47 protein-coding genes and 1 tRNA gene (2 of these 48 running past the window's edge) are annotated in these 57027 nt (G+C 71.4%); 23 read left to right on the top strand and 25 right to left on the bottom strand.

Going from position 1 to position 57027, the window contains the following annotated elements:
- A protein-coding gene (locus tag B7K25_RS02135) for a proline dehydrogenase family protein (RefSeq protein WP_084103773.1) crosses the window boundary here: on the bottom strand, positions 1-3396 show its 5' portion. It extends 90 nt beyond the left edge of the window; 3396 of the gene's 3486 nt are visible here — the first part of the coding sequence; its start codon is at positions 3394-3396; its stop codon lies off the left edge, out of view.
- 82 nt (positions 3397-3478) lie between these two features.
- Between B7K25_RS02135 and B7K25_RS02140 the strand changes: the two genes are divergently transcribed.
- Complete coding sequence (locus tag B7K25_RS02140) at positions 3479-4369, top strand: LysR family transcriptional regulator (protein ID WP_084103775.1); 891 nt, start codon at positions 3479-3481, stop codon at positions 4367-4369.
- On the opposite strand, the gene B7K25_RS02145 is transcribed toward B7K25_RS02140, so the two are convergent.
- Positions 4335-5150: an EI24 domain-containing protein gene (locus B7K25_RS02145; RefSeq protein ID WP_084103777.1), complete on the bottom strand. Its 816-nt coding sequence runs from the start codon at positions 5148-5150 to the stop codon at positions 4335-4337. The genes B7K25_RS02140 and B7K25_RS02145 overlap by 35 nt on opposite strands.
- A 97-nt stretch (positions 5151-5247) precedes the next feature.
- On the opposite strand from B7K25_RS02145, the gene B7K25_RS02150 reads away from it, so the two are divergent.
- Both B7K25_RS02150 and B7K25_RS02155 read left to right on the top strand, forming a co-directional pair.
- Positions 5248-6207, top strand: coding sequence for an aldo/keto reductase (locus B7K25_RS02150; protein ID WP_200807820.1), 960 nt, complete (start codon positions 5248-5250; stop codon positions 6205-6207).
- Between the two features lie 2 nt (positions 6208-6209).
- Positions 6210-7655: an amidohydrolase gene (locus tag B7K25_RS02155; RefSeq protein ID WP_084103781.1), complete on the top strand. Its 1446-nt coding sequence runs from the start codon at positions 6210-6212 to the stop codon at positions 7653-7655.
- Positions 7656-7718: 63 nt separating this feature from the next.
- On the opposite strand, the gene B7K25_RS02160 is transcribed toward B7K25_RS02155, so the two are convergent.
- Entirely contained in the window at positions 7719-8144 is a 426-nt protein-coding gene (locus tag B7K25_RS02160; protein ID WP_084103783.1) for an OsmC family peroxiredoxin, read from the bottom strand.
- 104 nt (positions 8145-8248) lie between these two features.
- Between B7K25_RS02160 and B7K25_RS02165 the strand changes: the two genes are divergently transcribed.
- A complete protein-coding gene (locus tag B7K25_RS02165) occupies positions 8249-8887 on the top strand; it encodes an alpha/beta hydrolase (protein ID WP_159450089.1) in 639 nt (212 codons plus the stop codon).
- 3 nt (positions 8888-8890) lie between these two features.
- Here the strand turns inward: B7K25_RS02165 and B7K25_RS02170 are convergent, their stop codons facing one another.
- Complete coding sequence (locus tag B7K25_RS02170) at positions 8891-9793, bottom strand: NUDIX domain-containing protein (protein ID WP_084104499.1); 903 nt, start codon at positions 9791-9793, stop codon at positions 8891-8893.
- Positions 9794-9903: 110 nt separating this feature from the next.
- Here B7K25_RS02170 and B7K25_RS02175 point away from each other — a divergent pair, with 110 nt between their 5' ends.
- Complete coding sequence (locus tag B7K25_RS02175) at positions 9904-10530, top strand: Pr6Pr family membrane protein (protein WP_084103787.1); 627 nt, start codon at positions 9904-9906, stop codon at positions 10528-10530.
- Between the two features lie 285 nt (positions 10531-10815).
- Positions 10816-12405, top strand: a complete 1590-nt coding sequence (locus tag B7K25_RS02180) for a M15 family metallopeptidase (protein WP_084103789.1) — start codon at positions 10816-10818, stop codon at positions 12403-12405.
- Positions 12406-12640: 235 nt separating this feature from the next.
- Here the strand turns inward: B7K25_RS02180 and nrdG are convergent, their stop codons facing one another.
- The 6 genes from nrdG to B7K25_RS02210 form a co-directional block, all read right to left on the bottom strand.
- Positions 12641-13150: an anaerobic ribonucleoside-triphosphate reductase activating protein gene (nrdG, locus tag B7K25_RS02185; RefSeq protein ID WP_234988038.1), complete on the bottom strand. Its 510-nt coding sequence runs from the start codon at positions 13148-13150 to the stop codon at positions 12641-12643.
- A 62-nt stretch (positions 13151-13212) separates the two neighbouring features.
- Entirely contained in the window at positions 13213-15405 is a 2193-nt protein-coding gene (nrdD, locus tag B7K25_RS02190) for an anaerobic ribonucleoside-triphosphate reductase (protein ID WP_084103791.1), read from the bottom strand.
- 186 nt (positions 15406-15591) lie between these two features.
- Positions 15592-16182, bottom strand: coding sequence for a thymidine kinase (locus B7K25_RS02195; RefSeq protein ID WP_084103793.1), 591 nt, complete (start codon positions 16180-16182; stop codon positions 15592-15594).
- Positions 16183-16281: 99 nt separating this feature from the next.
- Positions 16282-16563, bottom strand: a complete 282-nt coding sequence (locus B7K25_RS02200; RefSeq protein WP_144018808.1) for a hypothetical protein — start codon at positions 16561-16563, stop codon at positions 16282-16284.
- 64 nt (positions 16564-16627) lie between these two features.
- Positions 16628-18313 (bottom strand): AarF/ABC1/UbiB kinase family protein, encoded by a 1686-nt coding sequence (locus tag B7K25_RS02205; protein ID WP_084103797.1) that lies wholly within the window; start codon positions 18311-18313, stop codon positions 16628-16630.
- A gap of 38 nt (positions 18314-18351) precedes the next feature.
- A complete protein-coding gene (locus tag B7K25_RS02210) occupies positions 18352-18891 on the bottom strand; it encodes a PadR family transcriptional regulator (protein ID WP_234988039.1) in 540 nt (179 codons plus the stop codon).
- Between the two features lie 197 nt (positions 18892-19088).
- Here B7K25_RS02210 and B7K25_RS02215 point away from each other — a divergent pair, with 197 nt between their 5' ends.
- The gene (locus B7K25_RS02215) at positions 19089-19862 is read left to right on the top strand and encodes an enoyl-CoA hydratase/isomerase family protein (RefSeq protein ID WP_084103799.1); all 774 of its coding nucleotides are present in this window, start codon (positions 19089-19091) and stop codon (positions 19860-19862) included.
- On the top strand, positions 19862-20701 hold the full coding sequence (locus tag B7K25_RS02220) for an NAD(P)-dependent oxidoreductase (protein ID WP_084103801.1): 840 nt from the start codon (positions 19862-19864) through the stop codon (positions 20699-20701). Before B7K25_RS02215 ends, B7K25_RS02220 begins: the two co-directional genes overlap by 1 nt.
- A 15-nt stretch (positions 20702-20716) precedes the next feature.
- Here the strand turns inward: B7K25_RS02220 and B7K25_RS02225 are convergent, their stop codons facing one another.
- Positions 20717-22363: an alcohol dehydrogenase catalytic domain-containing protein gene (locus B7K25_RS02225; protein WP_200807822.1), complete on the bottom strand. Its 1647-nt coding sequence runs from the start codon at positions 22361-22363 to the stop codon at positions 20717-20719.
- Positions 22364-22524: 161 nt separating this feature from the next.
- Between B7K25_RS02225 and B7K25_RS02230 the strand changes: the two genes are divergently transcribed.
- A complete protein-coding gene (locus B7K25_RS02230) occupies positions 22525-23142 on the top strand; it encodes a nucleoside deaminase (RefSeq protein WP_084103805.1) in 618 nt (205 codons plus the stop codon).
- A 6-nt stretch (positions 23143-23148) separates the two neighbouring features.
- Here the strand turns inward: B7K25_RS02230 and B7K25_RS02235 are convergent, their stop codons facing one another.
- Positions 23149-24678 carry a nucleobase:cation symporter-2 family protein gene (locus B7K25_RS02235; protein ID WP_084103807.1) on the bottom strand — a complete coding sequence of 510 codons (1530 nt, stop codon included), beginning with the start codon at positions 24676-24678 and terminating at the stop codon, positions 23149-23151.
- Between the two features lie 207 nt (positions 24679-24885).
- On the opposite strand from B7K25_RS02235, the gene B7K25_RS02240 reads away from it, so the two are divergent.
- The gene (locus B7K25_RS02240) at positions 24886-26445 is read left to right on the top strand and encodes an SDR family oxidoreductase (protein ID WP_084103809.1); all 1560 of its coding nucleotides are present in this window, start codon (positions 24886-24888) and stop codon (positions 26443-26445) included.
- Here B7K25_RS02240 and B7K25_RS02245 read toward each other — a convergent pair whose 3' ends face one another.
- From B7K25_RS02245 to B7K25_RS02255, 3 genes are all read right to left on the bottom strand, one after another.
- Positions 26446-27651 (bottom strand): MFS transporter, encoded by a 1206-nt coding sequence (locus B7K25_RS02245; protein ID WP_084103811.1) that lies wholly within the window; start codon positions 27649-27651, stop codon positions 26446-26448.
- A gap of 233 nt (positions 27652-27884) precedes the next feature.
- On the bottom strand, positions 27885-28892 hold the full coding sequence (locus B7K25_RS02250) for a serine hydrolase (protein ID WP_159450090.1): 1008 nt from the start codon (positions 28890-28892) through the stop codon (positions 27885-27887).
- Between the two features lie 227 nt (positions 28893-29119).
- The gene (locus B7K25_RS02255; RefSeq protein WP_084103815.1) at positions 29120-29362 is read right to left on the bottom strand and encodes a hypothetical protein; all 243 of its coding nucleotides are present in this window, start codon (positions 29360-29362) and stop codon (positions 29120-29122) included.
- 172 nt (positions 29363-29534) lie between these two features.
- On the opposite strand from B7K25_RS02255, the gene B7K25_RS02260 reads away from it, so the two are divergent.
- Both B7K25_RS02260 and B7K25_RS02265 read left to right on the top strand, forming a co-directional pair.
- On the top strand, positions 29535-30653 hold the full coding sequence (locus B7K25_RS02260) for a methyltransferase (protein WP_234988071.1): 1119 nt from the start codon (positions 29535-29537) through the stop codon (positions 30651-30653).
- Positions 30654-30704: 51 nt separating this feature from the next.
- Entirely contained in the window at positions 30705-32225 is a 1521-nt protein-coding gene (locus tag B7K25_RS02265) for an SDR family NAD(P)-dependent oxidoreductase (RefSeq protein ID WP_234988040.1), read from the top strand.
- 127 nt (positions 32226-32352) lie between these two features.
- Here B7K25_RS02265 and B7K25_RS02270 read toward each other — a convergent pair.
- Together B7K25_RS02270 and B7K25_RS02275 are read right to left on the bottom strand one after the other, a co-directional pair.
- Positions 32353-32426: transfer RNA gene (locus B7K25_RS02270), tRNA-Pro, on the bottom strand.
- A gap of 79 nt (positions 32427-32505) precedes the next feature.
- A complete protein-coding gene (locus B7K25_RS02275; protein WP_084103819.1) occupies positions 32506-33723 on the bottom strand; it encodes a cobalamin-independent methionine synthase II family protein in 1218 nt (405 codons plus the stop codon).
- Between the two features lie 191 nt (positions 33724-33914).
- Here B7K25_RS02275 and B7K25_RS02280 point away from each other — a divergent pair, with 191 nt between their 5' ends.
- From B7K25_RS02280 to B7K25_RS02295, 4 genes are all read left to right on the top strand, one after another.
- Positions 33915-34817, top strand: a complete 903-nt coding sequence (locus B7K25_RS02280; protein ID WP_084103821.1) for an aldose 1-epimerase family protein — start codon at positions 33915-33917, stop codon at positions 34815-34817.
- Between the two features lie 14 nt (positions 34818-34831).
- A complete protein-coding gene (locus B7K25_RS02285; RefSeq protein ID WP_084103823.1) occupies positions 34832-36202 on the top strand; it encodes an NAD(P)-binding protein in 1371 nt (456 codons plus the stop codon).
- 299 nt (positions 36203-36501) lie between these two features.
- Complete coding sequence (locus B7K25_RS02290; protein ID WP_084103825.1) at positions 36502-37605, top strand: class I SAM-dependent methyltransferase; 1104 nt, start codon at positions 36502-36504, stop codon at positions 37603-37605.
- 41 nt (positions 37606-37646) lie between these two features.
- A complete protein-coding gene (locus B7K25_RS02295; protein ID WP_084103827.1) occupies positions 37647-39506 on the top strand; it encodes a DEAD/DEAH box helicase in 1860 nt (619 codons plus the stop codon).
- Positions 39507-39517: 11 nt separating this feature from the next.
- Here B7K25_RS02295 and B7K25_RS02300 read toward each other — a convergent pair whose 3' ends face one another.
- Positions 39518-40132, bottom strand: a complete 615-nt coding sequence (locus B7K25_RS02300; RefSeq protein ID WP_234988041.1) for a YitT family protein — start codon at positions 40130-40132, stop codon at positions 39518-39520.
- 88 nt (positions 40133-40220) lie between these two features.
- Positions 40221-40676, bottom strand: coding sequence for a hypothetical protein (locus tag B7K25_RS02305; RefSeq protein ID WP_084103829.1), 456 nt, complete (start codon positions 40674-40676; stop codon positions 40221-40223).
- A 98-nt stretch (positions 40677-40774) separates the two neighbouring features.
- Here B7K25_RS02305 and B7K25_RS02310 point away from each other — a divergent pair, with 98 nt between their 5' ends.
- Entirely contained in the window at positions 40775-42022 is a 1248-nt protein-coding gene (locus tag B7K25_RS02310; RefSeq protein WP_234988042.1) for an NAD(P)/FAD-dependent oxidoreductase, read from the top strand.
- A gap of 3 nt (positions 42023-42025) precedes the next feature.
- Here B7K25_RS02310 and B7K25_RS02315 read toward each other — a convergent pair whose 3' ends face one another.
- From B7K25_RS02315 to B7K25_RS02330, 4 genes are all read right to left on the bottom strand, one after another.
- A complete protein-coding gene (locus B7K25_RS02315; RefSeq protein ID WP_084103831.1) occupies positions 42026-42727 on the bottom strand; it encodes a DUF1361 domain-containing protein in 702 nt (233 codons plus the stop codon).
- 12 nt (positions 42728-42739) lie between these two features.
- Positions 42740-44011: a DUF2254 domain-containing protein gene (locus B7K25_RS02320; RefSeq protein ID WP_084103832.1), complete on the bottom strand. Its 1272-nt coding sequence runs from the start codon at positions 44009-44011 to the stop codon at positions 42740-42742.
- Between the two features lie 68 nt (positions 44012-44079).
- A complete protein-coding gene (locus B7K25_RS02325) occupies positions 44080-46068 on the bottom strand; it encodes an acyl-CoA dehydrogenase (protein ID WP_084103834.1) in 1989 nt (662 codons plus the stop codon).
- Positions 46069-46070: 2 nt separating this feature from the next.
- On the bottom strand, positions 46071-46715 hold the full coding sequence (locus B7K25_RS02330) for a TetR/AcrR family transcriptional regulator (RefSeq protein WP_084103836.1): 645 nt from the start codon (positions 46713-46715) through the stop codon (positions 46071-46073).
- A gap of 78 nt (positions 46716-46793) precedes the next feature.
- Between B7K25_RS02330 and B7K25_RS02335 the strand changes: the two genes are divergently transcribed.
- The 5 genes from B7K25_RS02335 (at position 46794) to B7K25_RS02355 (ending at position 52620) form a co-directional block, all read left to right on the top strand.
- On the top strand, positions 46794-48062 hold the full coding sequence (locus B7K25_RS02335; protein ID WP_084103838.1) for an acetyl-CoA C-acetyltransferase: 1269 nt from the start codon (positions 46794-46796) through the stop codon (positions 48060-48062).
- Positions 48062-49408 (top strand): 3-oxoacyl-ACP reductase, encoded by a 1347-nt coding sequence (locus B7K25_RS02340; RefSeq protein ID WP_084103840.1) that lies wholly within the window; start codon positions 48062-48064, stop codon positions 49406-49408. The genes B7K25_RS02335 and B7K25_RS02340 overlap by 1 nt, the downstream gene beginning before the upstream one ends.
- On the top strand, positions 49405-50280 hold the full coding sequence (locus tag B7K25_RS02345) for a MaoC/PaaZ C-terminal domain-containing protein (protein ID WP_084103842.1): 876 nt from the start codon (positions 49405-49407) through the stop codon (positions 50278-50280). Before B7K25_RS02340 ends, B7K25_RS02345 begins: the two co-directional genes overlap by 4 nt.
- Positions 50277-50798: a thioesterase family protein gene (locus tag B7K25_RS02350; RefSeq protein ID WP_084103844.1), complete on the top strand. Its 522-nt coding sequence runs from the start codon at positions 50277-50279 to the stop codon at positions 50796-50798. The genes B7K25_RS02345 and B7K25_RS02350 overlap by 4 nt, the downstream gene beginning before the upstream one ends.
- Positions 50799-50877: 79 nt before the next feature.
- Complete coding sequence (locus tag B7K25_RS02355; protein ID WP_084103846.1) at positions 50878-52620, top strand: AMP-binding protein; 1743 nt, start codon at positions 50878-50880, stop codon at positions 52618-52620.
- 431 nt (positions 52621-53051) lie between these two features.
- On the opposite strand, the gene aceB is transcribed toward B7K25_RS02355, so the two are convergent.
- Entirely contained in the window at positions 53052-54671 is a 1620-nt protein-coding gene (gene aceB, locus B7K25_RS02360) for a malate synthase A (RefSeq protein WP_084103848.1), read from the bottom strand.
- An 8-nt stretch (positions 54672-54679) separates the two neighbouring features.
- The gene (aceA, locus tag B7K25_RS02365) at positions 54680-55990 is read right to left on the bottom strand and encodes an isocitrate lyase (protein WP_084103850.1); all 1311 of its coding nucleotides are present in this window, start codon (positions 55988-55990) and stop codon (positions 54680-54682) included.
- Positions 55991-56125: 135 nt separating this feature from the next.
- Here aceA and B7K25_RS02370 point away from each other — a divergent pair, with 135 nt between their 5' ends.
- On the top strand, positions 56126-57027 hold the 5' portion of the coding sequence (locus B7K25_RS02370) for an XRE family transcriptional regulator (RefSeq protein ID WP_084103852.1). The gene runs 553 nt beyond the window's last position; the window shows 902 of its 1455 coding nt (coding positions 1-902); its start codon is at positions 56126-56128; the stop codon falls past the right edge of the window.

Raw genomic sequence — 57027 nt, forward strand, 5'->3', positions numbered from 1 at the left:
CTGCTCCCGCAGGAATGGCACCAGCTCGAGCTCGGGCGCGGCCGTGACCGGCCCGTCGAACAGCGCAAGGTCGGCACCGCCGCGCCACGCGGCGGGAACCGCGCCCACGAGGCGGACCCGTCCTGCGGCCACCGCCCGCGCCCGCGCGACCGCCGCGTCGTCGTCCTCGACGACGACGTCGATGCCGGCGCCACGAAGCGCCTCGCGCAGCGTGGCAGGCAGCTCGGACGCGCTCGACACCGTCAGAGCCTGGCTCTGCGCAGCGGATGTCGGCGTCGCGTGCGCGCGTGTGCTGGCTGCATCCGTCGCGCCCTCGCGCACCTGGCGGCGGCCCGTCGCCACGCTCAGAGCGACCGCGACGCGAGCGAGGGCCGCGCCGTCCTCGCCATCCCAGCGCACGAGGGCCGGCGTCGGCACATAGCGCTGGATGTTGCGCTCCGCGCGCAGCCCCGTCGGGTCGTGGCCGGCGCTGAAGCGCTCGGCCCAGGCCTCCGCGTCCCTCTCGGCCGCCGCGCGAACCCAGTCCTGGTCTGCCGCGCGCACGATCCCTTCGACGGCATCGGCGAGGCGCGCTCCCCTGCTGGGAAGGGTCTCGGCGCGGACCCAGTCCGTCAGCGACGCGACGTAGTGCGGACCGCCTGCCTTCGACGTGGGGCCCACCACCGAGCGCTTCCAGCCGCCGAAGGGTTGGCGCTGCACGATGGCGCCCGTCATGCCGCGGTTCACGTAGAGGTTGCCCGCCTCGATGCGGTCGAGCCAACGCCTCATCTCACCCTCGTCGAGGGTGTGAAGCCCTGAGGTCAGGCCGTAGTCCACCTCGTTCACGAGCGCGATCGCGTGGTCCAGGTCGCGCGCGCGCATCACGCCGAGCACCGGACCGAAGCACTCGACGGTGTGCAGGAACGTGCCCGGCTGGACCCAGCCGCGCACGCCGGGCGTCCACAGCGCTTCCCCGAGCCGCTCGGGCTCGACCCACCAGGTCTCGCCCGGCTCGAGCTCGGTCAGTCCGCGTAGCAGCTTGTCCTGTGGCTCGGCGATCACCGGCCCCATCTGCGTTCCCGGCTCCCACGGGCGGCCGACGCGCAGGGATCGAACCGCGTCGAGCAGCTGCCGGTGGAACCGCGGGGAGTCCGCCACCGAACCGACGAGGATCGCCAGCGACGCGGCGGAGCACTTCTGCCCGGCGTGGCCGAACGCGGAGGCAGCGAGGTCCTTCGCGGCAAGGTCGAGGTCCGCGCTCGGCGTGATGATCATGGCGTTCTTGCCCGACGTCTCGGCGTACAGGCGCAGGTCGGGTCGGAACCCGAGGAACATCTCGGCCGTCTCGAACGCTCCGGTGAGGATCACCTGGTCGACGCGCGGGTCGCTCAGGAGCTGCTGCCCATAGGTGCGCGTGCTGATCGACAGCAAGGTCAGCACCTCGCGGGGCACCCCGGCCTCCCAGAGGATCTCGGCGAGGACGGCCCCACAGCGCGCGGACTCCCCGGCCGGCTTGAGGATGACGGCCGAGCCGGCAGCGAGCGCCGCGAGCGTCGACCCTGCGGGGATCGCGACCGGGAAGTTCCACGGCGGGATCACCGCCGTGAGCGGGCGCGGGCGGGGCGTCGCGCCCTCGACGCCATCGAGAGCACGGGCAGACTGCGCGTAGTAGCGCGCGAAGTCGATGGCCTCCGAGACCTCGGGGTCGGACTGGTCGATGGTCTTGCCCGCCTCTGCGGCCATCACCTCGATGAGGTCGTCGCGGCGTGCCTCAAGGCGCGCCGCCACCCGATCGAGGATCGCCGCCCGCTGCGCGGGCGGCACGGCTCCCCACCCGCGGCCCGCCTGGTGGGCCTGCGAGATGACCGTGTCGAGCGCATCGGCGCTGTCGACCCTGGCCGCGGCGAGGGTGGTGACGCCGGCCTCGGACCCCTCGGCGCGCGCGAGGATCTCCGTCCCCCACGACCGCGTGGCTGAGCGAGCGGGGTCGGAGTCGGGCGCGTTCCGGAACCCGGCCGCGCCGTCGTGCGGGGACGGGTGCTCGCGGTGGCTGTCGGTGCCCGCGGGCGTCGACGCGAGCTCGAGGGCCTCGCGGAAGGTGCCCTCCTCGCGCGCGAAGTCGTCCTCCGACGACGCGATCGTCGTGAGGCGCGAGAGGAAGTTCTGCGGGTTCGCGACCTCCTCGAGGCGGCGCACGAGGTACGCCAGCGCGACGTCGAAGTCGCGCGGGTCCACCACCGGGGTGTAGAGCCGAAGGCGGCCGACGTCGGCGCTCACCGCCTTCGCGACGTGCTCTCCCATGCCCAGCAGCATCTCGAAGTGGACGTCGTCCTCGACCCCTCGGTCGCGGGCGAGCTCCCACGCGTGCGCGATGTCGAACAGGTTGTGCCCCGCGATGCCGACCTTGAGCGCGTGCGCGCTGTCCGGGACGAGCGCGGCGTCGAGCACGCGCTTGTACTGAGCGTCCGACTCGACCTTCGAGTGCCAGGTCGCGAGCGGCCAGTCACGGATCTCCGCCTCGACCCGCTCCATCGACAGGTTCGCGCCCTTGACGACCCTGACGCGCAGGGGCGCACCCCCGCCGTCGACGCGCTCGCGGGCGAGCGACTGCAGCCGTGCGAGCGCGCGCGACGACTCGGGCAGGTAGGCCTGGAGGACGATGCCGGCGCTCAGGCCGCGCAGGTCCTCGCGCCGCATCAGCGCTTCGAAGACGGCGATCGTCAGGTCGAGGTCGCGGTACTCCTCCATGTCGAGGTTGATGAACACGCCGCCGTGGTCGCGCGCCTGCTCGTACAGCGGTCCGAGAGTCGCCACGATCTCCTGCACGGCGCCGTCGAAGTCCCACGCAGAATGGGGCGCGACCGCCGCCGAGACCTTGATCGAGACGTAGTCGACGTCGGGGTGGGTGATGAGCGCGCGCGTCGCCGCGACGCGGCGGGCCGCCTCGTCCGAGCCCAGCACCGCCTCGCCGAGGAGGTTGACGTTGAGGTCCACGCCTGACGCGCGCAGACGCCGCAGCGCCTTGGACAGCCGCTTCGGACGCGCGTCGACGACGAGGTGGCTGACCATCGCACGGATGACGCGGCGGGCGACCGCCACCGTGAGGCGCGGCGCGATGCGCGCGCCCACCCCGCCGAGGCGCGCGAGCTGCGCGAGGGCCCCAGGAAGGTGCTCGGGCGCGCCGGTCGCGGCCCGTCGCAGCTCCACCGCGGCGACGTGCGGGTCCTCGGGACGCACGACGCCGTCGACGACCTCCGTCAGGTAGCGGAGGCCGCCGGGGCGGGTCAGGACGTGAGCCATGAGGCGGGCGCCGGAGCTGGGCTCCACGGTCGCCGCCTGGTCGAGCCATCGGCGCACCTGGGCGACGGATCGGTCGGCGGCGGCGGTGGTGCGCGCAGGGGTCGTCGTCGGGGACATGGCCTCAGTGTGCGACCTCTCGACTTTCCACGTCCATTTCAGCCTTTTCCTCATTACCGTGCAGGTCTGCTTAACTGTTGGCATGCTCGATCTCCATCGCCTCCGCACGTTGCGCGAGTTCGCCCTGCGGGGCACCGTCACCGAGGTCGCGGACGTTCTCGGATACTCGCCGTCAGCGGTGTCGCAGCAGCTCGCCGCCCTCGAGCGTGAGGCCGGCGTGCCCCTGCTCCGACGCTCGGGGAGGCGCCTGCTGCTCACGCCCGCCGGTCAGGAGCTCGCGGACGCGGCGGGCCCGGTGCTGGGGCTCGTGGAGGAGGTGCAGACCCGGTTGCGTGCTGGCGACGACTCCCCCGGAGGCACCGTTCGCCTGGCGGTGTTCCAATCGGCGGCGCTCGCGCTGCTGCCCACAGCACTGCCGATGGTCGCGCGCACGGCGCCTCGCGTACGCGTCGAGGTGACCCAGAGCGAGCCGGCGCAGGCGCTCGAGGACACCTGGTCTCGGGACTTCGACCTCGTCGTCGCCGAGGAGTACCCCCACCACTCCGCACCGCACTACGACGGGCTCACGCGCGTGACGCTGATCCGGGACCGCATCGCGCTCGCGACGCCGTCCGGCTCACCGACCTCGCTGGCCGAGCACCGCGACAGCGCCTGGGTGATGGAGCCGCGCGGGACCGCATCGAGGCACTTCGCCGAGCAGCTGTGCCGGGTGGCGGGCTTCGAGCCGGACGTCCGCTACGAGACCGCCGACCTCCAGGCCCACCTCGCGCTCGTGCGCGCGGGCCTCGCCGTCGCGCTGATCCCGGGCCTGATGTGGCCCTCGGCGCCGGACGGCATCGTCCGGGTGGAGCTCGACGACGCGATGCACCGCACCGTGTTCGCCGCGTTCCGCGACGCGTCCGCGACCGACGCCTCGATCCGCGCGACGCTCACAGCGCTCACGTCCGCGGCGCAGCAGGTCGCGGCGGCGTGACCTGGGCCTGGAGCCCAAGTCCCTGCACGAGGTGCGTCGCCCCCGCGACCGCGGCGGGCATGAAGGCGATCGCGCCCAGAGGGAGCAGGAACGCCAGGAAGCAGGCCGCACCGAACCCGACCACGCGCGCCCGGTGTCCGCGCAGCACCGCGCGTCGATCGTGCAAGGTGAGCACGCCGCGCCTCGCTAGCGGAGAGGTGGTCAGCTCCAGCGCGAGGAACCACCCGCCGAAGGCCGCACCGAGCACGAACGCCGTGACGCCGCCCACCACCGGGATCAGGCCGATGAGGAACAGGACGACCGCGAGCGGAACGGTGAGGAGAGCGAGCCGCAGCGCTTCCCCGATGCCTCGGACGATCGACCGCCACGCACCCTCCTCGGGATCGGCTCCCACGAAGCCCTGCGAGGCGTCCACCTCCCGCGCGAGGCGCTCGAAGAACGGCTGCCCGATGACCAGCGTGACGGCGGTGAACGTGTAGATGCCGACGAGCGCCGCGGCCCCGAGGATGGCGAGCGCGGCGACCACCTGGAGCGCGTCGGAGAACCACCCGTCGCCGGCGACAAGCGCGTCCGCGATCCCGTCGCTCCAGGACTCCAGGTTCATCACGATCAGGACCGCGCCGGCCCCGAAGACCACCGCGGTGATCAGGCCAGGGATCAGCCCCACCACCATCAGCCGCGGGTTCGTGCCCCACGTGCGCAGGCCGCTCAGCGCGGTGCGGAACCCGCGCGCGACCTCCGCGACGACGCCTCGCCGGCCGGGAGGCGAGGAGGAGGTCATGGATGCATGCTAGTCGGGCGAGGTCTCCGCGATCTGGCCGCGCCAGACGCGTCTATCCTGGGCGGACATCCCCGCTGACTTCCCTGGAGCACGCCCCGTGAACGCACCCGACGTCGCCGACCGGCGTGCGCTGGGCCGCACGGACCTCGAGGTCACGCCGGTCAGCATCGGCACGGCCTCGTGGGGGCCGAGCTCGCCCGATCACGGCGTCGTCGTCACCGAGGACGAGGCGCTCGCGGCCGCCGCGCGGGTGATGGATGGCCCCTTCAACGTCCTCGACACCTCGAACAACTACGGCGGCGGCGAGTCCGAGAGGCGCATCGGCCGGGCCATCGCCGCCCGGGGCGGGCTGCCGCAGGGCTTCGTGCTCCAGACCAAGGTCGACCGTGACCCGGCCACCGGGACGTTCGACGCCGACCGCGTGCGCCGCTCGTTCGAGGAGAGCCTCGACCGCCTCGGGCTGGACCGGGTGCCGTCGTTGCTGCTGCACGACCCCGAGCACCTCGGGTTCGCGGAGGCGGCTCGGCCGCGCGGCCCGCTCGACGCGCTGGTCAGCCTGCGCGATGAAGGACTCACGGACGTGATCGGCGTGGGCGGCGGTCCGGCGTCGATGCTGCTCGAGTTCGTCCGTACCGACCTGCTGGACGTCGTCCTCACGCACAACCGCTTCACGCTCGTCGACAGGACGGCCGATGCGCTCATCACCGAGGCGCACCAGCGTGGCATGGGCGTGCTCAACGGCGCGGTGTTCGCCGGCGGCGTCCTCGCGACGCACCCTCGTACGTCGAGCCTGTACGGCTACGCCGCGGGAGACCCGCGGCTGCTGGGCACCATCGACGCGATGGGTCGTGCGTGTGCGGAGGCCGGCGTGCCGATCGCTGCCGCCGCCTTGCAGTGGTCTCTCAGGGATGAGCGGATCACGTCGACCGTGTGCGGCGTGGGCTCAGCCGCTCAGGTCGACGAGATCGCTGCCCTCGCTGCGGTGCCGATCCCCGCTGACCTGTGGAACCTGCTCGACGACCTCGCCCCCCGCCCCGACCTGTGGAGGAACGACTGACCGTGACCGACCTGCTGCTCCTTGGCGCCCGCATCATCGACGCCGATGCTCCCGTCGACCTGCGACTCCGTGACGGGATCCTCATCGACCCCGGTTCGCCCGGCAGTCCGGACGAGGCCATCGACCTCGACGGACGATGGGTGCTGCCGGGCCTGTGGGACCACCACGTGCACTTCACCCAGTGGGCCATCGTGCGCCGACGCCTGGACCTGTCGGCCGCGACGAGCGCCGCTGGCGCCGCTCAGATCGTCGCCGCGCGCCTGCGCGCGGAGATGGCCATGCACGAGCCGCTCATCGGCTACGGCTACCGCGACGCCATGTGGGACGACGAGGCGACGGCCGAGGTCCTGGACGCGGTCGCGACGGTTCGGCCCGTCGTGATCCTCTCGGGCGACATGCATGCCTGCTGGGTGAACACCGCCGCGCGCGACCGCTACGGCCTGCCCACGGCGGGTGTCCTGCGCGAGGACGACGCGTTCGGGCTGCAGATGCGGCTCGAGAAGGCCGCCCCCGGCGACGAGGACCTCGCGATCACCGAGGCGGCGGTCGCGGCCGCGTCCCGGGGCGTCGTCGGCATCGTCGACCTCGAGATGGCGCGCAACCTCGAAGGCTGGACCGAGCGCATGACGCGCGGCCTGCACGCGCTCCGCGTTCGATCCGGCTTCTACCCCGCAGAGCTCGACGAACGTATCGAGTCCGGATGGCGTTCGGACGACACGGTGGCAGGCACCGGAGGGCGCCTCACGATCGGCCCGCTCAAGATCATCACGGACGGATCGCTCAACACGCGCACGGCGTACTGTCACGACCACTATCCCGGGCGAGACACGCGGGGCATGCTCACCGTGTCGCCCGAGCTGTGCGAGACGTTGCTCGAGCGGGCGACGGCGCACGGGTTCACCGCTGCCGTGCACGCCATCGGCGACGCCGCGGTGACACACGCCCTCGACGCGTTCGAGCGCACCGGGGCGAGGGGCACGATCGAGCATGCGCAGCTGGTGCGCGACGAGGACCTCGAGCGGTTCTCGCGACTCGGCGTGGCGGCGTCGGTGCAGCCCGAGCATCTCTGGGACGACCGCGACGCGACCGAGCGCTTCTGGCCCGACCGAGCCGACCGCGCCTTCCCGTTCGGCGCCCTGCGTCGCAGCGGAGCCGAGCTGCTGCTCGGGTCCGACGCGCCGGTCGCGCCGCTGGACCCCTGGAGGGGCATCGCCGCGGCCGTGCACCGCACCTCGGACGAGCGCGAGCCGTGGCACCCCGAGCACAGCCTCGAGCGGCGCGAAGCCCTCGAGGCCGCGGTCGGAGGCGACCTCAGCCTGGCGCACGGGCGCGCCACCGACCTCGTCGTGGTCGACGCCGACCCACTCACGTGCGACGTCGACGAGCTGCGACGCATGCCCGTGGCGGCCACGGTCACAGCGGGACTGTTCACGCACCGCGCGCTCTGAGCGCGGGGCTCCGCCTGCCCCGACGGCCGCGCGGTCGCCGAGGGCGACGCGCCCGACGCCGATTCAGCTCAGGGTCGCAGCACCCAGCGTGATCTCGATCCCCGCGAGGGCCTGGGACACGGGGCACCCAGCCTTCGCCTCGTTGGCGAAGCGCTCGAACTCCTCTTGCGACAGGCCCGGCACGGAGCCCGACACCTTGAGGATCGATCCGAGCACCCCCTCACCGGGCTGGAAGCTCACCTCGGCGGAGACCTGGAGCTCCTCGGGCGCGTGGCCGGCCTCTCCCAGCCCGTGCGACAGCGCCATCGCGAAGCACGAGGCGTGCGCCGCCGCGAGCAGCTCCTCGGGCGTGGTGGTCGACTCGGCGCCCTCGGAGCGCGCCTTCCAGTTGACGTTGAGCGTCGCCGCTCCGGTGCCGAACGACGTCGTCCCCGAGCCCTCGCCCAAGGAGCCGCGCCACAGGGTGCTCGCTGTGCTCTTCACTGCCATGTCGATCTGCCTCCATGCTGCTCCGCGCGACGCGACGGTCGCGCCGTTCCCAGTGAAGCATGGGCCCGCCTCGAGTGCTGCGCCGGCGCGGCCATACTGGACCCATGCCAGCCCTGATGCACCTGTCCTCCCCCGATGTCACCCCGGCCTCGCCCGCCGAAGGCCCGGTCATGGTGCTCCTCCATGGCTACGGCTCGAACGAACGCGACCTGCCGGGGCTCACGCCGCACCTGCCGGCGCTGCCATGGGTGTCCGTGCGCGCCCCGCTGCCCATGCCCGGCGGAGGCGCCGCCTGGTTTCCCCTCGACCTCCCCGGCGAGCCGAGTCAGGACGCCATCGAGGACGCCACCGTTGCCCTCTGGGACTGGGTCGATCAGGCTCTCCCCGCTGGTACCCTGCTGGTGCCGATCGGCTTCTCCCAGGGCGGACTCATGGCCCTCCAACTGCTGAGGACGCGGCCGGAACGCATCGCCGCGACCGCCGTCCTGGCCGGACTGGTCACCGACGCCGTGCAGCCGGCCGATGGGCTCTTGGGCGATAGCCGCCCTCCCCTGTTCTGGGGTCGGGGCCTTCAGGACCCGGTGATCTGGCCGGACGCCATCGCGCGACTCGACGCGCTGGTGCCACGGATCAGCACGCCGACGATCCGCACCTATGCGGGGCTGGGCCACGGCGTCAACGCCGCCATGCTCGGTGACCTCAATGCGTTCCTCGTGGACGCGTTGGACGCCGACGCTGGGTGAGGGTCAGGCCGTGTCGACGAGCGCGAGCAACCACCCGACGGAGCGCACGTGTCCGCCCGCCTCGCGCACGCGCTGCGCGAGCAGCGCATCCGACGTCACCGCGGTGGCCGACTCGCCGTCGGCGACACGCCGCGCCACCTCGGTGACGAGCGCATCGTCCCCGCTGCCGGGGGCCCTCGTCGCACGGAGCGGCTTCGGCACGGTCGCTGACCGTCCCTCGCCTTCGAGGACCAGCTCGATCTCGGGGAACCAGTGCTCGCCGGGCAGGTCCAGCTCCGTGGCGACGATCCCGCGCGTCAGCGGCACCAGGCGCTGAGCGAGGCGCGACGTCGACCCCGCTCGGTCCTTCCACCAGCCGTCGGGACGCGATCCCAGCACGTTCGCGGTGTCGACCACCACCGACGCGACCACCGGGAGCATCGCGCGCAGCTCGGGCCAGGCGGTAGCGAAGGCGGGATGCAGGTCGAGCTCCTCGACGGCGCCTTCGGGCACCCAGCGCAGCTCGAGGCTCTCGGCGTCCGCCGGTCGCGGGTCTGACGATGGATGGGCGCCAGCGATCACGGTCGTGTAGCGCCACACCTCTCGGTCGACGACGATCGCCGAGCGTGGCGTGACGTGTTCGCGGGCGATGCCCGCCTCCTCCCCCGCCTCGCGGATCGCGCCGTCGATCGGGTCCTCGCCCGCGTGGAGCGCGCCGCCGGGGATGCCCCAGGTGCCGCCGTGATGGCTCCACAGCGCGCGATGCTGCAGGAGCACCCCTCGAGACGCATCGTGCAGCAGCACTCCCGCAGCGCCGAACCTGCCCCAGAAGCGCTCGCCCGTGGGCGCGACGACCCACGCGTCGCCGGGATCGCGGTCGCCGCGCAACGCGGGCGGCACCCGGCTGGCGGGATCGTGAGGCTTCACGCCGTCAGCCTCGCACACCACACCACCACTTCTGCATTCGTCTATGGATTTCATCACACGCTCGCCGTGTCTTCTTCCACCATAGGCAAAGTCTCGGTAAAGTCGCCGATGTGAGCAGCGCTGCCGCAACCGCCGTCCTGCGACTCATCGGAGCCGCAGCGATCGTCGCTGCGCTCGGCGTCCAGGCGTGGGCGGACCTGACCTACGGCACCTTCACCTGGGCCGAGCTCCCCGGCTACTTCACGCCTCTCGCGGCCGTGTGCGCCGTCGCGGCGCTCACCGCATCGGCCCTCTCCGGAGAGTCGGAGCCTCGCTGGGTCGCTCTGCTGCGCGTCAACGCCGCCACCTACGGCATCATCACCGGCGTCGTCTACTGGTCCCTGCTGTCCGGGGTGGCCACTCCCGTGTTCCCGTGGGCGAACCTCATCCTCCACGGCGGTTCGGGCGCGATCCTCCTGCTCGACCTCGTCCTCGTCGGACACGCCAGCAAGCTCCCGGTCCGGACCTGGTGGAGCGTGCTGGCCGTGCCCGCGCTGTGGCTCGGCTACCTCATCGCGCGATCCCAGATCGACGGCTGGGTGCCGTACCCGTTCCTCGACCCCGAACGAGGTCTGGTCACGGTCGCCACCACGGTGGCGGGGATCGCGGGCGTCGGCATGATCGTCGCCGCGGCGCTTCACGGATTCCTCGCCGCCCAGCGCTCGTTGCGCGCGTCCGTCACGAACCGCGAGGGCTGACGGCACAGCGACGAGCCCACGCCGACGTGACCCTTCTCACACCGAGTATGGGAACACCGCCGCGAGCCCCACGCGTTGTCGGCCTGTCGCATCGCCGCAGCACAGCAGGGAACCGCGCGTTCTCGACGGCGCCCGTACGGCCGCCACCCGGCATGGAAACCCGGGCTCGTCACGTTCGCACGCATCTCCCTGCACCGCGCAGCACCGCCCTTCTGGCGCGGTGCGCGATGCCGTGTGCCCCGGTCGCCCGGGGCGCGCGTGTCCTTGTCCCGATCCCCCTGTGCAATGTCGTTCTTCTCTCGCCCGTACCGCCAGCTCGCCGCGTCCGTCGCGCTCGCGTGCTTCTCCCTCGGCCTGTTCAGCGCCTATGGCGCCCACGCCTTCGACCGCCACCGCGCCGTGACGGAGGCCCGCGCCGCAGCGGTTGCCCTCGAGGACAACCGCGCGCAGTTCGAGGACTCGATCCTCAAGGCCGAGGAGGCCGTGTCCGTCGCGCAGGGTCTCGAGGATGAGGAGCGGATCTCCCAGGCAGCCGATGCGCTGTCCGAGTCGATCGCCGCGGCGTCCGATGCCGCGGCCGAGGCAGAGGCGTCGCTCTCCGAGAGCCAGATCGTCACCGAGGGCGCGACCCTCGCGGCGAACGAGGTCGCCGTCGCAGACCCCATCTCCGACGAGTTGATTGAGGCGTCGGACGAGTTCCAGGACGCTGCCGCGGACGTCGAGACCGATCTCGGAGAGGTCGATGCCGCAGTCGCCGACGTGGAAAGGGTCCTCAGCGGCGACGTGGAGTCTCCCTCCGAGGCGCGCGCCGCGACCGAGCGCCTGACCGCGGCGAGCGAGGCTCTCGACGCCGTGGCGCAGGACGTCGACGCCGAGACACAGACTCTCGAGGAAGCGACAGCCGAGATCGCGCTCGCCGAGAACCTCCTGACCCTCGACGCGACCGTCGAGGCCGTCACCGCGCTCGCGGAGCAGACGACGCCGATCATCGACAAGGTCGGCCAGCGCGTGGTGACGGCGTCCGCGGTCACGACCGCGCGCTCGGCCTCGTCCACGCTCGCCGCCGCCACCGCGGCGGCCTCGCAGGTCGATCGGACGGACGCGGACTTCGTCGCCGCTGCGCTCGACGACCTCAATGCCGCAGCGGAAGCCCTCGATTCCGCGATGGGACAGCTGCAGACGTCGCACGAAGGCTGGCTGGCCACCGAGAACACGCGCCGTGACCAGGTCAACGCCTCGCGCATGGAGGCCTACGACACCGCGCTCGCCGCGGCGCGCGAGGCCCACAAGGACGAGCTCCGCGACGTCGTGGCCCAGCGCCAGGCCGGCTGGACCGGCCAACCTGCTGGCGTGTCCGGGTCGAACGGGCGCCTCGCCAAGGGAAGCCTGTGTGCGGTGGACTTCGCGGATGGTCACTACCTCCAGTGCGACGCAGCCGAGGCGATCGAGGCGGCCGACGCCGACTATTACGAGCAGACCGGCAAGCACCTCGTCATGACCGACTCGTACCGCTCGTACGGCCTTCAGGTGACGACCAAGGCGCGCAAGCCCTCGACGGCGGCGCGTCCCGGCACGTCGAACCACGGCTGGGGCATGGCGGTGGACCTCGACTACGCATCGGCGCGCTGGCTGGCCGCCAACGGCGCCGACTACGGTTGGGTGCACCCGACGTGGGCACGCGCGGGCGGCTCCCGCCCCGAGTGGTGGCACCTCGAGTTCGTCGCGGCGGACGTCGACTTCGACGCGCCCGACAAGCCGGCGCTCCTCGACAGCGCGACGAGCGCGTTCGGGGAGGAGTCCTTCGGCGTGCATGCGAGCGATGAAGACGGTGGCGACGACGCCGCGAGCGACGACGACGGGGGCGACGAGGAGTAGGCGCGGCCGCGGCGCCTGCAGACCTCGCGCCAGGACGGCGCAGCACCCTGCACACCCTCGGGGGCCGGGTCCGTCGCGTCCGCGCGCGTCCCGCCCCTGGCACGGTCGGCCTGAACACCACCGCGCCCCCTCCACGGCCCCTCTGACCGCAGCCCGCTGCACGAGAGGCGAGAGACCGAACCGCCCGTGTGCCGCACGACGTCCATGGGCCCTCGGCGCATCGGTCCGCCGTGGTTCAGGACCTCCCCGCGGGTTCCCAGGTGACCGCCTCCGCGCTGGCGAGTGACGCGCGGACGTCGATCACCCGCTGGTTGTCGCTGCCTCGGAAGGCGAGGCTGGCGTCGCGCCTGGCCAGGTCGAACGGTCCGTCGACGAGGACGTCGACGAGCTCGAGCAGCATCCGCTTGTCGCGTCGGTCCGCGGCGAGCGTCTCGAGCCGGTACCCGCTCCAGATCCAGATGTCCTTGGCGTAGCCCAGCTCCGCTCGCACGCGGGAGGCCAGCGCTAGGCACACCTGAGTGTTGAGGAACGGCTCTCCGCCGAGCAGCGACAGCCCTTGGACCGCGGGGTGCGAGAGGTCCTCGAGGACCCGGTTCTCGAGCTCGCGCGAGTACGGCTCGCCGTAGCGGAAGCTCCACGCCGCCTCGTTGTAGCAGCCCTCGCATGCGAACAGGCACCCGGACAAGTACACGCTGCAGCGCACGCCCTCGCCGTCGACGAACGAGAATGGCTGATAGTCGGCCACGTGTCCCCGGCTGACCTTGTCAGCGCGCCACGTCCGCGGCACGGGTTCGCGGTGCGCCACGTCTATGCCTCGGGCAGATGCTTGACGCGCGAGGCGATCTCTCGGTGGCGTCCCTGAACCATGGGCCGCTGCTGCGGGTTCCCGAGGTACCCGCAGGTGCGCTTCACGACGTCGCACGTGCGCGGATCCTGATTCCCGCACTCGGGGCACGCGAAGCCGGTCGCCGTGGGGTCGAAGTCACCCGCGAACCCGCAGTCGTAGCAGCGGTCGATCGGGGTGTTGGTTCCGAGGTAGCCCACTCGCTCGTATGCGTGGTCCCACACGGCTTCGAGCGCCCTCGGGTTGGAGCGGAGCACCGGGTACTCGCAGTAGTGGATGAAGCCTCCCGAGGTGAGAGGCGCGTACTCCGCTTCGAAGTCGAGCTTCTCGAACGGCGTGGGGCTCTTGCGCACGTCGTAGTGGAAGGAGTTCGTGTAGTACCCCTTGTCCGTGATGTCGGCGACCTCGCCGAACCGCTCGGCGTCGAGCCGGCAGAATCGATCTGTCAGGCTCTCCGAGGGCGTCGCGTACACGGAGAAGTGATAGCCGGTCTCCGCCGTCCACGCGCGCACACGCTCCTGCAGGGTCCCGAGCACCTCGAGCGTGAGAGCCTTCGCGTCGGCGTCGTGCTCCCACGCGCCGCCGAAGAACGCGGCAGCCACCTCGTACAACCCGATGTAGCCGAGGGAGACGGTGGCTCGCCCGTCACGGAACAGCAGGTCGACCTCGTCACCCGGCTCGAGCCGGCGGCCGAACGCGCCGTGCACGTAGAGGATCGGCGCGTTCTCCGGCACGGCTTCCTTGCACCGCGCGATGCGGTACGCCAACGCGTCCTTGGCGGTGTCCAGGCGCTCGTCCAGGATGCGCCAGAACCGCGCGAGATCACCCTCGGACTCGAGGGCGATCCGCGGAAGGTTGAGGGTCACCACTCCGAGGTTCATCCGTCCCGCGACCGTGTCGCGACCGTCCTGGTCCGCCCACCCCTGCAGGAAGGATCGGCAGCCCATCGGAGCCTTGAACGAGCCCGTGATCTCGACGACCTTGTCGTAGTTCAGCACGTCGGGGTACATGCGCTGCGTGGCGCACTCGACCGCGAGCGACTTGATGTCGTAGTTGGGGTCGCCGGGCTCGAAGTTCACTCCGCGCCTGAGGGTGAACAGCAGCTTCGGGAAGATCGCGGTCCTCCCCTCGGCGCCCAGACCGGCGATCCGGATCTCGAGGATCGCGCGCTGGATCTCTCGCTCGAGCCACCCCGTGCCGAGACCGAACCCGACCGAGGTGAAGGGCGTCTGACCGTTCGACGTGAACAGGGTGTTGATCTCGTACTCGAGCGATTGCATCGCGTCGACGATGTCCTTGCGGGTGTGCTCGCGCGCAAACTGCTCGCGGCGCTCCTCTGACTCCACCCAGGCCTCCGCGTCGTCGCGGTGCTTCGCAAGGTTGAGCGCTGCATAGGGCGCGAGCAGCTCGTCGATCCGGTCGACGGTGCAGCCGCCGTACTGACTCGATGACACGTTCGCGATGATCTGCGAGATCTGCGCCGTCGCGGTCTGGATCGACCGCGGGGGCTCGACCTGCGCGTTCCCGATCCGGAAGCCCGTCGACAGCATGCCCTCGAAGTCGATGAGGCAGCAGTTCGTCATGGGCGAGTACGGGTGATAGTCGAGGTCGTGGAAGTGCAGGTCGCCCTTCTGGTGGGCGTTCGCGACATGCGCGGGCAGCATGCGCAGGCCGATCGCCTTGCCCACCATCCCCGCTGTGAGGTCGCGTTGGGTGTTGAACACGTTCGCGTCCTTGTTGGCGTTCTCGTGGACGACGGCGTGATCCTTCTCCACGAGCCGCGACACGGCGTGGTTGACGTCCGTCGCGCGGGCGCGGGCGAAGTCACGGTCGACCCGGTGGTCGATGTAGGCGCGTGCGACCGAGAACTCCCCTGCCTCGAGCAGGACCTGCTCGACGACGGACCGGATCTCGTAGATCTTCACCGAGCCGTGGTGCCGCGCGACGATCTCGGCATCGATCGTGGCGCCCAGCCGCGTGATGGTCGCCTCGGGGTCGCTGGTCCGCACTTCGTCGAGCGCCACCGCGTCGAATGCCTTGCGCAATGCCGCGCGGATGCGCGCTCCGTCGAATCGCAGCAGTCGACCGTCGCGCTTGACGACGGTGAGGTGTGAGGTCGCGAGGGCGGCGGTCGCGTCCAGATCGACGGTGGTCATGGCTGCTCCCCAAGGGTCGATGTCAGTGTCCATACACCGTCCGACCACTAGATCTGGTGGTCGGCGGCGCACTCGAACACTAGATCTCGGGGTTCGTGCGGATCGGGACCTAGGTCCCGACAAGCACTGACCGCCGCGGCTGCGGCACCTCGAAGCGCCGGCACCGACCGGCGTGTCGCGGACGCGTCAGGAGTTCGCGACGGCGCCGACCTCGTCGAGGTAGCAGCGCCCGCACAGCGACTCGTAGTCGGCCTGCTGGCCGTCGATCGCCACCTGATCGCCGTGGCTGACGAACTCGCCGCCGACGATCCTGGCGTTGAAGATCGCCTTGGAGCCACAGCGACAGATGGTCTTGAGCTCCTCGATGGCGTGGGCGATCTCGAGCAGCCGCAGGGAGCCGGGGAACGAGCGGGTCATGAAGTCGCCGCGCAGCCCGTAGCACAGCACCGGGACACCGTGCCGGACCGCGACGACGAACGCCTCGTCGACCTGCGCCGGCGTGAGGAACTGCGCCTCGTCGATGAACACCGCGTCCACCTGGTCGAGGGGCCGGTGTGTCGTGAGCGCCTCCAGCAGGGAGTCCTCGGCGGCCAGGAGCACGTCCACGGGACGCTCGAGGCCGATGCGCGAGGACACCGACTCCCCTGCCTTCGTGTCGATCCCCGGCTTGACGATGACGGGGTGCTGCGCGCGCTCCTCGTAGTTGTACGCGGCGGTCAGCAGCAGCGCGGTCTTCGAGGAGTTCATCGCTCCGTAGCGGAAGTACAGCTTGGCCATCGTCACCCTTCTCGCACGCGCGCCCGCGCGCGCCTGAATGGCCTCCACCCTAGCGGCGCGCGCGGCGCGGCAGGCGCGAGCATGGGCGGCGTCGGGCTCTCAGACCTCGGTGAGGCGCAGGCCGTCGATGTCGACGCTCTCCCACTCGTCGAACGGGTCCTCGGCCACCGCCGCGCGAGCGACGGGTGCGAGCCGTTCGAAGTGCTCGCGTGACGAGAAGACCGCGAGGCCCACGAGCCGTTCCGAGTCCTCGTCCGCCAGGGTGTGGATCGACACCAGGCCGTCGCTTCCGCGAATCGCCGCGCCGTAGCGATGCATCGAGTCGATCAGCGCTGCGCGGTGCTCAGGGCGTGGGTGGTGGATCGACATCAGCACGAACATGTGCCCACGGTACGCCCGCCAACGCACGGTCGCCCCGACCGCGCCCGCAGCGAGGCGGCCGGGCTCATCTCCTCGGGCGACGCCGTCCACCGACGACGGCCATGAGCAACGGCGCCACGGACGCGATCATGAGGGTCGTCCCGAGGCCCTCGGCGTCGGGACGCACGATCGCACCGGCGAGGATCATGCCGGCGAAGACGATGCCCCAGATCAGCCGCCGGGCCGAGGCATCGAGCTGCGCGATGGTCCGCTCGAGGCGCGGCGCGGTCACGGGCAGCTTCCCGCGCTCGACCTGCGAGAGCACGGCGTCGACGCGCCGTGGCAGGCGCCACGCCACCCCTGCGATCTCGAGCGCCTCGCGTCCGAGGTCCGCGGCCGCGCTCGCACCCTGGGTGCGCACGAGGGTCCGCGCGTACGGCTCGATCGAGTCCCACACGTTGTATCGAGGATCCAGCGTCGTGCACACGCCGGACACGAGCGACACGGCGCGGATGACGAGCAGGAAGTCCTCGGGCAGCTGGAACGGCAACGTGAGCATGACGTCGCCGAACTCCACGGCGAAGTCACGGAACTCGCGCGGGTCGACGTCGCGCAGCTCGGCCACTCCCATGCCGCCGAACCGGGAGAAGACCTGGGACATCACCTTCTCGAGCTCGGCGACGTCGGCATTCGGGAGCAGCACCCCGGCGTCGTTCATCGCTGCGACCAGACCCGCGCCGTCCCGGGCCGCCGACGCCACCACGAGCTTGCGCATCGCCGACTTCACCGCGGGGTCGACGGAGCCCATCATCCCGAAGTCGACGAAGGCGATGGTCCACGGCGGCCCGCCGGCGCCGGGCGCCGCGGGAGCCACGAACAGGTTCCCGGGATGGGGATCGGCGTGGAAGAAGCCGTGGTCGAACAGCTGGTCGAACATGAGCTCCGCGAACACCTTGGCGACCTCGGCCGGACGGATGTCGACGGCCGACAGAGCCGACCGGTCCGTGATCTTGATCGCGGAGACGTCCTCGAGGGTCAGCACGCGACGCGAGGTGCGCTCCCACACCACGTCCGGGACGCGCACTCGAGGGTCGTCGGCGAAGTTCTCCGCGAACCGCTCGGCGTTGCTGGCCTCGTGGAGGTAGTCGATCTCCTCGCGGCTCACCGCGGCGAACTCCTCGATCAGCGCCGGCATCGAGACACGGTCGGACACCAGCCGGAAGCGCTGCAGCCATCCGCCCACCTTGCGCAGCGCCGCGAGGTCGACGGCGACGACCGCGCCGATGCCGGGCCGCTGGATCTTGAGGACCACCTCGGAGAATCCCGCCTGCGCTGCGTCGAGCTCGGCGAGCGTGGCGCGGTATGCCTGCCCGAGCGACGCGGCGGCCAGGGGCTCCGTCTCGATGCGGGCGAAGACGCGCTCGAGGGGCACGCCGAACTCCGCCTCCGCGAGCTCGCGGACGGCGCCGAACTCGACGGGCGGCACCTCGTCCTGGAGATCTTCGAGCTCCTTGGTGATCTCCGGTGGGAGCACGTCGAGCCGCGAGGACATGAACTGTCCCATCTTGATCATCAGCCCGCCGAGCTCCACGGCGAGGCCGCGGAAGCGCCTGGCGAACGCCTGCATCCGGTCGGTGCGCGTGCGGTCGGCGACGCGACGCAGGCCGATGAGCGGCAGCACGACCTCGTACCACCACGTGACGACGAGGTGGCGCGCCGCGAAGCGCAGCAGCCTCCGGTACCGGGCGCGGTCGAGGACCGTGTCGGGCATCACACCTCCCTGATCCCGACCGTCCGACGCGGGTGCCGTCAGTCCTGCGCGAGGATCGAGTAGATCTTACGTCGCGCCTCGCTGAGGACCTCCGCCGCCTCCTCCTGCTGCGCGCTCGATCCCGAGCGGAACACCTGCGAGGTCGCCTGGGCGAGGTCGATCGCGGCCTTGGGCACCACGCCCAGGCCCGACGCGTCGAACGACGTCGACGTCCACGGCGCCGATGCGGCCGAGGCCTCGGCCTCCTCCTTGGCCTCCTCGGTGAGCGAGTACACCTTGCGGTCCTGGGTGGTCTCGGCGTGCACGAGGCCCTCGTCGGCGAGCATCTGCAGCGTCGGGTACACGGAGCCGGGGCTCGGCTTCCAGCGTCCGTTGGTGCGGCTCTCGATCTGCCGGATGAGCTCGTAGCCGTGCATCGGCTCCTCGAGGAGCAGGGCAAGGATCGCAGCCCTGACGTCACCACGCCCCATGCGCTGGCCCACCTGCCTGTCGAACGTCGACCGCATCTGGTCGAACGCCTGACGCATCGCCTCCCCCGCCTGGGCCGGGTCGAACGCCGTGTGCTTCTGTGCTCCCATGAGGACCTCCCGTGGCCTGCTCGCCGTGCCGTTCCCAACACCTGTGCCGTTCCGAACGACACTGAACGATATATCGCTATGGTCACACGCGCATCGGTCCTCTGCAAGTCCACACGGCAAGCCCGGGCGGCACGAGGGCCGTCGTCACCCGTGACAGGATGGGCCCACGGATCGACGACGATTCACGAGGAGGACCCATGACGGCACCCCTGCGCTACGAGGTCGAGGACGGCATCGCCCAGCTGACCTTCGCGCGCCCCGCACGCCTCAACGCCTTCGACTTCGCCATGGGCGAGGCCTACCGGACGGCCTGCCTCGCGGCGGTCGCGGATCCCGATGTGAGCGCGGTGCTGATCTCCGCCGAGGGTCCGGCATTCTGCGCCGGCGGCGACATCGTCGCGATGAGCACGGCCGGCGTCTCTGGCTCCGAGGTGACGGCGAGCGCGCACGTGATCCACGAAGGCATCGCCGCGCTGCACGGCAGTTCGATCCCGGTCGTGGCCGCGGCGCGCGGCGCGGTCGCCGGCGGAGGCATCGGCGTCCTGCTGGCCGCGGACCTCGTCGTCGCGGGACCCGACCTCAGGGTCGCGGGCCGATACGCGGACGTGGGCCTCACGCCGGACCTCGGCGTGTCGACGCTGCTGACCCGCGCTGTGGGAGAGACCCGCGCACTCCAGCTGCTGCTCACCCGCCGAGAGCTCGACGCCACGGCCGCGCTCGACTGGGGCTTCGTCGCCGAGGTGACCGACGATCCCGAGGCTCGCGCCCTGGAGATCGCACGCGCGTGGAGGGACGGCGCCACCGCGGCGTTCGGGCACGCGAAGCAGCTGGTGCGGGCGTCGTCGACGCGCCCCTTCGAGCGCAGCCTTGCCGAGGAGGCGGAGAGCATCGGCCGCGCGTACGACACCGACGATGCGCAGGCGCGCATCGCGGCGTTCTCCGCTCGCCGATCAGGTCGGGCGGAGGCGTGATGACCGGCTCAGGCCTGGCGGGGCGCACCCTGCTCATGTCCGGCGGAAGCCGAGGGATCGGCCTCGCCATCGCTCTGCGCGCCGCGCGCGACGGGGCGAACGTCGTGCTGCTCGCGAAGACCGACCGACCGCATCCGAGGCTCGAGGGCACGATCCACTCGGCCGCCGAGGCGATCGAGGCTGCCGGCGGCAGCGCGGTCGCGGTGGTGGGCGACGTGCGCGTGGACGCCGACATCGACCGCGCGGTGGACACGGCCGTCGAGCGGTTCGGCGGGATCGACATCGTCGTGAACAACGCCAGCGTGATCGACCTGTCGGGCACGCAGGAGCTCGACCCCAAGAAGTACGACCTCATGCAGGACGTCAACGTGCGCGGCACCGTCATGCTCACGCGGGCCGCGCTGCCCCACCTGCTCGCCTCTGCGCACGCGCATGTGCTGTCGCTGTCGCCGCCGCTCAACCCCAGCCCGCGCTGGCTGGGCGCGCACACGGGCTACACGATGGCGAAGTTCGGGATGACCATGGCGACGCTGGGCATCGCGGCCGAGTTCGCGGAGCGAGGCGTCGCGGCCAACACGCTGTGGCCGCGCACCACGATCGCCACCGCAGCCGTCGAGAACATCCTCGGCGGTGAGCGGATCATGCGGGCGAGCCGGACCCCGGAGATCTACGCGGACGCCGCGTACGAGGTGCTGACGTCGGACCCTCGCGAGCTGACCGGGCAGAGCCTGATCGTCGAGGACGTGCTCGCGGCGGCAGGCGTCACCGACCTGTCGGGCTATGCCGCCGTTCCGGGCACGCCCGACGAGGCGCTGTTCCCTGACATCTTCCTCGACTAGCGAGGGCCGATGCGGTCACGGGGACCGCTCGGGAACGGCGCCCGGGTGCGCGTCACGGTCGCGCTCGAGGACGAAGTAGTACGGCTCGCCGCCGTCGAGCGCCCCGGCGCCGGCCATCACGCCAAGGACGGTGTCGTCGTCGACCGAGACGAAGTGGTCGTGCACGGGACGAGTGTCGTAGGTCATCGTCGCGCACACCTTGCCGCGGTGCGCCTGGTCGCTCAGCCAGGCGCCGCCGCCGCTGAGGGCGAGATTGGCCCACAGCGACCCGTCGACGTCGCGGCTCACGATGGGCTGGACGTGTGCCGCGTCGACGAAGTTCTTTCCGTACCAGGACGCCTTCACGAGTGCACGGTGGATCCGGTGGCCGGTGTCGATGCCGACGCCACGCCACAGCCCCGTGAGCGTTGCGGCACGCGCGGCAGGCAGCACGTCCCACAGCGCGGCAAGCTCCCACGAACGGCCCGTGCCGTCCGCCATGATCTGGCGCAAGCGCTCGGCGGCAGAGACGCGCAGCGCGAGCGGCGGGGTGCTCTCGGGTGGCGCGTCGGCCATCGCGAGCACCGCCTTCACGGCCTCGCCGCCGCGCGTCATGGCCACTGCTGCTCCGATGTCCTCGAACGGGACGCGCGTGACCAGGCTCTCGAGGGGGAACAGGCCGGCGCGCCACAGGCCCACGAGGCGCGGGATGAGCTCCGCGGGCTCCGCGTCGCCCTCGATGACGCCGGTCAGGCTCCGCCCCCACAGCAGCGCCGTCTGGCTCACGGTCACGCGGTTGGCGCCACCGCGCAGAGCGACCGTGGCGCAGGCCCCCGGGGTGACGAGGGCGCCGAGGGCGAGGTCGATGGCGGCTTGCGTGCCCACGGTGTCGAGCGCGAGGTCGTGAGTGCCGCGGAGCTCGCGCGCCTCCTCCGGCGAGATCGCTGCGTCCGCTCCGAGCTCCCCGGCGAGCGCGCGCCGCGCCTCGTCCGGCTCGACGACCGTGATCGTGGCGACCCCGACCGCGCGTGCGGCCATGACGGCGGCGAGGCCGACGGTGCCCGCTCCGACGACGAGCACCCGGTCGTCGTGGCCGGGTCGCAGCACGTTGAGGACCGTTCCGGCTCCCGTGAGCACGCCGCACCCGAGCGGAGCGGCGAGGACGAAGGGGAGGTCCGGACCGATCGGGACCACGTTGGTCTCTCGGGCGATCGCATGCGTCGCCCAGGAGGACTGGCCGAGCCAGGATCCGGAGATCCGCGCGCCTGACTCGTCCGTGAGGGTGGCCGAGCCGTCCGGCCGCGCACCCGAGTAGTTGCGCGCGGCGAACTCCGCGCACGACGCGGGATGGCCCTCTCGGCAGCGCCGGCACGCTCCGCACGCGTCGAACGTCATGACGACCCGCTCCCCCACCGCGACAGCCGTGACGCGTGCGCCGACCGCGACCACCGTGCCTGCGCCCTCGTGGCCGAGCACGGCGGGCAGCGCCAGCGGCACCGCGCCGTCGAGCGCCGTGAGATCCGTGTGGCACACGCCGGACGCGGCGACCTCGACGAGCACCTCGTCGGGCTGCAACGGGGTCAGGACGACCTCGCGGAGCTCGGGCTCGCGCCCCGCCACGGTCGCCACCGCGGCGACTGCTCGCTCGAGGTGCGTGCGCTCGGTCGTCGGCGTCTCACGCACGGACGGTGGGGACGATGCCATCGGCGGGCCTCTCGGGACGTCGGTGTTCCATACGGGCCCGCTAAGTAAACCACGATTCACAGTGCGATGTCCGGAGGAATCTCGGGCGAGCTCGTACCGGACGCTGGCGTGGCGCATCGGCGCTCTTCTAGGCTCCAGCCATGGCGATCGCGACCACGTACTCGATGACCCTGCCGCCCTGGCTCGCAGCGGAGGTGCCCGCACTGCCCGAGAGCCTCGAGCGCCACGAGGCGCAGATGGCTCTCGTGAACCGGCTCGCTGACCGGAACTGGCGCGAGGGCAACGGCGGCCCGTTCGCCGCGATCGTCGTGGACCACGTCACCGGCCGGCTCGTGTCGGTCGGAGTCAACGTGGTGCTGTCCACCGGCGTGAGCTCCGGACACGCCGAGGTGATGGCCCTCGCGCTCGCTCAGCAGGCCCTCGGCACCTGGGACCTCGGCGACGGCCACGACCTCGCGCTGGTGGTCAACTGGCGCCCGTGCGTGCAGTGCTACGGCGCGACGCTGTGGTCAGGAGTGCGTCACCTCGTCGTCGCGGGCGACGGGCCCGAGCTCGAACGGCTCACCGGCTTCGACGAGGGGCCGATGGTCGCCGACTGGGCACAGCAGTTCGAGCGCCGCGGGATCGAGGTGGTGCAGGACGTCGGCAGGGCCGATGCGCTGGCTGTCTACGCGGCCTACGGAGAGTCCTCGTCGGTGGTCTACAACGCCCGCGGGCAGGGAGCGATCGACGCCGAGGCTCCCGACGCTCGCACCTGAGGCGCGCTACGGCGCTGGCGACGCCTCGTCGCCGTACGCTTCGCGGTCGGGCACCACGATGTGCGCGGCGACGGGATTGCCGTCCTTGTCGACGGTGGGCCACTCGTCGCCCACGTCGTTGAGCAGCTGGACCGGGATCAGGCCCGTGCCGACCGCCTCGGGATGGATGAGCGCGACGGCGGCAGGGCCACGCACCGCGTCGTAGCTCGCGATCGGCGGATCCTCGCCGTAGCGCTCGCGCAGCGACGCAGAGTTGAGCAGCAGGTTGAGGAGGATCGCCGTGATGGCGCCCGCGGAGATGCCGGAGTCGAAGATGAGCGTGAACCAGTCCGGGAAGTTGCCGTAGATCTCGGGCGCGACGGTCGGCAGCAGGGCCACGCCGACGGAGATCGCCACGACCAGGATGTTGCGATTGTCGAAGCGCACCTTCGCGAGCGTCCTGATGCCGCTCGCGGCCACCATGCCGAACAGCGCGATGCCGGCGCCGCCGAGCACCGCCCGCGGCACGCCCTCGACGATCGCGGAGACCTTGGGCAGCAGGCCCAGCACCACGAGGATGCCGCCCGCCATCGTCGCGACGTAGCGCGAGCGGACGCCGGTGAGCGAGACCAGCCCCACGTTCTGCGCGAACGCCGTGTAGGGGAAGGTGTTGAAGACTCCGCCGACCACCGTTCCGAGCCCGTCGGCGCGCAGGCCGTCGGCGAGCTGGCGCCGGCCCACCGGCTTCTCGACGATCTCACCGATCGCGATCATGTCGCCTGTGGTCTCCGTCATGATCACGATGCCGACGATCACCATGGACACGATCGAGGCGAGCTGCCACGTCGGCATGCCGAAGTGGAAGGGCGTCACGAGTCCGAACCACGACGCCTCCCCCACGCCCGACCAGTCGACCATCCCGGGAACGAGCAGTGCCGCCACGGTGCCGACGAGCAGGCCCAGCAGCACGGACACGCGCGACAGCGCAGCCGGAGCGAAGCGCTCGATGAGGATGATGACGAGCAGCGTTCCCGCGGCGAAGCCGACGTCGACAGGGTCGGCGGCGCCGTCCTCGGCGCCGTCGACGATCCATCCGGCCGCCACGCGCATGAGCGAGAGCCCGATGATGAGGATGACGGTGCCGGTCACGATCGGCGGGAAGAACCGCAGCAGCTGGGCGAAGAACGGCGCGACGACGATCATGAACACGCCGCACGCGATGGTCGCGCCGTAGATCGCCGTGATGCCGTGCTGCGTGCCGATCGCGATCATGGGCCCGACGGCGGCGAAGGTCACGCCCTGCATCAGGGGCAGGCGCACGCCGAAGCGCCAGAACCCGACGGACTGGACGATCGTCGCGAGGCCCGCGACGAACAGGTCCGCGCTGATGAGGTACGCCAGGTCGGGCCCGGACAGGCCGAGCGCCCCTCCCACGATGAGCGGGACGGCGACCGCTCCCGCGTACATCGCGAGCACGTGCTGGAGCCCCAGCGGGAACAGCCGCGCGAGCGGCGGGATGGTGTCGACGGTGTTGAGGTCGCGAGAGGTGGTCGACATGCGCGCTCCTGTCGGGTCGTGCCGCAGCCTGAAGATGGTGCTGATCGCGACGCTACGCCGCGTCCGTTTCGCCCCGATTTCCAGCAGGCAACAGTCGATGACGCGCTCGTCCGTCGCCGCAGACGTTCGCGGGAATACCTGCCCGACGCGCGCCGGTTGTCCCCTGCGAGGTGTCGCTCGGCGCGACGCAGGGATGGGAGTGCACTCATGGGCGAGCATCGCGACGCCGGCGTCGTGTCCCTCAGCGCCCCCTTCGGGACGGAGCCCGATCTGCGGTCGGAGGTCGGGCCGGACGGCTCCGCGCCCCGCGTGCTCGTGCTCGGCGCGACCGGCTACATCGGGGGCCGCCTCGTGCCCCGCCTCCTCGCGGGCGGCTATACGGTGCGGACGCTCACCCGCTCCGCACCGCGCATCGCCGCTCTCCCCTGGGCCGACGACGTCGAGGTCGTCGAGGGCGACGCCACCGACGCCGACGCGATGAACCGCGCGATGGCGGACGTCGACATCGTCTACTACCTCGTGCACTCCATGTCCGGAGGCAAGGACTACGGGCGCATCGACCGAGCGATCGCGCTCACCGTCGCCCGCAGCGCCGCGGACGCCCAGGTGTCCCGCATCATCTACCTCGGGGCCCTCCACCCCGACGGCGTCGAGCTCGCCCCGCACCTCGCCTCGCGCAAGGAGGTCGGAGACATCCTGCTCGCTTCGGCGACGCCCACGATCGTGCTCCGGGCCGGCGTCGTCATCGGCGCCGGCTCCGCCTCCTTCGAGATGATCCGCCACCTGACCGAGGTGCTGCCGTACATGCCCGCCCCACGGTGGGTGCGCAACGAGATCCAGCCCATCGCCGTGCGGGACGTCGTGCACTACCTTCTCGCCACGGCGCGCGCGCCCGGAGAGGTCAACGACGCCTTCGACATCGGCGGCCCGGACGTCCTGACCTACGCGGAGATGATGAACGGCTACGCGAGCGTGGCGGGCCTGCCGCGCCGCGGCATCACCGCTCTGCCGGTGCTCACCCCGCGACTTGCCTCCCACTGGGTGGGTCTCGTGACTCCCGTGCCCCGGCAGATCGCGCGGCCGCTCGTCGAGTCGCTCCTGCACACGTGCGTCGTGAAGGACGAGGCGATCGCAGCGTTGGTGCCGGCGCCGCACGAGGGCCTCACCGGCTATCGCGAGGCCGTCGAGCTCGCGCTCGGGCGCATCGAGATCGACCAGGTCGAGACGAGTTGGGTGGACGCGCGGGTGGCGGGTGCGCCCAGCGACCCGATGCCGTCGGACCCCGACTGGGCAGGCCGCACGGTGTTCACCGACGCGCGCACCAAGGACAGCACCGCCTCACCCGAGGCGGTGTGGAAGGTCATCTCCGAGGTGGGCGGGGCGACCGGGTGGTACTCGGCGTCCGTCCTGTGGGCCGCGCGCGGGCTCATGGACCGCATGGCTGGCGGGGTCGGCCAGCGTCGCGGGCGCCGCACCAAGGGCCGCGTGCGCGTGGGCGACGCCATCGACGTGTGGCGCGTCGAGCGCGTGGACCGCGGGCGCTTGTTGCGGCTGCGTGCGGAGATGCGCGTGCCTGGCAAGGCGTGGTTGGAGCTCGGGGTCGACCCCATCGATGGCGGATCGCACTATCACCAGCGCGCCGTCTTCTTCCCGCGCGGACTGACGGGTCGCCTGTACTGGCTGTCGATGCTTCCCTTCCACGGGCTGATCTTCAGCGGCATGGTGAACCGCATCGTCGCCCTCGCAGAGGATCCGGAGGCTGCGTGATCAGTGGCCCTGCGCCGAGAGCGGACGTGCCGCCGGGGCGAGCACGAAGATCGCGGCGGCAGCGACCACGGCGAGCAGCAGCGCGTGGCGAATCTCCATGACCTCGGCCAGCAGGCCAATGACCTGCGGCACGATGAGCCCGCCAGCGGACCCGAAGGCGCTCACCGCGGCGACGCGAGCCGTCGCGTTGTGGGGATCGTCGGCCGCGGCCGACAGCGCGACCGGGAAGGCGAACGCCGTGCCGATGCCCCACACGACAAGCGCGATCGACGCGATCGAGACCTGCGGCGCGAAGGCGAACGTGAGCGAGCCGACCGCGAGCAGGACGGCGCTCGCGCGCAGCGTGCGCACCCGCCCGAGCCTGTCGAGCCACCGGGGCCCCACGATCCGCATGGTGCTTTGGGCGAGGACCAGCCCCGCGTACACGATTCCAGCCACGGCCTCGGTGCGCCCATAGTCATCGACCAGCGCGAGCGGGATCCAGTTCGACGAACCCACCTCGGTGGTGAACGCCGCCAAGATGATCAGGCCGAGCAGGATCGTGCGCCGCTCCCGAGTCGCCAGTCGCACGGTCACGAACAGCCCCGGACGCTCGGCCGCACTCTCCGGCGAGCCCTCGGAGTCGTCGATGATGGCGATGCGCGCCACCACGGAGACCACGCCGCCGACGATCACGCCGATGCCGACGAAGTGCGCCGCAGCTGACACCCCAGCGCCGGACAGCACCGCGCCAAGCCCCAAGCCTGCCAACATCGCCAACGAGAAGCCCGCGTGGAACTGCGACATGATCGCGCTGCCGACATGGCGTTCAACCGCGGCGGCCTGCGTGTTCGCGATGGCCATGGTCATCTCGAGGGATGCCAGCCCCACGAACAACCCGAACGCGTAGAGCGGGGCGAACCCGAGCGCCGTCGCGGCAGCCATGAGCAGCAGCGCGCCCGCAGCGCACACGGCGGTGGTCCCGAGCACCGCGCGCGACCCCCACCGCCCCACCAGGCCGCCGAGCACGGAGAAGCCCACCAGCCCACCCACGGAGCCGACGAGCAGGATGGCCCCGAGTTGCCCCGGCGACACCGCAAGGTCGTCGCGCACGCTGGGAACCCGGGAGATCACTCCTCCCGCGAGCGAGCCGACAGCAAGGAAGATGCCGAGGACCGCGAGCCGCGCGCTCCTGACCCGGGTCAGCGGGAGCTGCTCGGCAACCATGCGATCCGCCTTCACGTCAGGACGGGGACGGTGCGCGAGAGGCCCGCGCCTGAGAACCAGTCCTACTGAAACCCTTCCGAGGGGTCAAGGGGTAGACGGCTCTTGCCGGGATGCCGCAGCGCCCCTGACGCACACCGCGCAGAGCTCGACGGGCCCGGCCTCACGACGGCTCCGGGGCTGAGGTCGACGCGCGTACGCCGTGCCTTCAGTCGTACCGACGTCGGCCGATGGGGTCAAGGGCCTCCCCCGGTGGCGTACGCGTCGCGGACCACGCCGAAGGTGTCTCCCTCGGTCGTGAACACGACCACGGTGCGGCTGGCCACGGGGTCGAACACGGCCAGTGTGAGGAAGGATCCCCCGTCGCCGCCGAAGCCGAACGCCAGCGTGTCGCCGGTGTCGTCGACGGGGATCTGGGCGAGCCCCAGCCCGAGCGGATAGCCGAACACCTTGGACGCCGGAGTCGTCATGAGCTCGAGAGAGGAGTCGCTCACGAGCCCGCCCTCGAACAGCGTTCGGTAGAACGCGTCCATGTCTGCGGCGGAGGTGATCGCCGCACCGTCGACGCCGACGGTCGGTCCGAGCACCCCACACTCGAACATCCCTTGGCCCGCAGCCTGTCGCGGGCGTGGCCACCACGGCCAAGGACCCTCCTGCGATTCGTAGAAGTAGGTCGAGTCCATGCCGAGGGGCGCGAAGATCGTGTCCCGCATGTGCTCGCCGGGGTCCGCGCCCGTCACCGACTCGATGAGGCGCCCGAGCACCATGTAGCCGGTGTTCGAGTAGGTGATGTGCTCTCCTGGCGCCCACAACTCGCCAGCACGGCCCGCGGCCTCCTCGACCTCAGCCACGTTCGCATCGCTCGTGCACGTCCACGACTCGAAGTCGACCTCAGGGATCGCTGCCTGGTGCAGCAGCGCGAGGCGAGCGGTGACCTCCGGCGGGACCGCGAAGTCGACATAGTCACCGATGGGTGCGTCGAGGTCGATCAGCCCCTGATCGACGAGGCGCAGGACCGCGGCGGCCACGAACACCTTCGAGAGGCTCGCCGTTGGCCACGGGCGCTCGGGCTCCATCGGCACGCCGTCGGCGTCGCCGCCCACCGCGACCACCTCGGCGGACTTCGGGTCGAAGACGCCGAGCACCACCGCACCGCGCTCAGAAACGAGCGTGTCCGCTGCCAGCCTCTCGAGAGGGCTCTGCGGTAGATCCACGGGCGCCGGGGAATCGGGGACCGCGCTCATCGTCGGGAGACCACCGTCCGCTGCAGCACCATGACCGACGCATGCGGCGAGCACCAGCGACGCCCCGGCCGCGAAGAGCACGAGCGCTCTCCGTACACGTGTCGCCCCCACCGGCGCCCTGCTCGCCATGGCAGACCTCCCCGTCGCTACCTCAACGACTAGAACGCGCGCGGGCGCGTCACCGCGGGGTCGATCTCGAAGCTGGGCAGCCGGCGGGCCACCCCCGGTCACTCGGGACGGTGGGGTCGACGCTCAGCCCGAGGAGGCACCTCCTTCGCGGCGACGATGCTGCCGGCGGGGATGCGTTCGAGCCCTCGCACGCCGTCCACCACGACCGTGTCGTCGTCGACGCTCACCAGCTCACCGAGGGCATCCGTCGCCTCACCGCTGGGGATCAAGTAGCGCACGACAACCCGTGCGCCGGGTGCAGGCAGACGAATGAGGTCCCGTCGATCGCGCTCCTCAGACATGACCCCATCCTCCCAGAACCGCTCCGCCGCGCCCTCGCGGACGATGGCGCCCACCACGCGACTAGGCTTTCATGGTGATCGGCCTCCACCCGCGAATCCCCTCGACCAGGGTCCGCACCTGCCCTCCCGCCTGGAGCCTCGCGGCGCGGGACATGGACGCGGACGTCGAGCGGTGAACGCGATCTTCGACACGCTGCGGCGCTGGCCCGATGTCGAGGCGCCCGGACTCGTCGCCGTCGACGCAGCCGATCGACTGATCCTGGATGAGTCCGCGGAGCGACGCGCGTCAGCGCAGCCCGGCGACGTCGTGGTTTTCAACGACGCCTACGGTGCGCTCACCCTCGGGGCGGCGCATGCCGGCGCGAGCGGGGTACGGACACACATCGACGCGCTCACCGGGGAGCGCGCGCTAGACGCCAACGCAGCTCGGCTGTGCCTCACCGACCGGTATCGCTCGGCACCCCTCGACGACTCACTGGTCAGCGGGGCGCGAACGGTCCTGCTCCGTCTGCCTCGCTCCCTCGACGCGCTGCGCGACATCGCCGGCCTCATCGCCGCGCACGCCGACCCGGACGTGGTGGTCGTCGCGGGCGGGCGACTGAAGCACATGTCCGTGTCGATGAACACGGTGCTGCGCGAGCACTTCGGACGGCTCGACGTGACCCACGCACGGCAGAAGTCGCGGGCTCTGATCGCCCGCGCGCCGCACGATGGTCGCGATCCCAGTCCCGCAGCCGCACAGGTCGAGGGCCTTGAGGTCCGCGCCTACGGCGGCGCCTTCGCCGGCGCCCGGCTGGATATCGGCACGCGCCTGATGCTCGAGAGCCTCCCCGACGCGCTGCCGGGCGGCACGCCGGACGATCCCTTGATCGATCTGGCCTGCGGCACCGGCATCGTCGGCGCGTGGATCGCGACGCGACATCCCGGCGTGCATGTGCATTCCTGCGATCAGTCGGCTGTCGCAGTCGCGTCGGCGCGGGCGACCATGCGCGCGAACGGCGTCCAGGACCGGGTTGCCGTGGTGCGCGACGACATGCTGGGGACCAGGCCGTCCGCCAGCGCGTCCTTCATCGCCTTGAACCCGCCGTTTCACTCCGCCGCAGCCGTGACCGACCTCATCGCGCCGCGCATGTTCGATGACGCCGCCAGGGTCCTGCGCCCCGGCGGCCAGCTGTGGTGCGTGTGGAACTCCGCCCTCAGGTACCGGCCACTGCTCGAGCGTGCGGTCGGCGACACCGAGCAGGTCGCGCGCAACGCCAAGTTCACGGTCACGGTGTCGACGCGTCGCTGACGGGGACGGCGCGCGCTCTCGACCGAGGCCCGGGTCCGTAGAATGGAGCGGGTGTCCACGCCGCCTGCATCCGACGAACGCCACCATCGCATCGCCCCCGACGATCTCGAGGTGACCCTACGGGTTCTTGCCTCCCTGAGCGATGTCGATGAGCAGGACCCCGACTTCGTCACGGTGCGCAACGCGACCGCTCACATGATCAAGGCAGTCAAACAGAGCAGGCGCCGGGAGCGTCGAGCCACCATCGCCGCCAACGACGCTGCCGTCGTCTCTGCCACGGCGACCGGCGCAGCGGACCGTATCGATGACGAGACCCGGGGCCTCACGCTCGAGGCGCGCGCCGCGACCCCAACGGCGGGCGAGTACCTCAAGGCGCGGCCGTGCTACATCTGCAAGCAGAAGTACACGCTGGTCGACTCCTTCTACCACCAGCTCTGTCCCTCCTGCGCGCAGACGGGCCACGCCAAGCGGCACGCGCGCACGGACCTGCGAGGACGCCGCGCCCTGCTGACGGGTGGGCGCGCAAAGATCGGCATGCACATCGCGCTACGTCTGCTGCGCGACGGCGCGGACCTCACGCTCACCACGCGCTTTCCGCGCGACGCGGTGCGCCGCTTCGCGGCGATGTCCGATGCCGCGCAGTGGCTGAACCGCCTCACCGTGGTGGGCATCGACCTGCGCGATCCCGCACAGGTCGTGGCCCTCGCCGACTCCGTCGCGGCGGCCGGCCCCCTCGACGTCCTGATCAACAACGCGGCGCAGACCGTACGCCGCTCCCCCGACGCGTACGCGCCCCTGGTCGAGGCCGAGTCTGCTCCCCTGGAGCACGGCCTCTGGGCCGACGGCGAAGGCCCCCACCTGCTCACCTTCGGACGCACCACGGAGACTCACCCCCTGAGCATCGAGGCCTCCGCGGCGACACACCCGCTGCTCGCGTCCGCACATCTCGCAGAGACGGGCGCTCGTGAGGCGCAGCGACTCACCGAGCAAGCGCTCGCGCCCGGCTCGTCTTCGCTGGCCAGGCTTGCCGATGGCACCGCCATCGATGCGGGCGGCCTGGTGCCGGACCTCCACGGCACCAACTCGTGGGTCCAAGCAGTCGGCGATGTCACCCCTCTGGAGCTGCTCGAAGTGCAGCTGTGCAACTCGACCGCACCGTTCATCCTCATCAATCGCCTCCGTCCGGCGCTGGCCGCGGCGGCCGCCGCATCGGCCTCCGCTCGTTCGTACGTCGTGAACGTCTCCGCCATGGAGGGCGTGTTCGAGCGGGGCTACAAGGGACCGGGCCACCCGCACACGAACATGGCGAAGGCTGCACTCAACATGCTCACCCGCACCAGCGCTCGGGAGATGTTCGAGTCCGATCAGATTCTCATGACCAGCGTCGACACTGGCTGGATCACCGACGAGCGCCCGCATCCCACCAAGGTGCGCCTCGCCGAGGAGGGCTTCCACGCGCCGCTGGACCTCGTCGACGGCGCGGCGCGCGTGTACGACCCGGTGGTGCGCGGCGAGGCCGGCGAGGACCTGTTCGGCGTCTTCCTCAAGGACTACGCGCCGTCGAAGTGGTGATCGACGTCGCCACATCCGGGACCGGGGTGCGGCCCGCCATCGCCGCGCCTTGACCAGGCGGGGCTTGCTCACGCACAAGGGCCGCCCCTCCTGGCGTGTACCAGGAAGAACGGCCCTCGTGTCTCGGTCGGGCTGACAGGATTTGAACCTGCGACCCCCTGACCCCCAGTCAGGTGCGCTACCAAGCTGCGCCACAGCCCGAGTGACCCTCCTGCGGCGGCGAACCGGCGCGATGAGGGCCGCGGAACAGTTTACACAGCCCGGAGGGTCCCGGAGGACGTCAGCCGTTGATTCGTGCCGCCGCGAGGCGCGCGCCCTCGCCGAGCGACCGCAGCTTGGCCCACGCGATCTGCGGGTGCACGCGACCGCCCAGACCGCAGTCCGTCGACGCCACGACCCGCTCGGGACCCACGATGTCGGCGAAGCGCTCGATGCGATCAGCCACCAGCTCCGGGTGCTCGACCACGTTCGTCGCGTGGCTCACGACGCCAGGCTGGAGCACCACGCCGTCGGGGAGGTTGGCGTCGCGCCACACCTTCCACTCGTGCTCGTGACGCACGTTGCCGGCCTCGAACGAGTACTCCCCCGCGCGAACCTCGAGCAGGAGGTCGAGGATGTGGCGCAGCTCGAGGTCGGTGGTGTGCGGCCCGTGCCACGAGCCCCAGCAGATGTGCAGGCGCACCTGCTCGCGGGGCAGGCCCTCGATCGCGTGGTTGATCGCGTCGATGCGCGTGCGCAGGAAGGCTCGATAGTCGGCGACGGACGGCTCGGGATTGATCTGGTCCCAGCTCTCGGCGAGCGACGGGTCGTCGATCTGCACCGTGAGCCCCGCGTCGACGATCGCGCGGTACTCCTCGCGCATCACGTCCGCCCACGCCCAGATGTGCTCCTCCTCCGACGCGTAGTGCGCATTACCGGTGCGCGCGCCGGATCCTGGAGCGATCGAGGTGATGAACCCGCGCGCGAGTCCGTGAGCGTCGAGCGCTCCTCGCAGGCCCGCCACGTCGGCGGCGACCGCGTCCTGCCCGCGGTACGCCAGCGGCGCCACCGTGATGGGCCAGAACGGCGGCTCGCCGAGCAGCACTCCCGAGGTCGGGTCGTTGTAGGCCTCGGCGAACGTCACCCAGTCACGGCGATCGGTCATGGTCGTGAGCCGCACGTCGCCAGGACCCGAACGCACCGGCTCCGGCGCGACGGGCTCACCCTGCGGCAGTGCGAGGCCCTCCACGCGCTGGAAGGCGTACGACCACCATGCCCCGAAGTCGTGGGCCGTCGTCATGGCCTTGCCGTATTCGCCGTCGCCGACGATGGTGATGCCCGCCTCGACCTGGCGGGCGACAACGTCGCTCACGGCGGCAGCGGCGAGCTCGCGGTACTCGTCGGTGCGGACGAGCGTGAAGCCGTCGTCCGCGACGGACAGCGCCTGCGTCGCGGCGACGAGCTCGGGCGAACGCGGCAGCGAGCCGGCGGTCGTGGTCTGGATGGTCACATCGGTCATGGCGGGTTCCTCGGGGTGCGACAGGACTTCGGGCACCGCGCGCAATGCCCACCGGCGTGGGTCCGAGGCCTCGTTTGATGCGAGCAGCGCCGTCCATTCTGCCGGGCCGGCGGCAGCCCGCCAAACCGAGCGCCGATGCGCTCGTCGCCTCACTGGTCGAACGGCCAGCGTGGGCGCGGTACCGTCACCGCATGAGCACTCTGTCGGGTCACCAGTCCACCATCTCCCGCGGCGAGCACGCCGCGACCATCGCGAGCGTGGGCGCAGCCCTGCGCGTCTACACGGTGTCGGGGGCCGACGTGGTGGTGCCGTTCGCGGAGGACGACATCGCCCCGGCGTTCCACGGCATGGTGCTGGCGCCGTGGCCCAACCGCCTGCGCGACGGCCAGTACACGTTCGCCGGCAAGGACCTCCAGGTTCCGGTGTCCGAGCCGGCCCTTGGCACGGCGCTGCACGGGCTCGTGAGCTGGATGGACTGGAACGTGACCTCGCACACCGAGGACACCGTCACGCTGGCGCTCGCGCTCCCGGCGAGTCCCGGATACCCCTTCCGACTCGACCTCGAGGTGACGTACGCGCTGGGTGACGAGGGCCTCACCATCACCACGGTCGCCCGCAACGACGGCGACGAGGCGCTCCCGTACGGTCTCGGCTTCCACCCGTGGTTCTCCCCCGGCGACGCGCCGCTGGACGCCTGCTCGCTGCAGCTCGACGCGCAGTCGATCGTGACGGTCGACGACCGCCTTCTGCCCACCGGAGCCAGCCCCGTCTCGGGCGAGTTCGACCTTCGTGCCGCCCGGTCGCTCGACGGCCAGCCCTACGACCACGCCTGGGTCGACCCGATCCACGACGCGGACGGCCGATCCTGGGCGCGCCTGACCCGCGCCGACGGCACCTCGATCGCCATCTGGGCGGACAGCGGCGCGACGGCGTGGCAGGTGTGCACCGGCGACGCGGTCCCCGGGGTCCTGAGGGCGGGCGTCGCGATCGAGCCGATGACCTGCATCGCGGACGCCTTCCGCACCGGCGACGACCTCATCACGATCGCGCCGGGCGGCGAGCACACCCTCGCCTGGGGCATCCAGGTGGGCTGACCCTCCCGCGCGCCGTGACCGCCACGATCGACACCGACTACGTCGTCATCGGCGCAGGCGCCGCGGGCATGGCGTTCGCCGATGCGCTCGTCGCCCACTCGGACGCCACCGTCACCCTCGCGGACACCCGGGACGCACCCGGGGGCCACTGGCACGACGCCTACCCGTTCGTGCGCCTGCATCAGGCGTCGCCGTTCTACGGCGTCGCGTCCACGATGCTCGGGGGCGCGCGCCAGCGCGGCGGCCCTGAGGACGGCCTGCTCGAACGCGCGACCGGTGCCGAGGTGCTCGAGTACTACGCCACCGTGCTGCGTGACGTCCTCGAGCCCACCGGACGGGTCGAGTTCCTCCCCGCGACGCGCGTCGAGCCCGACCGCACCTGGGTGAACGTCGCGACGGGTGCCCGAGGGCGCATCGGCCCCACCACTCGCATCGTCGACGCGCGACTGCTGTCCCCGACCGTGCCATCGACCACGCCGGCCCCATGGGAGGTCGACGACGGCAGCCGGGTGGTGCCGGTCGGCGACCTCGCCAGCCACGATCCGGCCGGTCCGTTCGTCATCGTCGGGTCCGGCAAGACGGCGACTGACGGCATCGTCCACCTGGTGAGCCGTGGGACGGATCCGAGCCGCATCACCTGGGTGCGACCCCGGGATCCGTGGATGCTCGATCGCGCGCACGTCCAGCCGGACGCCGCGGTGTTCCAGGCGATGACGGCGACCGTGCTCGAGGAGGCGGAGCGCGCGCCGGACCTCGACGGGCTCTTCGCGGCGCTGGAACGCGCCGGCATCATGATGCGCCTCGACACCTCTGTCACGCCGACGATGGCGAAGGCGCCCACGCTCGGTCGGTGGGAGCTTGAGCTGCTGCGCTCCGTCGAGGACGTCGTCCGCCTCGGCCGCCTCAGGACCTCCGCGCCGGGCCTGCTCCGCATGACCGGTGGCGACGTGAGGATCCCGCGCGAAGCCACGGTGGTCCACTGCGCGGCCGACGGCCTGCGCCGGCCGCGGCGCACGCCGGTGTGGTCACGCGACGCGATCACGCTCCAGACGGTGCGCGCCGGCTTCCCGTGCTTCGGCGCCGCGCTCATCGGGTACGTCGAGGCCACGCGCAGCTCCGACGACGACAAGAACCTCCTGTGCCCGCCGAACGCCTACGGCGACTCGCTGGCGGACTGGGCGCTCATGACGCTTCGCGGCGCGGACGCGGTCGCGGGCTTCATGTCCGAGCCCGACATCGCGGCCTGGGCGCACTCCACCGCGCTGAACCCGGCGCGTGTGACGGACCCGGACGCACCCGGCGTCGCCGAGGCGCGCGCTCGCGCCTCGCGCGCGCTGCCCGGCGCAAGGCGCGCGCTGGCCGCCTTCGCGGGCGTCTCGGCCTGACGGGGCGGGCTCGCTCGCGCGACGCCCTGCTCGTCGGCGGTTACGAGCACGATGCGCGGACCCAGAAGTGGAGCGCTGCGAGCGCGGTGCCGCAGAACGCGCACGCGACGTGAGCTCCCTCCGGTTGCGCGAGCCCCGCCACAGGGGGCTCACTGGTGGGACTGGGCTGACCGGCGACGCACAGTGTGACGGCGGCCGTGAGATCGCGGCCGTGAGATCGCGGCCGTGCGATCGAGCGAGCCAGCCGGCATGGACGCCGTGGGGCACGTGGTCACGGCCGCGGACGAGAGCGAGGCACGATGGCATCCGACGACACAGCCGGGGTCCCGGCCGGCACGGGCACCGAGGGCACTGCCGATGCGTACGCCGGGCGGGTGCTCGACGCGGCGCTGGGCACGGTCGACATCCTGGCGATCCACCTCGGCGATCGGCTCGGCTGGTATCGCGCTCTGCGCGACCACGGGGCGCTGACGAGCGGCGAGCTCGCGCGTCTGACGGACACCGACGAGCGCTACGCGCGCGAGTGGCTCGAGCAGCAGGCCACGGCCGGGTTCCTCGTCGCCGAGGACGGCGTGCACGGCGCGTTCTCCCTGCCGGCGGGCGCGGCGGAGGCGCTCACCGACGATCGCTCGCTCGCCTACGTCGCGCCCCTCGCGCGCATGCTCGCCGCCTCCGCAGCGCAGATGCCCGCGTTGCTCGCGGCGTACCGCGACGGCGGTGGGGTGAGCTGGGACGAGCTCGGCGACGACGCACGCTGGTCGCAGGCCGACATGAACCGGCCGTGGTTCGAGTCGCGGCTCGCTCCGGCGCTGGCGAGCGTGCCGGAGGTCGACGCGATGTTGCGAGCACCGGGGTGCCACATCCTGGACGTCGCGTGCGGCGCGGGCTGGAGCGCCATCGCGCTAGCACGGGCGTATCCCGAGGCGAGCGTGCTCGGGGTCGACATCGATCGCCCGTCCGTCGACCAGGCGACCACCAACGCGGCGGACGCAGGCCTCGGCGACCGCGTCGCCTTCCGCGCCGGGGACGCGGGCGCGGTGCTCGATGATGACGCGGCGTTCGACGTCGCGTTCGTCTTCGAGGCGCTGCACGACCTGCCGCAGCCGGTGGAGGTACTCAGCGCGATCCGCGGCGCCCTCGCTCCCGGCGCACCGCTGATCGTCATGGACGAGGCCGTCGCCGACGCGCTGACGCCGGGCGACGACACCGAGCGGCTGATGTACGGATTCAGCCTTCTCGTGTGCCTTCCCGACGCGATGTCCACGACGCCGACCGCCGCGACGGGCACGGTGATGCGGCCGGCGACGCTGCGGGCGTACGCCCGCGACGCGGGCTTCACCGACGTCGCGGTGCTGCCGATCGAGGACTTCGCGCTCTTCCGGTTCTACGCCCTGACCGGCTGAGCCGGCGCCCGCTTTCGCCCCGGTACGCCTACGGTTGTCCTATGAGCACCGACACTCCCGCGCCCACCGAGGCCGAGACGACGCCCTCTCCCACCTTCGCCGACCTGGGCCTGGGCGACTCGGTGCTGCGCGCCGTGAAGGCGCTGGGGTACGAGACGCCATCGGCGATCCAGGCGGCGACGATCCCGCACCTGCTCGCGGGCACGGACGTCATCGGGCTCGCGCAGACGGGTACGGGCAAGACCGCGGCCTTCGCGCTGCCCATCCTCGACCGGCTCACCCCCGGTCGGAAGAAGCCGCAGGCGCTCGTCCTCGCGCCCACCCGTGAGCTCGCGCTGCAGGTGTGCGAGGCCTTCGAGCAGTACGCGAACCACCGCACGGGTGTGCACATCCTGCCGGTCTACGGCGGGCAGGGCTACGGCGTGCAGCTGTCGGCGCTTCGCCGCGGCGTCGACATCGTCGTGGGAACGCCCGGGCGCATCATGGATCACCTCGACAAGGGCACGCTCGACCTGTCCGAGCTCGACTACCTCGTGCTCGACGAGGCCGACGAGATGCTCAAGATGGGCTTCGCGGAGGACGTCGAGACGATCCTCGCCTCGACTCCCGAGGACAAGCAGGTCGCGCTGTTCTCCGCGACCATGCCCGCGCAGATCCGGAGGCTGTCGCAGAAGTACCTGCGCTCGCCCGAGGAGGTCACGGTCAAGCGGCAGACGGCGACGTCAGCGAACATCGCGCAGCGCTACCTGGTCGTGTCGTACCAGCAGAAGATGGACGCGCTCACCCGCATCCTCGAGGTCGAGAACTTCGCCGCGATGATCGTGTTCACCCGCACCAAGAACGAGACCGAGACCGTCGCGGAGCGCCTGCGCGCCCGTGGCTACGCCGCGGCCGCGATCAATGGCGACGTCCAGCAGGCGCAGCGCGAGCGCACCATCCAGCAGCTCAAGGACGGCAAGCTCGACATCGTGGTGGCCACCGACGTCGCGGCGCGTGGCCTCGACGTCGAGCGCATCAGCCACGTGGTGAACTACGACCTGCCCGTCGACAACGAGTCCTATGTGCACCGCGTGGGCCGCACGGGGCGCGCGGGTCGTACGGGAGATGCCATCAGCTTCGTCACGCCGCGCGAGCGCGGGCGGCTGAAGTCGATCGAGAAGGCGACCAAGCAGCCGGTGACGCCGATGGGCCTGCCGACCGCGGACGACGTCAACGCGACGCGCCTGACCCGCTTCGACGACTCGATCTCAGCGGCGCTCGAGCAGCGCGAGCGCATCGACCGCTTCCGCGACATCATCGCCCACTACGTCGAGCATCACGACGTGCCCGAGGCCGACGTGGCGGCCGCGCTCGCCGTGGTCGCCCAGGGCGAGACGCCCCTGCTGCTGGACCCCGAGCAGGACCGGCCCCAGCAGGTCGGCTTCACGGAGCGCAGCGGCAAGGACCGCGCGCGCGACGACCGCGGCCCCCGTGACGGCGGCGACCGGCGCGCGCCCTCAGGCGGCCGCATCGCCTATCGGATCTCGGTGGGTAAGCGCCACAAGGTCGAGCCCCGCCAGATCGTGGGCGCGCTCGCGAACGAGGGCGGCCTGCAGCGGGGCGACTTCGGCCGCATCACCATCAAGCCCGAGTTCTCCCTCGTCGAGCTGCCCGAGCTCGACGACGAGTCGATGCGCCGCCTGTCCCGCACACGCATCAGCGGTCAGCTGATCGAGCTGCAGGTGGACCGTGGCCCTGGCTCCCACCGCAACCGTCCCGACGGCCCTCGCCAGGGCGGCAAGCGCTACGAGCGCTCCAACGACCGCGACCGGCCCCGCTCCTCACGCAAGCGCGGAGACTGGGACGAGCGCGCATCGGCCGATCGCAAGCCGTACCGCAAGCCCCGTCACAAGGACCGCTGACCCCCGGAGCGCTAGCCGAAGTACCGGCCCGGCCGGTGGTTGATGGCGAGCACCATGTTGAGCAGCACGGCACCGAGGATCGAGTACGCGAGGATGTCGAGCGGCACGAGCGCGAGCGACGCCACGACGACGAGCACGTCGAGCGCGCCCTGCACGTAGCCGGCGCGGATGCCCTTCGACTCCTGGAGGTAGGCGGCGAGGATGCCGAAGCCGCCCGCGCTCGCGCCGTGACGGAAGATCATGATCATGCCGACGCCGATGCTGAGCCCAGCGAAGATCGCGGCGTACAGCGGAGCGATCGAGGAGACGTCCAGGTACAGCCCGTGCACCGCTGACAGCGCCGAGATCAGCGTCACCGTGATGAGCGTCTTGATGGTGAACGTCCATCCCATGCGCCTGACCGCCAGCCAGTAGAACGGCAGGTTGACGAGGAAGAACACCAGCCCGAACGACGCGCCCGTCCAGTAGCTGCCCAGGATCGCCACGCCGGCGAGGCCGCCGGAGACGCCGCCGATCTGCTCGAGCAGGAACAGGCCGAAGGACATGAGGAACGCGCCGGAAGGCAACGCGAGAGCGTCCTCCCACAGGGCGTGCCTCTCGGCGATGGGCGGATCGACGACGGACACGCGGAAGCCTCCTTGTGAGGGCTGAAGGGACGGTGCGCGGGTAGCGCACCACCCATTGTGGCCGATGCGGGGCCGCTCCCCCGCCGCCTCAGCCGAAGGCGCCCGCGGCGATCAGCCCGAACGCCGTGCCCCACAGGACGATCGAGACCATCTGCCACCCGATCACCGCGCGTCGCGACGCGCCGAAGCCCACCATGGCCGCTGACGTGATCTGAGACGGGAGCACCGTCTGACCCAGCAGCGACACCCCCGGCACCCCGTAGCGGTCGAACATCCGCTTGAGCCGCGCCCGCTTGGGGCTCAGCTCCTCCTCGCCAACGGTCCGGTCGCGGATGCGTCCGGTCACGTAGACGAACCCGATCATCGAGGCAACGTTGCCGACGGAGGCAGCCGCGATCGCGACCACCGGCGCCAACCCGATCGCGACCCCCACGAACGCCCCGAAGTACGACTCGATGAAGGGCACGGCGGAGATCAGCGCGATGGCCGCCCACTGCAGCCAGTCGGGAAACGATCCTGCGAACTCCTGCAGTCCCTCGAGCATCGGGGCTCCTCTCACCTGGCGGGCGTCGTGTGCGCGGCCCAGCCTAGGCGCGCCGAGCCGACTTGCCTGGCACCCGCGCGGCGGCGTACACCTTGACGGTGACTCGCGACCCGGTGCCCACCGACGGCGGCGCCCGCCGTGACCCCGCAGGTGCACGTGGCGACGGCGCGCCGAGCACGGGCACGGCACCCCTTGAGAGGCCCACAGCCAGCGAGAGGACCGTCGCCCGCGATGCCTCGGCCGCTCTCCCGGACTCCGTGCCGATCCTCGTCGTCGGCGCCGGCCAGGCCGGGCTGTCGGTCGGCTATCACCTCCTGCGCCGCGGGCTCGAGCCGGCCGGGGACTTCCTCATCGTCGACCGAGGCCCCGGAGCCGGGGGCGCGTGGCAGCACCGCTGGGACACGCTGCGTCTCGGCGACGCGCACCGGATCGCGGACCTGCCGGGGATGGGCGAGACCGGTCGGTCGTTCGACTCCGCTCCGACCGAGCCGCCCGCCGCGGTCGTCGTCGGCGACTACTACGCGCGCTATGAGGACGCCTTCGCGCTCGACGTCGCGCGTCCCGTCGACGTGACCGACGTGCGCACGGACGCCGACGGCACATTCGTGGTCAGCACGGCCGATGCGCGTGCGGACGTCCGCACTCGGGTGCTGGTGGCTGCCGTGGGAACCTGGGGCAGCCCACGCCTGCCGGACGTGCCGGGCGTGGAGGACTTTCGCGGCCGCCAGATCGTCACCCCCGAGTTTCGCTCGCCCGCCGACTTCGCTGGACTCCGGGTCGCCATCGTCGGCGGCGGCGCCTCCGCTCTCGGGTTCCTGCGCGAGGTGTCACCGGTGGCGACCGGCGTCCGATGGTTCACTCGCCGCCCACCAGCCTTCTCAGACCCAGCCAAGGGCTTGAGCGAGGACCTCGGCCGCGAGTCCGTTCGCCTCCAGGACGAGGCAGCACGGGCCGGGCGCGAACTGCCCAGCATCGTGTCCACCACCGGCATGCCCCTCACGCCGCGCCTGCGCGCGCTGCGCGACGCCGGACTCCTCGAGCGCAGCCCGATGTTCGCGCGGGTGGTGACGGATGGCGTCGTGCACGCCGATGGCACGTTCGAGCCCTTCGACGCCATCATCTGGGCGATCGGATTCCACGCCGACCTGGGGCCGCTGCGAAGCCTCGGGCTCGACGCACGCCGCGGCGTGCGGGTCGCGGACGGCCACGCGCTGGATGTTCCGGGGCTGTTCCTCGCCGGCTACGGGCCACAGGCGTCGACGATCAGCGCCAATCGCGGGGCGCGCCGGATCGCGCGGGATGCGCAGCGCTACCTGAGCGACGGACGGTGGCCGCCCGCCCGGTGAGCCTCAGCCCAGCAGGCCGATCGCCGGGGCGACGACGACCAGGTACATGCACATCAAGAAGATCGCGTGCACCAGCGTGAACCCGGCTGCGGTGCCGACGGTCCCGGGCTGGGAGAAGTGCCGGGCGGTCTTGGCGACCATGCGGTGCGGGCGCACCACGTCCCAGCTGTTGAAGCGCAGGTGACGGCCGAGGTAGATCCCGAACCCCGTGAGGGTCATGAGCACGGCGGCCGACACCCACACGAGGGGCCCTTCCAAGGGGCTGTCGTCGTTCGGCAGCGCGATGAGCACCACCGCCGCCTGCACGAGCACCACGCTCACGAGCGAGTTGATCACGCCGGACATCGCGAGGCTGAGCACCAGCACGATGTCGTACCAGAGCGGCACGCTCTCACCCTCGCGCCGGTGGCTGAGGTTGAGCTCGGTGATGAGGTACGCCGAGTTGGGCAGCGCGAGCAGCCACGCGATGCCTCCGAGGATCGCGACGAGCCACACGAGCCACGGTTGCGGCGACATCGTCGCGACCACGAGCAGCACGACGATGGTCGCCACCGCGATGAGCGCGGGCGCGAGCGACAGCCCGATGTTGAGGACCATGGGCCGGTAGACGCGGGTGTGGAACAGCGGGCCCCGCAGCAGCACGAGCGCCGCCGCGTACACGTTGAGCAGCGCCGCGCCGACGACGACGAGGACGATCTCGGCCATGGCCCTATCGAATCACGGGCGCTGGAGCGAGCCCGGCTCGGTAGCGCGCGCCTCGCGTGCCGCCGCCTCGAGCAGCGCCCGGTCGCCGACGTCCACGAGCGCGTCGAGGCCGCGCGTCTCGGCGCGTCGTGAGGCGGCGTGGAGCACGGCTGCCGTCTCCGGTGACGCGAGCCCCGTGAGATGACGGACGACGCGCTGGATCCTCAGTCCCACCTCGATGACGGCGGCGCCGTCGCGGGCGATCGGTCGCACCGCGTCCTCGATCGCGTCCGCGAGGTCCAGCGACGGCACGTGGACGTCCGGGTGCTCGATGGCGTCGTCGGGATCGGTCGTCAGCAGCGCTGTCAGGACTCGTTCGATGGCGCCGAGCGCCTCGATCGCTGACCCGGGATCGTTGGTCGCTGGCGACAGCGCGCGGGAGCCGATCTCCCCCAGCGCGACGAACCCCAGCCGCGGATCCTGCTCGTACGTGCGGTGCGCCTCGACCCGCACCGCGCCGCGCAGCGCGCTCACGACCTCGTCGTCCGCCATGCCCTCGACCTCGACGATCGGGGTCCCGCGGCCGATGGACGTGCCGGGCACGACGACCAGGTGGACCGTCAGCCGGTGGCGACCCGCGACGCGCTGGAGGGCAGCCATGTCGACACCGGTGACGATGCCCGCACGCTCCGAACGGACCGTCCGCGCGCTCGCCGGCACGTCGACGGCGGGTCGGCCGCCCAGGTGCGGTCGGCGCGCATGCGCGCACGCGGCCTCCGTGGCGGCCGCCTCGACGCGATCGATGACGTCCGCCATCCGGCCGAACCCGGTGAGGTGCTGGATCCAACGCGTGAGCGTGACGACGATCACGGCGATGACGACCAGCGTGCCGATGAACAGCACCGTCCGCCCGGACTCGCCGTAGTAGCCCGTCGACAGCGCGACGATCCCCACGATGGCGAACACGAAGGAGCCGAGGAACGTGCTCAGCGCATTCTGCGACGTCGGGTCGGCGACGAGCAGCTGGATGGCCCGCGGCGTGGTCCCCGCAGAGGCCGTGGTGTAGGACGTGAGCATCGCGGTCAGCGAGAAGGTCGTGACCGCGAGCATCGACGTCGCGATGATCTGCAGGATGCTCGTGACGGAGTCCTGGCCCAGGTCGACCTCGAGGGCGCTGGGCCACACCCGCCCGGCCACGCCAGCGACGAGCGCCAACGCGATCGCGACCGCCGTGAACACCGCGAGCCGGAACCAGATCCTCTCGGCCAGGCGCCTCGCGGCGGCTCGCCAGCCAGTGGGCTGCATCGTCCCTCCTTGACGCCATTGTCGCCGACGCGGGCCGCGCGGTCCACGACCGCGCGGCGCGCGCCGGGTCAGGCCGGCGAGGTGGAGGGGCTGTCGGGCTCGAGGATCGCCGCGCCGAGCCAGGACTCCGGGATGCCCATGCCCTCGACGAGCGCCAGCGCGTGCGGACGCAGCTCCCGGCAGAGGTCGTTGATCTGCGCCCCGATCGCCTTCGAGCGTCCCGAGCTGATGCGGTTGTGCTCCATGAACCAGGCACGATCGTCGTGGATGGACTGCAGCGCGTAGAGGCTGCAGACCTTCTCGAGCACGTCCTTGGTCTCGCCGTCGGACTGCGCCTCGAGCGCGTCGACGAAGGCCGTGAGGATCCGCTGCTCCATGTAGGCCCGCGCGACGAACTGGACGTGATCGCCCAGGGCGTTGAACGCCTCGAACTGGTCGCCGCCGGCCTTGCTCGCGGCGCGCATGCGGCGCGCGAGCGCGTCGAGCGCGTGGCGCGCGCGCTCCTGGAACATGAGGGCGTGCCACCTGCGGTCGACGAGGGTCGTCTCCTCAGGGCGACGGCGCACGGCGTCGGCGAGGGCGCCGAGCACCAGGCCCGCCGACGTGGCCTCGGCCACGGCGTCGCCCGCCACTCGAGCGGTCGCCTGGACGACGCCGGTCCGGTCGAGCTCGCTCCACTCCTTCTTGTAGTCCGTGAGGAGCGCCTTCGCCACCAGTTGCATGAGCACGGTGTTGTCGCCCTCGAAGGTCGCGAAGATGTCGACGTCGCGCCGCATCTCGACGAGCTGGTTCTCGCTGAGGTAGCCGGCGCCGCCGCACGCCTCGCGCGCCTCCTGCACGGACTGGTTGGCGAACCACGTGGTCACGGCCTTGAGCCCGGCGGCATGGGTCTCGAGGCTGCGCTGCTCCTCCTCGGTCGATGCCTCGGGGCCCTGGACGTGAACCAGGTCGACGATGAGCTCGTTCTGCGCGAAGCCGAGCGCGTACGCCCGCGCGATGCGCGGCAGCAGGCGCTTCTGGTGCACCAGATAGTCGAGAAGCAGCACGCCATCGGGGCGCCCGGACGCCGGGAACTGGCGCCGGGCGATCGCGTAGCGGGTGGCGATGGACAGAGCACGTCGCGCGGTGATGCCTCCGCCGCCGCCGACGCACACCCGACCTCGGACCAGCGTGCCGAGCATGGTGAAGAAGCGACGGTTGGGGTTGTCGATCGGCGACGCGTAGACGCCCTCCTCGGTGACGCCGCCGTAGCGGTCGAGGAGCATGCGGCGGGGCACCCTGACGTGGTCGAAGCGGATGGTGCCGTTGTCGACGCCGAGCAGCCCGCCCTTGTGGCCCTGGTCGCCCGTCGTGATGCCGGGGAGGTCCTTGCCGTCGTCGCCGCGCAGCGGGACGAGGATGACGTGGACGCCGTGTCGCTCGTCGCCGACGACGAGCTGGCCGAACACCGCGGCCATCGTGCCGTGCGTCGCCGCGTTGCCGATGTACGCCTTGGTCGCGCCCGGCGTGGGCGAGTGGACCTCGTACTCGTCCGTGTCGGGCAGGTAGGTGATGGTCGTGTCCAGGCTCGCGACGTCGCTCCCGTGGCCCAGCTCGGTCATCGCGAAGCCGCCCAGCAGCTTCATCGACGTGATGTCGGGGAGGTAGGTCGCGTGGTGCCAGTCCGTGCCGAGGTTGGTGACAGCACCGCCGAACAGCCCGAACTGGACCCCGGACTTGATCGTCACGGACAGGTCGCCGTGGGAGAGCATCTCGAAGGCCAGCACGGCGGTGAGGGGATCCGAGACGGTGTCGGCTCCCTCGGGCACCCCGACGTGGCCGAAGCCGTGCGCGTCGAGGTCGAGCAGGCGCTGGAGGGTCCACTCGCGTGATGCCTCCACGTCGAGCTCTGGGTCGCGCAGCATGTCCTCGGAAGGGAACGTGGCCCGTCGCACCGCGCGCTCGGCGGCGTAGGGCCCGTCGAGCGCCACGCGCAGCGAGGCGCCGAGCGTCGTGAGGCGCTCCTCGCTGAGCGGGGTGTGCTCGATGATCGAGCTCTCGGGGTGCGTCAACGTCATTGTCAGACCTCCTGTGAGACGGGGATGGTCGCCGATGCGGCCATCCGGGCGGGTGCGAAGAATTGGGCGATGTGGGCGACCACCTGCTCGCGCGGGGGGCGCGGTGAGGACGCCATCCAGTGGTCGGCGGTGGACTTGATGAAGCCGACGATGCCGTGGCCCCAGGTGCTCGCGGCGTCGGGTGCGATGCCACGCTGCACGAGGTGGCGCTCGATCTCCGCGGAGATCTGCTCCCCGATGAGCCCCGGCAGGCCGCGCACGGGGTCGGCGACCGCATCGGCGCCCTGCGGGGGCGGCGTCATGACGAAGCGGTAGATCTCCGGGTCCCGCTCGACGAGCTCCAGGTACGCGTCCGCCAGATCTGCTGTGAGACGTCCCAGGTCGGACGGGTCGGACAGGTGGAACGCGGCGGACAGGCCCGACCGGATGTATCCGTGGACGGACTCGACGACGGCGTCGTAGAGGCCCTCTCGGTCGCCGAAGTGGCGGTAGATGACCGTCTTCGACGTCCCCGCGCGAGCGGCGATCGCGTCCATGCCGACGCTGGCTCCGTGCACGCGGATGGCGCGCAGGGCGTGCGAGACCAGCTCCCGGCGCCGGTCGGCGCGGTGCTGCTCCCATCGGGCGTCTCTGCCGTCAACGGTCATGTTCCTCACAGTAACCGAAACTCTCGGTATCTGCTACTGTCGGTATCGGATAGTTTCTCTCAACGATGGAGGCACCGCATGACCCACAACGCCGTGGTGATCGGGGGCAATCGCACCCCCTTCGCGAAGGCCGGCGGCCCGTACGCCGAAGCGTCCAACCACGACCTGCTGACGGCCGCGCTCGACGGCCTCATCGCCCGCTTCGGCCTCGCCGGCGAGCGGATCGGCGAGGTCGCCGGTGGCGCCGTCCTCAAGCATTCCAAGGACTTCAACCTGACCCGCGAGGCGGTGCTCAGCTCCGCGCTCGCCCCCAGCACGCCCGCGTGCGACCTGCAGCAGGCCTGCGGGACGGGCCTCGAGACCACCATCTACATCGCGAACAAGATTCGCCTGGGTCAGATCGACTCGGGGATCTCGGCCGGCGTCGACTCCACGTCGGACGCGCCGATCGTCGTGTCGGATTCCCTACGGCGCACGCTGCTCAAGGCCAACGCCGCACGCTCGGCCGCGGACCGCGTCAAGGCGCTCGCCAAGATCCGGCCTTCCCACCTCAAGCCGCAGGCACCGTCGGTGGCGGAGCCGCGCACAGGCCTGTCGATGGGCGAGCACCAGGCGCTCACCACCGAGCGCTGGGGCATCACGCGTGAGGCGCAGGACGAGATCGCCGCCGCCTCCCACCACAAGCTCGCCGCCGCGTGGGCCGATGGCTTCTTCGACGACCTCGTCACCCCGTACCTGGGCGTGCCGCGCGACGCGATCCTGCGGCCCGACACCTCGGTCGAGAAGCTCGCTTCCCTGCGTCCTGCCTTCGGCGGCCCGCGAGGCTCCATGACGGCCGGCAACTCCACGGCGCTGTCGGACGGCGCGGCCACCGCGCTACTCGCCTCTGAGGAGTGGGCCGCGGAGCATCACCTCCCCGTCCTCGCGAAGGTCGTCGACGCCGAGGTCGCCGCGGTCGACCATCCCGGTGGCGACGACCTGCTGCTTGGCCCGGTGGCCGCGGCGGGACGGATGCTCGCGCGCCAGGGGCTCTCGGTGGCGGACTTCGACCTCGTCGAGATCCACGAGGCGTTCGCCTCGACCGTGCTCGCCACGCTCAAGGCGTGGGACGACGAGGACTACTGCCGCGGCCTCGGGCTCGACGGCAAGCTCGGGACGATCGATCCCTCGCGTCTCAACGTGACCGGCTCGTCCCTCGCGGTGGGTCACCCGTTCGCCGCGACCGGCGCGCGCATCGTCCCCACCCTCGCCAAGCTGCTCCACGCGAAGGGACCCGGCTCGAAGGGCCTCATCTCGATGTGCGCCGCCGGCGGCCAGGGGGTCGTGGCGATCCTGGAGGCGGTGTGATGGGCGCCCTCGAGAAGCTCTACTACTCCCCCGCGGGCAAGGCCATCGCCGGCAAGGCGGGCCTGAAGGAGCCGCCGCGCCTGCGTCGCGGGCGCGAGTGGCCCCAGGGACCGATCGTGCTCGCGTCCATCGGAGGAGGCGAGCTCGCCGCCGAGACGATGCGCCTGCTCGGCCGCTCCACCGAGGCACCCGTCGTGGATGAGGGCGCGGACGCGCCCGGCTACGGCTCGCGCATCGGCGCTCTGGTCGTCGATGCCACCGAGGCGACGTCCATCGCGCAGCTCGAGGAGCTCCGCGCGCTCCTGCGTCCCGCGGTGAGGTCCATCGAACGCTCCGGGCGCATCGTCGTCCTGGCTCGGCCGGCCGCAGGCGACTGGGAGTCCCGCACCGTCTCGCGCGCCCTCGACGGGATCAACCGGACCGTCGGCAAGGAGCTGCGTGGGGGCGCGACGGCGACGCTGTTGTACGTCGACCCCTCGGCGCGCGCCGGCGACCTCGTGTCGACGCTGGGCTTCGTGCTGCAGGGCAGGGCCGCATTCGTCGACGGCCAGGCCTGGACCGTCGCGGGCGCCGACCAGCCTGCGGAGTCGCTGCAGGCGCGGCCCCTCGACGGACGAGTCGTCGTGGTGACCGGCGCCGCACGTGGCATCGGTGCGGAGATCGCTCGCACCCTCGCTCGCGACGGCGCGAGCATCGTCGCCGTCGACATCCCGCCCGCCGGGGAGTCGCTCGCCGCGATCGCGAACGAGGTCGGCGGCACCGCGCTTCAGCTCGACATCACCGCGGATGACGCGGGTCGGCGCCTCGCGGAGCACGTGGCGCAGCGCGGCGAATCGATCTACGGCATCGTCCACAATGCCGGCATCACGCGCGACAAGATGCTCGTCAACACCGACGCCGCCCGCTGGGCCTCGGTGCTCGACGTGAACCTCGCCGCCCAGATGCGGATCAACGAGGTACTGCTCTCCGCGGACATCCCCGGCGGCATCGCCGACGGAGGGCGCATCGTCGGCGTCGCCTCGACGTCGGGCCTCGCGGGCAACAAGGGTCAGACCAACTACGCAGCCTCGAAGGCGGGGGTCGCCGGGCTCGTTACCGCCATGGCGCCGGACCTCGCGGCGCGCGACATCACCGTGAACGCGGTCGCACCCGGGTTCATCCAGACCGAGATGACGCAGAAGATCCCGTTCGTCCAGCGCGAGGTGTTCCTGCGCTCGAACTCGCTCAGCCAGGGCGGCCTGCCGGTCGACGTGGCGGAGACGATCGGCTACCTGCTCGACCCGCGCTCCCAGGGCCTCACGGGACAGGTGATCCGCGTCTGCGGACAGAACCTGGTGGGAGCATGAGAGGGGCCCAGGTCGCGGGTCGAGAGGTCGAGCACCTCGATGCCATCCCTGGCATGGGCGCCGCATTCGCGCGCGCCATGGTGCCGTCGCGCACGTCCCGCGTCACGCTGCCGCGCCGCATCTCGACGGTGCACGACGTCACGCAGAACCGCGCACGCCTCGCGGACTACGCCCGGGTGTGCGGCTTCACCCTGCGCGATGCCGTGCCGCCCACGTGGCTGCACGTGCTGACCTTCCCCCTGCACATCCACCTGCTCGGCGACCCGCAGTCGTCGGTCAAGCTCGTCGGGGCCGTCCACACGTCGAACTCCATGACCCTCCACCGACCCGTCACCGCGGACGAGCGGCTTGAGCTGTCCGTCCACCTCGAGGGCCCACGGCCGCATCGGCGCGGCGCGCTGGTCGACCTCATCGGTCAGGTGCGCGTGGACGGCGAGCCGGTGTGGGACGGCGTCACGACGTACCTGGCTTCCGGCGCATCCGTCGAAGGTGAGCCCGAGGAGGTCGAGCGTGCCCCCTTCGAGCCGCGCAGCCCCCAGGCCCGCTGGCGTCTGCCCGCCGACCTCGGTCGGCAGTACCGCCGCGTCTCCCAGGATCCGAACCCCATCCACACGAGCCGCGTCGCCGCCAAGGCGTTCGGCTTCGCCCGGCCGATCATCCACGGGATGTGGACCCACGCTCGCGCGCTCGCCGCGCTCGAGAACCGGCTGCCTGCCGCGTTCACGACGCACGTCGACTTCGTCAAGCCCATCCTGCTGCCGAGCAGCGTCGGCTTCGTCGCCTCCGAGACCCCGGGCGGCGTCCTCGCGGACGTCGTGACCAAGGACGGCGCCAAGCCCCTGCTGCGGATGCGGGTCGAGGAGGCGGCGTGAACCTCTGGTGGCGACTCGCGGCCCGCTGGCTGCGCCTGCGCCGGCCCGAGCCCGCCTCCCTCTGGGACGACGTCGTCACCTCGTTCCGCGTCATGCCGACCGACCTCGACGTGCTCGGCCACATGAACAACGGTCGCTACCTCACGCTCATGGACCTTGGCCGCTATGAGCTGCTCAAGCGCTCAGGGTGGTGGGAGGAGTTCGGCCGCAGGGGCTGGGCCGCGGTCGTCGCGGGCCAGACCATCACCTACCGTCGCGAGCTGCGGCTCGGCGCCAGGTTCGATCTGCATACCCGCGCGATCGGCGTCGACGACCGGTGGATCTACCTCGAGCACCGGTTCATGGTCGGCGACACCGTCCACGCGCACGCCGTGGTGCGCGGCCGCTTCGTCCGGCGCGCCGGCGGCACCGTCGACACCCACGAGATCGAGGAGGCCGTGGGCGGCTTCCCCGACCACCTGCGTGTCGAGCCCTGGATGACGGAGTGGACGCACCACACGCGCTCACCTGTCAGTTGAGGGCGCTCGACCCGACTACAGTTCCACCAACGCCTTGCCACCAACGAAGCCACCAGCGACATCAATGGAGATGAATCTGATGACCACCCCGGACTCCACCAGCCCCGCCCGTCCCCACGACCCCGTCGGGGACGAGGACCGCGCCTGGTACGCGTTCTATCCCCCCGGCGTCCCGCGCGTCATCGACGTCCCCGCCGAGCCCAGCCTTGGCGCGATGGCCGCCGGCGCGGCCGAGCGCTACGGCGACAGGGTCGCCTTCTCCAACCTCGGCGGCACGCTGAGCTTCCGCGAGGTCGACGCTGCCGCCACCGCTGTCGCGTCCTACCTCCAGAAGGAGCTCGGGCTCGCCAAGGGTGACCGCATCGTGCTGCAGATGCCCAACCTCCTCCAGTACCCCGTGGCGCTCTACGGCGCGCTCAGGGCCGGGCTGATCGTCGTCAACGCGAACCCGCTGTACACCGCGGACGAGCTCGCCAAGGTCGTCGCCGACGCCCAGCCCAAGGCGATCGTCGTCCTCGCGAACTTCGCGGACAAGCTCGAGCGCGTGCTCGCCGATCACCCGATCGAGCACGTCATCATCACCGAGGTCGGCGACCTGCTCCACCAGCCCAAGCGCGCGATCGTCAACCTCGTCGCGAAGCGCGTCAAGAAGATGGTGCCGGCGTACTCGATCCCGCGCGCCCTGCCCTTCCGCGCCATGCTCGGCGGCGACCCGGCGGCCTTCACCGACCCCGGCGTCCAGCCCACGGATGTCGCCTTCCTGCAGTACACCGGCGGCACCACCGGCGGCACCAAGGCCGCTGTCCTGACGCACTGGAACCTGCTGTGCAACCAGGAGCAGTTCATCGGCCAGCTGCGCGCCGTGCTCGAGGAGGCGAACTCCACCGTCGTCGCCGCGCTGCCGCTCTATCACGTGTTCGCCCTCACGGTGAACTGCATCGGCTTCTTCCGCTTCGGCGGGCACAACGTGCTCATCACCAACCCGCGCGACATCCCGGGCTTCGTCAAGACGCTCGACGCGTCCAAGCCCGACGCTCTGGTGCTCGTCAGCACCCTCGCCGGGGCGCTGATGGACAACGAGGACTTCGCCAAGCTCGACTTCTCCAACGTCAAGATCTCCGTCGCGGGCGGCATGGCGCTGCGCTCCGCTGTCGGTGCCCGCTGGCGCGAGATGACCGACTCCGACATCATCGAGGGCTACGGCCTGACCGAGGCGTCGCCGGTGGTCAGCGTCAACCCCACCCACCTGCCTCCGCGCGTGGGCACCATCGGCGTCCCGCTGCCGTCGACCGACGTGAGGGTCCTCGACGACGAGGGCAACGAGGTCGCTCTCGGCGAGCCCGGCGAGCTCGCTGTGCGAGGTCCGCAGGTCATGTCGGGCTACTGGCACAAGCCGGAGGAGACGGCCGCGGTGATCACCGACGACGGGTGGCTGCTCACGGGCGACGTGGCGACTCTCGACGAGGACGGCTATCTGCGCATCGTCGACCGCAAGAAGGAGATCATCGTCGTCTCCGGGTTCAACGTGTACCCGGGCGACATCGAGGACGCGGCGATGCTGCACCCGAAGGTCTCCGAGGCCGGCGCGATCCCCGTGCCGGACGACCACGCCGGCGAGGTGCCCAAGGTGTTCGTCGTCAAGCGTGACGACAGCCTCACCGAGGCCGAGCTCGCGGCGTTCCTCAAGGAGCGCCTCACGGGCTACAAGCGGCCTCGCCACATCGAGTTCATCGACGAGCTCCCCAAGACGAACGTCGGCAAGGTGCTCCGTCGTGGGCTGCGCGAGCTCGAGGAGTCGCGCTCGCAGACGCCTGCGAGCTGACCTTCCCCTCAGGAACGTTCGTGGCGCCGATGCGCCTGCCGGGGCCGCTCCGTCACCTCAGCTGACGCCGCGGTGTCGGTGGCTCCTCCTACCCTGAGCGCACACGCCTAGGAAGGAGCCGACGATGGCGAGCTACGGACGAGACATGGATCGCATCCACAAGGAGATGGAGCGTCAGACGCGGCTCCTCGAGGCCATCCTCAAGGAGCTGCGCGACCGGTCGCGGTGAGCTCAGGACACGTTCCCTTCCGCCCGAGGCGGCGCCGTGCTTCCGTGCGGTGAGGTGAAGCGCCGACGTTCCTCGTCAGCACGTGGTGCCGTGGGACTCAGCCGCGCCGCTGCGCGGAGCTGCGGCTCCACGTGGCGACGCGCCTCGCAGCTGGGCCGCGCCTCGATGGTCACCGAGGCGCGGCCCGCCATGGGGTGGCGCGTCAGGCCGCGATCGGCAGCTCCTCGCGCAGGTACCGGGTGTAGCCCGGAAGGGTCAGGAATGCCGGGAAGTCCTCCTGGAGGCACACCTCGCGGAGCAGGTCGGCCGCGGCATCGAAGCGATCCTCGACGGTGCGCGGCACGGCCGCCAGCACGTCGTCCACGACGCCCTCCACCCGTGTGGCGGTGATGATCTCACCGGTGTCCGTGCGGGTGCCGTAGCGGATCCACTGCCACAGCTGCGAACGGCTGATCTCAGCCGTGGCGACGTCCTCCATGAGGTTGTCGATGCCCGCAGCGCCGGTCCCCCTCAGCCAGCTCTCCAGGTATCGCAGCGCCGCCGAGACGTTGCGCCGCACGCCGTCGCTCGTGACGGTCGCTCCCGGCACGCGCAGGTCGAGCAGCTGGTCCGCGGTGACGTGCACGTCGTCGCGACGGCGGTCCATCTGGTTCGGGCGATCCCCCAACACCGCGTCGAACTCCGCCTGCGCGGTGGCGATGAGCCCAGGGTGCGCGACCCACGAGCCGTCGAAGCCGTCGGCCGCCTCCCGTCGCTTGTCCTCGGCGACCTGCGCCAGCGCGCGCTCGGTCACCTCCGGCTCGCGGCGGTTGGGGATGAACGCACTCATGCCGCCGATCGCCTGCGCACCCCTGCGGTGGCAGGTGGACACGAGCAGCTCGGTGTACGCGCGCATGAACGGCACCGTCATGGTGATCTGGCTGCGGTCGGGCAGCACGTAACGGGTGCCGCGCTCTCGATACGTCTTGATGGCGGAGAAGATGTAGTCCCAGCGGCCCGCGTTGAGCCCGGCGCAGTGGTCGCGCAGCTCGTAGAGCATCTCCTCCATCTCGAAGGCCGCTGGGAGCGTCTCGATGAGCATGGTCGCGCGGATGGTGCCGTGGGCCAGGTTCAGCTCCTGCTCGATGGCCGTGAACACCTGGTCCCACAGCCGCGCCTCGAGCCGGCCTTCGAGCTTGGGCAGGTAGAAGTACGGACCCGAGCCGCGAGCCACGAGCTCGTGGGCGTTGTGGAACGCGTAGAGCCCCGCATCCATGAGCGACGCGGACACCGCGTGACGGATCCCGTCCGCCTCGACGTGGACGAGGTTACGGTCGACCAGGTGCCAGCCGCGCGGGCGGAACACGATCGTCGGCGAGCTCTCGCCCAGCTCGTACGTGCGCCCGTCAGCGCTCTCGTAGGAGATCGTGCGCCGCACGGCGTCGGCGAGGTTGATCTGCCCCTCGATCATCGTCGCCCAGGTGGGCGTGTTCGCGTCCTCGTGATCGGCCAGCCACACCTTCGCATCGGAGTTGAGGGCGTTGATCGCCATCTTCCTGTCGGTCGGGCCGGTGATCTCGACGCGACGATCCTCGAGGCCCGGACCGGGGCCGGCGACGCGCCAGGTCGGATCCTCCCGGATGGACGCGGTGGCAGGGTCGAACCGCAGGTCGGCGCCGTTGGAGATCGCGGCCGTCCGCCGCAGTCGCTCCTCGAGGACATCGGCGCGCGGGCCGGCGAACCGGCGTTGCAGGCGCGCCAGGAAGGCCAGCGCCCGCGGTGTGAGGATCTCGTCGTAGCGGTCCGCCAGTGGCGCCGCGATCTCGATCTGAGTGTCGAACATGGTGACTCCTAGAACTGCTCGGCCTCGGTGGACCCGGCCATGGCCAGGGTCGAGGCGGTGGGGTTGAGCGCGGTGGAGACCCGGTCGAAGTAGCCGGTTCCCACCTCCGCCTGATGCTTGGTGGCGGAGTAGCCGCCTGACTCGGATGCGACCTCCGCCTCCTGGAGCTCGACGTACGCGCTCATCTGGGTGTGCGCGTATCCCCTGGCGAGCTCGAACATGCCGTGGTTGAGCGAGTGGAAGCCCGCCAGGGTGATGAACTGGAAGGCGTAGCCCATCGCTGCGAGCTCGCGCTGGAAGGACGCGATCTGCGCATCGTCGAGGTGGCGGCGCCAGTTGAAGCTGGGCGAGCAGTTGTACGCGAGCTGCTTCCCGGGGTGCTCGGCGTGGATGGACTCGGCGAAGCGACGCGCGAGCTCCAGGTCCGGCTTCGAGGACTCGACCCACAGGAGGTCCGCGTAGGGCGCGTAGGCGTGTCCGCGGGCGAGCACGGGGTCGATGCCGGAGCGGACCTCGTGGAAGCCCTCGGCGGTGCGCGCGCCGGTGAGGAACTCGCGGTCTCGCTCGTCGACGTCCGACGTCAGCAAGGTCGCCGCCAGCGCATCCGTGCGCGCGATGACGATGGTCGGGGCGCCGGCGACATCGGCCGCGAGCCGCGCCGCGTTGAGCGTGCGGATGTGCTGTGAGGTCGGCACCAGCACCTTGCCGCCCATGTGCCCGCACTTCTTCTCGGCGGCGAGCTGGTCCTCCCAGTGCACGCCCGCCGCCCCGGCGGCGATCATCTGGTGCATGAGCTCGTACGCGTTGAGCGGGCCGCCGAAGCCGGCCTCCGCATCGGCGACGATGGGGGCCATCCAGTCACGGGTGGTCGCGCCGGTCTCGGAGAACTCGATCTGTGCGGTGCGCAGCAGTGCGTTGTTGATGCGGCGCACCACCGCGGGCACCGAGTTCGCGGGGTACAGGCTCTGGTCGGGATACGTCTGACCCGACAGGTTGGCGTCGGCCGCGACCTGCCACCCTGACAGGTAGATCGCCTCGAGTCCGGCGCGCACCTGCTGGACCGCCTGGTTCCCCGTGAGCGCCCCGAGTGCCGCTGTCCAGGTCCCGCGGTCGTCGACGTTGGCACGGATCTGCTCCCAGAGCCGCTCGGCACCCCTCCTCGCCAGCGTGGGCTCCTCGCGGACAGAGCCGCGCAGAGCGATGACGTCCTCCGCGGTGTAGTCGCGGCGCACGCCCTCCCATCGGGGGTCCGTGGCCCACTGGGCCTCGAGCTCGAAGGCGGTCTGGGTCTGATCGCCGGGCCTCGTCGTCGTCGACATGGTCGTTCCTCTCTCATCGGCGGTGGTGCCGTCATGTCGACCGTACGCATGCCCCCGTGGCTTTTTCTGCGAGAGTTTGCGAGAACTTTCTCGATTGTTCTAGCCGCGCGAACGAAGGTGTGCCACGATGCCGCCATGAGCGACGATGCGATTCACGACGGACCCACCCCCCTGACGGTGGGCCGACGCGTCAGGGCGGCACGCCTGGCGGCGGGCATGACCGTTCACGACCTCGCCGCGGCGCTCGGACGCTCGGCCTCGCAGGTCTCGGTCATCGAGAACGGCAGGCGCGAGCTGCGCGTCAGCGACCTGCAGCGCGTGGCGACCGCGCTCGGCTGCGGCCTCGACCACCTGCTCGACCCGACCCCGCCCAGCAAACGCGACGCGCTCGAGATCGAGCTCGCCCGCATCCAGGCTGGGCCCCTCATGTCCTCGCTCCCCCTACCGGAGCTCCCGGTACGCAAGGGCATGCCCGACGAGGCGATCGAGACGATCCTCGCCCTGCATCGCGAGCTCGTCGCTCAGCACGAGCGACACTCGTCCACCCCCGAGGAGGCGCGCCGTGCCAACACGGAGCTGCGCGCAGCGCAGCGCGCCCGCTCGAACCACTATCCCGAGCTCGAGACGCACGCCGCCCGCCTGCTCGCCGCGATCGGCCACCCGGGCGGACCGCTGTCCCACTCGGCGGCCTCGACCCTTGCCGCGCACCTCGGATTCTCGCTGCACTACGTGCACGACCTGCCGGTGACCACGCGCTCCGTCACGGATGCTCGCGAGGGTCGCATCTACCTGCCGATCCGGCAGGCCGGCACCGATCGTCGCGTGGTCCTGCTGCAGGCCCTCGCCGGTCACGCGCTCGGGCACGCCGAGCCCCAGCACTACGGCGATCTGCTCCGACAGCGCGTCGAGACCAACTACCTCGCGGGCGCGCTCATGATGCCCGAAGGCTCAGCAGTCGAGCTCCTCAGGCGCGCGAAGCGCGAGCGCGACCTGTCGGTCGAGGACCTCCGGGATGCCTTCGCGGTGAGCTACGAGGC

Origin of the sequence: Demequina sp. NBRC 110056 (genome assembly GCF_002090155.1) — a bacterium.
Classification (GTDB): Bacteria; Actinomycetota; Actinomycetes; order Actinomycetales; family Demequinaceae; genus Demequina.

What these genes read in the sequence shown, in the direction of transcription:
- B7K25_RS02210 (WP_234988039.1), bottom strand. Translation starts at nt 18,891, where the DNA reads ATGGGAGCACAGAAGCACACGGCGTTCGACCCGGCCCAGGCGGGGGAG.
- B7K25_RS02345 (WP_084103842.1), top strand. Translation starts at nt 49,405, where the DNA reads ATGAGAGGGGCCCAGGTCGCGGGTCGAGAGGTCGAGCACCTCGATGCC.
- B7K25_RS02290 (WP_084103825.1), top strand. Translation starts at nt 36,502, where the DNA reads ATGGCATCCGACGACACAGCCGGGGTCCCGGCCGGCACGGGCACCGAG.
- B7K25_RS02275 (WP_084103819.1), bottom strand. Translation starts at nt 33,723, where the DNA reads ATGACCGATGTGACCATCCAGACCACGACCGCCGGCTCGCTGCCGCGT.
- B7K25_RS02280 (WP_084103821.1), top strand. Translation starts at nt 33,915, where the DNA reads ATGAGCACTCTGTCGGGTCACCAGTCCACCATCTCCCGCGGCGAGCAC.
- B7K25_RS02205 (WP_084103797.1), bottom strand. Translation starts at nt 18,313, where the DNA reads ATGCCCGACACGGTCCTCGACCGCGCCCGGTACCGGAGGCTGCTGCGC.
- B7K25_RS02330 (WP_084103836.1), bottom strand. Translation starts at nt 46,715, where the DNA reads ATGACCGTTGACGGCAGAGACGCCCGATGGGAGCAGCACCGCGCCGAC.
- B7K25_RS02255 (WP_084103815.1), bottom strand. Translation starts at nt 29,362, where the DNA reads ATGTCTGAGGAGCGCGATCGACGGGACCTCATTCGTCTGCCTGCACCC.
- B7K25_RS02340 (WP_084103840.1), top strand. Translation starts at nt 48,062, where the DNA reads ATGGGCGCCCTCGAGAAGCTCTACTACTCCCCCGCGGGCAAGGCCATC.
- aceA (WP_084103850.1), bottom strand. Translation starts at nt 55,990, where the DNA reads ATGTCGACGACGACGAGGCCCGGCGATCAGACCCAGACCGCCTTCGAG.
- B7K25_RS02240 (WP_084103809.1), top strand. Translation starts at nt 24,886, where the DNA reads ATGGGCGAGCATCGCGACGCCGGCGTCGTGTCCCTCAGCGCCCCCTTC.
- B7K25_RS02315 (WP_084103831.1), bottom strand. Translation starts at nt 42,727, where the DNA reads ATGGCCGAGATCGTCCTCGTCGTCGTCGGCGCGGCGCTGCTCAACGTG.
- B7K25_RS02230 (WP_084103805.1), top strand. Translation starts at nt 22,525, where the DNA reads ATGGCGATCGCGACCACGTACTCGATGACCCTGCCGCCCTGGCTCGCA.
- B7K25_RS02145 (WP_084103777.1), bottom strand. Translation starts at nt 5,150, where the DNA reads ATGACCTCCTCCTCGCCTCCCGGCCGGCGAGGCGTCGTCGCGGAGGTC.
- B7K25_RS02200 (WP_144018808.1), bottom strand. Translation starts at nt 16,563, where the DNA reads ATGTTCGTGCTGATGTCGATCCACCACCCACGCCCTGAGCACCGCGCA.
- B7K25_RS02235 (WP_084103807.1), bottom strand. Translation starts at nt 24,678, where the DNA reads ATGTCGACCACCTCTCGCGACCTCAACACCGTCGACACCATCCCGCCG.
- B7K25_RS02160 (WP_084103783.1), bottom strand. Translation starts at nt 8,144, where the DNA reads ATGGCAGTGAAGAGCACAGCGAGCACCCTGTGGCGCGGCTCCTTGGGC.
- B7K25_RS02335 (WP_084103838.1), top strand. Translation starts at nt 46,794, where the DNA reads ATGACCCACAACGCCGTGGTGATCGGGGGCAATCGCACCCCCTTCGCG.
- B7K25_RS02140 (WP_084103775.1), top strand. Translation starts at nt 3,479, where the DNA reads ATGCTCGATCTCCATCGCCTCCGCACGTTGCGCGAGTTCGCCCTGCGG.
- nrdD (WP_084103791.1), bottom strand. Translation starts at nt 15,405, where the DNA reads ATGACCACCGTCGATCTGGACGCGACCGCCGCCCTCGCGACCTCACAC.
- B7K25_RS02320 (WP_084103832.1), bottom strand. Translation starts at nt 44,011, where the DNA reads ATGCAGCCCACTGGCTGGCGAGCCGCCGCGAGGCGCCTGGCCGAGAGG.
- B7K25_RS02195 (WP_084103793.1), bottom strand. Translation starts at nt 16,182, where the DNA reads ATGGCCAAGCTGTACTTCCGCTACGGAGCGATGAACTCCTCGAAGACC.
- B7K25_RS02355 (WP_084103846.1), top strand. Translation starts at nt 50,878, where the DNA reads ATGACCACCCCGGACTCCACCAGCCCCGCCCGTCCCCACGACCCCGTC.
- B7K25_RS02305 (WP_084103829.1), bottom strand. Translation starts at nt 40,676, where the DNA reads ATGCTCGAGGGACTGCAGGAGTTCGCAGGATCGTTTCCCGACTGGCTG.
- B7K25_RS02180 (WP_084103789.1), top strand. Translation starts at nt 10,816, where the DNA reads ATGTCGTTCTTCTCTCGCCCGTACCGCCAGCTCGCCGCGTCCGTCGCG.
- B7K25_RS02295 (WP_084103827.1), top strand. Translation starts at nt 37,647, where the DNA reads ATGAGCACCGACACTCCCGCGCCCACCGAGGCCGAGACGACGCCCTCT.
- aceB (WP_084103848.1), bottom strand. Translation starts at nt 54,671, where the DNA reads ATGTTCGACACTCAGATCGAGATCGCGGCGCCACTGGCGGACCGCTAC.
- B7K25_RS02250 (WP_159450090.1), bottom strand. Translation starts at nt 28,892, where the DNA reads ATGAGCGCGGTCCCCGATTCCCCGGCGCCCGTGGATCTACCGCAGAGC.
- B7K25_RS02245 (WP_084103811.1), bottom strand. Translation starts at nt 27,651, where the DNA reads ATGGTTGCCGAGCAGCTCCCGCTGACCCGGGTCAGGAGCGCGCGGCTC.
- B7K25_RS02325 (WP_084103834.1), bottom strand. Translation starts at nt 46,068, where the DNA reads ATGACGTTGACGCACCCCGAGAGCTCGATCATCGAGCACACCCCGCTC.
- B7K25_RS02220 (WP_084103801.1), top strand. Translation starts at nt 19,862, where the DNA reads ATGACCGGCTCAGGCCTGGCGGGGCGCACCCTGCTCATGTCCGGCGGA.
- B7K25_RS02165 (WP_159450089.1), top strand. Translation starts at nt 8,249, where the DNA reads ATGCCAGCCCTGATGCACCTGTCCTCCCCCGATGTCACCCCGGCCTCG.
- B7K25_RS02215 (WP_084103799.1), top strand. Translation starts at nt 19,089, where the DNA reads ATGACGGCACCCCTGCGCTACGAGGTCGAGGACGGCATCGCCCAGCTG.